This window comes from Derxia gummosa DSM 723, from assembly GCF_000482785.1.
Taxonomy (GTDB): Bacteria; Pseudomonadota; Gammaproteobacteria; order Burkholderiales; family Burkholderiaceae_E; genus Derxia; species Derxia gummosa.
Genome location: NZ_AXWS01000007.1, coordinates 56851 through 113810, shown reverse-complemented (window position 1 = coordinate 113810; position 56960 = coordinate 56851). Strand labels below are relative to the sequence as shown.

The window sequence follows — 56960 nt, the reverse complement described above, 5'->3', positions numbered from 1 at the left end:
AAGCCTGTGCAAGCGCCGTCGCGGCGGCGCAGCAATCCCCCATTCCGATCATGTCGAGGTAAACCCCATGACCGTCCATCGCCACACCATCGGCGCGCGCAGCTTCGAGTTCGACAGCCTCGCCACGCTCATGGCCCGCGCCACGCCCGAACGCTCGGGCGACCACCTCGCGGGCGTTGCCGCGCGCAGCGCCGAGGAGCGCGTCGCCGCGCAGATGACGCTCGCCGCGCTGCCGCTGAAGCACTTCCTGAGCGAAGCCGTCGTGCCCTACGAGGCCGACGAAGTCACCCGCCTCATCCTCGACACGCACGATGCGCAAGCCTTTGCGCCGATCGCCCACCTGACCGTCGGCGACTTCCGCAACTGGCTGCTGAGCGACGAGGCCGACGAGCTGGCGCTGGCCGCGCTCGCGCCCGGTCTCACGCCCGAGATGGTCGCGGCGGTGAGCAAGATCATGCGCAACCAGGACCTCATCCTCGTCGCGCGCAAGTGCCGCGTGGTCACGCGCTTTCGCGGCACGATCGGGCTGGCGGGGCGCATGTCCACGCGGCTGCAACCCAACCATCCCACCGACGACGCGGCCGGCATCGCCGCCAGCACCTTCGACGGCCTGCTCTACGGCAGCGGCGACGCGGTCATCGGCATCAATCCCGCCACCGACAACGTGCCCCAGGTGATGCGCCTGCTCGACATGCTCGACGCCGTCATCCGCCGCTACGACATCCCGACGCAGAGCTGCGTGCTCACCCACGTGACCAACACGATGGAGGCGATGAAGCGCGGCGCGCCGGTCGATCTGGTGTTCCAGAGCATCGGCGGCACCGAGGGCACGAACACGAGCTTCGGCATCAACCTCGCGCTGCTGGCCGAGGCGCGCGAGATGGCGCTCGCGCTGAAGCGCGGCGCGCTGTTCGACACCGCGCTCGACGGCAGTGCGCTGGCCGAGCCGGTACGCGGCGACCACGTCATGTACTTCGAGACCGGGCAGGGCAGCGCGCTGTCGGCCGGCGCCCATCACGGCTGCGACCAGCAGACGATCGAGGCGCGCGCCTACGCGGTCGCGCGGCACTTCAGGCCGCTGCTCGTCAACACGGTGGTCGGCTTCATCGGGCCGGAGTACCTGTACGACGGCAAGCAGATCATCCGCGCCGGTCTGGAGGACCACTTCTGCGGCAAGCTGCTCGGCGTGCCGATGGGCTGCGACATCTGCTACACCAACCACGCCGAAGCCGACCAGAACGACATGGACGTGCTGCTCACGCTGCTGGGCGCGGCGGGCATCAACTTCATCATGGGCATCCCCGGCTCGGACGACGTGATGCTCAACTACCAGACCACGAGCTTTCACGACGCGCTCTACGCGCGGCGGGTGCTGGGGCTACGCGCCGCGCCCGAGTTCGAGGCCTGGCTCACGCGCATGCGCATCTTCTCGGGCGAGGGCGTGGCACGGCTGGAGAGCGCGCCGCCGCCGGCCTTCGAGAAGCTGCTGACCGGGAGCGTCGCATGACCGACGACCTCACCCAAACCCGAATCGCGGATGCGGCTTTGCCGACCGACGCGCCCGCCGTGGTGCGCAACCCCTGGGCGCATCTGCGCCGCCACACACCGGCGCGCATCGCGCTCGGCCGCGCCGGCATCAGCCTGCCGACCGCGCCGATGCTCGACTTCCAGCTCGCCCACGCCCAGGCGCGCGACGCCGTGCACGCGCCGCTCGATGTCGATGCCGTCGAGCGCGAGATCCGCCCGCTCGGCTTCGATACGCTGCGCGCGAGCAGCGCGGCTGCCGACCGGCACATCTATCTGCAACGGCCCGACCTCGGCCGACGGCTCGGCGAGGACGCGCGCGCGGCGCTGTCGGCGGCGCGCGCGGCGCGGCGGGCGGGCGGGCCGGTCGCGAGCGGCGGTGCCGACCCGGCCAGCCCGGCGGCGGCTGGCGGCGCGAGCGCAACCGCCGCCCCGCGCTTCGACCTCGCCTTCGCCGTCGTGGACGGCCTGTCCTCGCTCGCGATCGCCACCAACGCCGCGCCCTTCCTGCGCGCGATGCGGGCCCACATCGACGCCGAGGGCTGGCGCGTCGCGCCGGTGGTCATCGCCACGCAGGGCCGGGTGGCGATCGGCGACGAGATCGGCGAGCTGCTCGACGCCAACCTCGTCATCGTGATGATCGGCGAGCGCCCCGGCCTCAGCTCGCCGGACAGCATGGGGCTGTACCTGACGTGGTCGCCGCGCCCCGGCCTGACCGACGCCGCGCGCAACTGCATCAGCAACGTGCGCGACGCCGGCCTCGCCCATGCCGACGCCGCCGCGCGCGCCGCCTGGCTCGCGAAGGAGGCGATGGCGCGCGGCCTGACCGGCGTCGCGCTCAAGGACGAGACCGCGTCGCCGGCGCCGAGGCTCGAAGGCGGCGGCGCGGCCGACAACTTCCTGCTCGGCTGAGACGGGCGCGTCGCCGTGCCGTTGCCGGCGCGTCCCGGCGTCGCGCGGTCCGGCCCGGCGCCGGCCTCGCGCGCGAGCCGGGCCGGCCAGCGTCGGCGCGCGGCGACATGCAATCCGTCCGGGGCATGGACGTGGCCTGCCCGCGCGCCGCAGAATCCGCGCCCCCTTCATTTCGGGGCGCGCCGCACGGCACCGCGCCCCGCCGCGCGAAAGCCCGCCATGCACATCCTCGAATGCGGCCCCGACCAGCTCGACCTCGTCGCGCCGCTGTTCGACGCCTACCGCGTCTTCTACGACCAGCCCTCCGACCCGGCCGCCGCGCGCGACTTCCTGCGCGCCAACCTCGAAGGCCGGCGCTCGCGCGTGTTCATGCTGACGGACGAAGGCAGGGCGGTGGCCTTTGCCCAGCTCTACCCCACGTACTGCTCGATTGCGCTGCGGCCCTTCTTCTACCTGTCGGACCTGTTCTGCGATCCGGCGGCGCGGCGCAAGGGTCATGCGCGCACGCTCATGCGGCATCTGATCGAGGTGTTCGGCCAGCTCGACGTGCACCGGCTCACGCTGGAGACGGCCATCACCAACCACGCGGCGCAGCGGCTGTACGAATCGCTCGGCTACGAGCGCGACGGCGTCTTCCTCACCTATCACCGCCTGCTCTGAGCCGGGCGCTGCAAACGATTGCAGCGCCCGGGCCTCACCTCGCTCACGGCGCGGCTCAGGCCACGCCGGCCGCCAGCGCCATGCGCGTCAGCTCGATGTCGTTGCGCGCGCCGAGCTTGGCCTTGATCTGGTAGTGGCAGTTCTGCGCGGTCTTGGGGCTGATGTGCAGCACCGTGGCGATCTCCTCGGCGCTGCGGCCGGCGAGCAGCAGCCGCAGGATCTCGAACTCGCGCGGGCTCAGGCGCGCGAAGGCGTCGTCGGCGCCTTCGCCGGGCAGGCTGGCGAGCGCGAGGTCCTCGGCAATGTCGGGGCTGAGAGAACGCTGGCCGGTGCCCACGCGCAGGATCGCGTCGAGCAGCGTCGAGGGCGGGCAGGCCTTGGTCACGTAGCCGAGCGCGCCGGCCGCGAGCGCCTGGCGCGCGTGCAGCGCGTCGCGGTGCATGCTGAACACGAGCACGCGCGCCTCGGGATCGCGCTGGCGCAGGCGGCGGATCAGCTCGATGCCGCCCATCTCGGGCAGGTTGAGGTCGATCACGGCCACGTCGGGGCGGTGCTCGCGAAAGCGCAGCAGCGCGTCCTCGGCGGTCTCGGCCTCGGCCACGAGTTGCAGCTGCGGCCGGCGCTCGATCAGGCGGCGATAGCCCTCGCGCACGATGGCGTGGTCGTCGGCGAGCAGCAGGCGCAGCGGGCGGCCGGCGAGCGGGGCGGGAGAAGTGATGGCGGTCATCGCGAAACGGATTGCGGCAGGGGATCGGCAAGACGGTCGGTCGGCGTCACGGTGGTGGGCAGGGCGGCGCGCACGCGCAGTCCGGCCGGTTCCAGCGGTTCGAAATCGAGGCTGCCGCCGAGCGCGGCCATGCGCTCGGCCATGCCGAGCCGGCCGAAGCCGCGCCGGCCGGCGCGGGCGTAGCCGGCGTCGGCGGGTTGGGGGTCGGCGGTGGCCTCGTCCCGCGCCGGCGCGCGCTCCTGCCCGCTGCCGTCGTCATCCACCTCCAGCCGCAGGCAGTCGGCGTCGCGCACGAGGCGCAACGCGGTGCAGCGGCCGCCGTGGCGCGCGACGTTGGTGAGGCATTCCTGCGCCACGCGGTAGAGGCTGACGGCGACACCGTCGTCGAGCGCGTCGAGGTCGTCGGCCAGCTCGATGCATGGCGCGGCGGCCGGCGCGCCGCCGTGGCGCCGGGCGCGCAGCAGGTGGTCGTCGACGAGGGCGCGCAGCGCGGCGGCGAGGCCCAGCTCCAGTTCGGGCGGGCGCAGGCCGCGCACGATGCGCTGCACCGAATCCATGGTCGCGGCGCTGGTGCGCACGAGCGCGTCGGCGCAGGGCAGCAGCGCGGGCAGTTCGTCGCGCGCGATCTCGGCGGCGAAGGCGGCCTCGGCGCGGATGGAGGTGAGCGCCTGGCCCAGCTCGTCATGCAGCTCGCGCGCGAGCGAGCGGCGCTCCTCCTCGCGCACCGCGAGCAGCCGCGCTGCGAGTTCGCGCTGGGCCGCGAGCGTCTCGCGCAGCCGCGCGGCCAGATGGTTGAAGCCGGCCGCGATCCGGTCGAGTTCCATCAGCTCGTAGCGCGGCAGCGTGGTGTCGAGCCGGCCGCGCTCCAGCGCCTCGACGGCGGCGAGGATCTCGGCGCTCGGCGCGAGCGCGCGCCGCAGCGGGCGCCGGATCATGAACTTGACCACCAGCAGCGCGGCCGCGAGCCAGAACGCCTGCAGCATCGTCCGCCAGGCGCCAGCGGCCTCGCTCTCGATGTCGGGCCGGATGACCAGCTCGCCGTTCTTGATGCCGGTGGGCTGGAGCAACGGCCCGCGATGCTCGACACCGTTGCCGATGAGCGCGCCGATCAGCCCGGCGAGCCAGCGCGGCGCGCGCTCCTGCCCGGTGACGGCGCCGATGCAGCGCTCGGCCAGCGAGCGTCCCCAGAGATCGGTGGCGCTCACGCACACATGGGCCAGCCCGCCCAGGCCGTCGAGCCGCGCCAGGTCGGGCACGGTCGGCCCGATGTGGAAGCGCCCGTCATGGCGCGCCAGTTCATCGACGACGAGTTGCAGCACCACCGGCGCCGCGCGCTCGATGCTGGCGCGGGCGCGGTCGCGCGCCTGGAGCACGATGGCCGCGTCGATCGCGAGCGTGAGCAGCAGCCCGAACATGGCGATGCGCAGCATGAGGCAGCGCCACAGGTCGCGCGTGCGGACGATGGCGGGCGGGCAGACGAGGGCCGGCCCCGCGCGCGACGCGCGATGGGCGCAAGCCGCATGGTCGGGCGGAACGCGCGCGCGGCCGGCGCGGTCGGTCGCGCCCGGTGGCGGGGCCGGATCGGCGAGGTGGCCGGCGTTCGGGCCGGACGGGAAGACATGACTCATGGCGGACGGGTGCGGGCTGCGGGGCGGAACGCATCGTCGCCCCACGCGCGCGCCCGGCCAAGCGCGCGAGCGCGCCGGGCCGCACGGCGGGCAATTTCCCCGGCCGCGCGCGTGCATCCGGCTCGTGGGCGGCGCGGCCGGCGGCGGCAAGACTGCCGTCCGTTCCCTGCCCGAAAGGAAAGCCCATGCCACCAATCCCCGCCCGCGCGCTGCTGGCCGGCACCGCGCTGCTCGCGGCCCTGCTGCCGGTGCCCGCGCGCGCCGAGCGCTTCTGCGGCCAGCCGCGCATGCAGCTCGATGCCAACGGCGAGCCGATCACCAGCGACCTCGGCATCGAGGCCGCGCTCGCGCGTCCGGCCAGCATGCAGGTCTGCGCCAGCGGCTACTTCGCCGAGAAATGCGGCGACCACGAGTCGGCCCATCTCATCTACGACAAGTGCATCGCCGCCGGCTACGCGGGCGCGATGATCTGGAAGGCGCTGCTGCTGGAGCAGGGCATCGGCGTGGCGCCCGACCCGGCGCGCGCGACCGCGCTGCTCAGGCAGGCCGCCGAAAGCGGCAGCGACGGCTACGCCACCGTCGCGAAAGTGCATTACGCGAGCGCGCTGCAGCTCGGGCGCGGCGTGGCCCGCGACGAGGCGGCGGCGCGCGAATGGTTCCGGCGCGCCGCCGACGAGGGCGATCCCGACGCGGCCGAGTTCCTGCGCACCGGCCACCACACCGCCGAGCGCGACGTGACGGGCCGCGGCTTCGGGGTGGCGACGGAAGCGGTCGAGGGCCAGCGGCTCGCGCCGGTCGCGCGGCCGGCGGGCATGCCGCTGGCGCCGACGGCCGCGATGCTCGCGGCGCTCGTCGCCGTGGCCGGCGCGGGTGCGTGGTGGCAGGCGCGGCGCGGCGCGCGCGCGGCGGCGGGCGGTGGATCGCGCGGCGCGGCGGGTGGTGGCGCGGGAGGCGGCGGCACGCGCAATGGCGACGCGCGCGAGGTGCGGGCATGAGCGCGCCGATCGAGGAGGGCATGTTCGCGCTGGCCCAGCTCTTCCTGCTGCCGGTGCTGCTCGCGGTGCTCGCGCTGTTCGCCCATGCCTTCTGGTCGCTCGGGCGCTTCGGCTGGCAGGCGGCGCAGCGGCGGCGCGGGCAGGCGGGCGGTTTCGAGCTGACCGCGTTCGCGCGGCAGCGGCCCGATCTGGGCGCCGACGCGCTCGAAGCCGAGGCGCTGCGGCGGCTGGAGCCGGTGCGGCTCGCGGCGCGCGTCGCGCCGATGCTCGGCCTCGTCGCCACGATGATCCCGATGGGCCCGGCGCTGCATGCGCTCGGCGAGGGCCAGATGGCGGCGGTCGCGCGCAGCCTGACGGTCGCGTTCTCGGCGGTGATCCTCGCGCTGCTCGCGGCCTCGATCACGCATTGCATCGCCCAGGTGCGGCGGCGCTGGTATGCCGACGAGCTGGCGGCGCTGGCGCGCGCGGAGGCCGCCGCGCCTGCCGCCGAGCCCGACGCGGGGCCGGCCCCGGCGGAGGCCGCGCCGTCGCTCGCGTCGACGCTCGCCCAAGGAGCGGCCGCATGAGAAACCGCCTCGACGAATCGCTGGAAGAGGACGATCCGCTGCTGTCGGTCGTCAATCTCGTCGATGTCTTCCTCGTGATCATCGCGGCGCTGTTCGTGACGGTCGCCAACCAGCCGCTCAACCTGTTCGGCGGCGAGGATGTGACCGTCATCCGCAACCCTGGCAAGCCCGACATGAGCATCGTCGTGCGCAGCGCCGGCCGCATCGAGCGCTACGAGGCCGACGGCGCCGGCGGCAAGGGCCAGGGCGTGCGCGCCGGCAGCGCCTGGCGCATGCCCGACGGCTCGATGGTGTGGGTGCCGGAGGGCGGGGCGGCGGGCGAGGCGCGGTGAGAGGTGGCCGGACTGCAAGCCTTTGCAGCCCGGCGCATCTCCTGTCAGCGCGGCGCCGGCGACTCCGGCGCGTCCGGCAGGCCGAAGGCGATCACCGCATTGCCCGGCGCGTTGTCGAACAGCCGGTTGCCGCCCGCCGCGACCAGCACGTACTCATGTCCGCCGGCCTCGTACACGACGGCCGGCGCGCCCACGCCGGCGCCGGTCTGGAAGCGCCACAGCCGCGCGCCGGTGCGGGCGTCGCGGGCGGTGAAGTAGCCGTCGGCCTCGCCGATGAAGGCAAGCCCGCCCGCCGTGGTCGTCACGCCGCCGGCAAAGGGCCGCGCCAGGCGCTGCTGCCAGACGAGCCGGCCGGTCGCCGGGTCGATGGCGCTGACCGTGCCCCAGCTTTCGTTCTGCTTCGGGAAGGTCAGCACGTTCACGCGGTTGCCGTCGGCGTCGGTTTCGAGCGCGAAGCGGCTCGGGAAGTGGCTGCCGGTGATGTAGAGCCAGCCGGTGCGCGGGCTGTAGGAGCCCGGCTGCCAGTTGGCGCCGCCGGCCTCGCCGGGCACGGCGATCACGCCGGTCTCGTCGCGCGGGCGCGGGAACAGCCGCGTCTGCGGCACGAAGCCTTCGGAGCGGCGCAGCAGCGCGCCGGTGCGCCGGTCGAAGAAGTAGACCCAGCCCGACTTGGTGGCGACCGCCACGCCCGGCACCCGCGCCTCGCCGACCGGCACGTCGAGCAGGATAGGCGCGGCGGCCACGTCATAGCCCCAGATGTCGTGCGGCGTGATCTGGTGGAACCAGCGCAGCGCGCCGGTCTTCACGTCCAGCGCCACGAGCGAGGCGGTGTAGAGGTTGTCGCCGGGGCGGTAGAGGTCGGCATAGGGCGCGGCATTGCCGGTGCCGACGTAGAGCAGGCCGGCCTCGGCGTCGAGCGCGGGCGTGGAATGGATCGAGCCGCCGCCGCGCTTCCAGGCATCGCGGTAGCGGTCGGCGTTGGCGCGCTCGGTGGCGAGGTCGCGGTCGAGCGGATCGCCCATCGACGTGCGCTCGACGAAGCCGCCTTCCCAGCCGTGGTCGGCCGTGGAGTACCAGCGCCACACGAGCCGACCGGTGTCGGCCGCGTAGGCCGAGACGAAGGCGCGCGAGCCTTCGCGCGGGCCGGCCCGGCCGATGGTCTGGAGGCCGCGCTCCTGGTCGGAGAAGCGGCTGGTGTAGCCCGAGCCGCTGGTGCCGACGATGACCAGCCCGTCATGGAACAGCGGCGCCGCGATGCCGCTGTAGCGGCGCCAGCCGGCGACGGTGGCGGCGGGCAGGCGGTCGGCGTTGCGCACCTGCTCGGGCGCGTCGGGGGCGCCGGTGCCGGGGTCGTGTACCGGGACGTCCCACAGCGGCCGGCCCGTGGCCTGATCGAGCGCGATCAGCCGGGCGTCGGCGGTGATCTCGTACACGCGGCCGTCGCCCACCGCGACGCCGCGGTTGTGCGTGCCGCAGCACAGGTCGTCGGTCTGCATGCGGTGACCGTACTTCCAGCGCGGCTCGCCGGTGATGCCGTCGAGCGCGACCACGTTGTTGCGCGGCGTCGAGAGATAGACCACGCCGTCGATGACGACCGGGCTGGTCTGGAAGCTGCCGTCGATGCCGGTCTGGTAGATCCATTTGGGCACCAGCCGGCCGACGTTGGCGGGCGTGATCTCGGTGACGGGGGAGTGGCGCCGGTTGTCGGGCGTGCGGCCGTAGCCGGGCCAGTCGGCGGCGTCATCGGCGCGGGCGGCGGGTGGCTGGGCAAGGCCGGCGGCGAGGCAGGCCAGCAGGGCGGCGGCGATGCGCGTCGGGCGGGTACCGCCAAGTGCGCCGCGACACGCGACGTCGCGTCCGGTCAGCAGGGCGAGCCGGCTCACAGCGGCTTCACCCGCGTCACGCCATGCGCGCGGAAGATGCGGTCGAGCGTGCCGTCGGCCTCCAGCGTCTGCATCGCGCGGCCGAGCGCCTCGCCCAGCTCGGCGCGGTCGGCCTTGACGGCGATGCCGTGGCTCCAGCCCGCCTGCGGCAGTCCGGCCATCGGCGGCGTCACGCTCATCGCGAAGCCGGTGCCGGCGGCCGCCACCATCGGCTCGACCTGGCTGCGCGTGCCGAAGAAGGCGACGATCGCGCCGCCGCGCAGATCGGCCTCGGCCTTCTCGATGTCGAGGTAGTGCCGCACCGTCGGGCGGTAGCGTCCGCCGTCGTGCGACATGAGCGCCATGTCGGTGATCGAGTCCACCTCCACGCCCACCGGCTGGCCCTCGACCACGAGCATGTTCGTCAGCGGCGGCAGCGCCTCGATGCTGCGCGCGACCGCCAGCGTCTCGCGGTAGTAGGGCGCCGAGATGCTCACCTGCGGATTGCGCGCGGCGAAGGCGGCGTCCACCGGCACATGCAGCATCACGTCCGACGGGCGCGGGCCGATCGCGCCGTTGCCGCCCTTCCACACCATCAGGCGCAGGTCGTCGTCCATGCTTTCGCTGGCGTCGTAGTCGCGCACCTCGGCGCGCACGCCGATCGCGCCCGCGAGCGCATTGGCGATGTCGATGTCGATGCCCTTGCCGTCCTGCGAGAAGGGCGCGAAATCGCGGTACACCGCCACGCTCAGGCTGCCGCGCTGCCTGATCTCCGCCAGATCGCCCGATTGCGCCGCCGCGCCCGCGCCGAACGTGCAGGCCAGCGCCGCGATGGTCAGCCAGGTGTTCTTCTTCATTGCCGTCTCCTCCGGACCGGGTGGTCGCATTGATGTCGCCGACGAGGCTAGGCGGGCCGGCCGGCGCCGCCGAGGGGAGGGCGCCCAGCCGGGACCGGGCAACTTGCCCGTACCGCCGCGCGGCAGGTCACGGCACGCGGCGAACCGGCGGCGCGCCAGTCGCCCGCAGACACGGGCCGCAGCCCGGTCGCGCCCCGTGCGACACCGGCCGACGCCCGCCCGCGCCGCCGTCCGACAGCCCGTCCCGCGTCCCCCGGCGAGCATCCGCGTCAACCCGCCGCCGCGACGCCGTCTCCCGCGACGCCGCGTGCCGCGCGGGCCTCACATCGCCCGCCTCCCGTGACCGACAACTCACCCGCCCGCAAGCGCTTGCAACTCGACCGCGTGTTTCCCGGTCGCGACCCGCGCCTCGACTTCTTTCGCGGGCTGGCGCTGTGGTTCATCTTTCTCGACCATGTGCCGGGCAACCTGTTTGCATGGCTCACGCCGCGCAACTGGGGCTTCAGCGACGCGACCGAAATCTTCATTTTCATTTCCGGTTATTCGGCCGCGATCGCCTATGGCCGGGCCTGGCAGCGCAACGGCCTGCCGTGGGCATCGGCGCATGTGTGGCAGCGGGCGTGGACGCTGTACGTCGCCCATCTCGTGCTGCTGATGTTCTTCATTGCCGAGGTGGCCTTCGTGGCGACGCGCTATGGCAATCCGGCATTCGTCGATGAACTCAACCTCAACGAATTCCTCAAGGCGCCGCACATCGCGCTGGTCGAGGCGCTGCTGCTGCGCTTCAAGCCGGCCAATCTGGATGTGCTGCCGCTGTACATCGTGCTGCTGTGCGCCTTCCCGCTGATGCTGGCGCTGATCGGCTGGCGGCCGCGCTGGCTGCTGGCGATTTCGGTGGCCGTCTACGCGGCGGCGCGCGGCTTCGGCTGGAACCTGCCGGCCTTTCCGGGCGAGGGCGGCTGGTTCTTCAACCCGTTCGCGTGGCAGCTGCTGTTCGTGCTGGGCGCGGTGTGCGCGGCGGCGCCGCAGGCGCTGGGCGAGGCCTTCCGCTGGCGGCGCTGGGTGGCGTGGCTCGCGGCGGGCTGGCTGCTGTTCTCGCTCGCGGTGGTGCTGACCTGGCATGTGCGCGCGCTGGAGGATGCGCTGCCGATCTGGCTCGGCAACCTCATCTATCCGATCGACAAGACCAATCTCGGGCTGACGCGGCTTACGCACTTTCTCGCCATCGCCTACCTCGCGTCGGGGCTGATTCCGGCCAATGCGCGCTTTCTCGCGCGGCGGCGGGTGCGGCCGATCCTCGTGTGCGGGCGGCAGTCGCTGTACGTGTTCTGCTTCGGCATCTACCTGTCGTTCTTCATGCAGTTCGTGCTGGTGGAGGTCGATGCCAGCCTCGCGGCGCAGGCGCTGTGCAGCGGCGTCGGCATCGCCGCCATGTGCGCGCTGGCGGCGCTGATCGACTGGTACGGCGCGGCCGGCAAGAAGAAGGGCGGAGCGCGGGAGGCGGTGGCGGTGCGGGACGGCGGGGCGGCGGTGCCGGTCGCGGACGCGTCGGCAGCGGCGTCGCCCGCCGCTGCCATGCCATCCACGGTCACCGCGGCGTCGTCTGCGACGACCGCCATCGCGCCGACCACCACGCCTTCTGCCGCCAGCGGAGCCGACGCGACTGGCCCCAACCCGATCCAGCCCCGTTCCGCCGCCCTGCCGTCCGACATCGCCGGAGCACGCCCATGACCCGACGCGGCCTTGCCCTGTCCTGCCTCATGCTCGGCGCCGCCTTCTGGCTGCTGCGGCCGCCGCCCGCGCATGCCGCGCCCGGCCTGCCGGCCGAATGCTCGGCGCCGGTCGATCTGCTCGCCACCGATTCGCCGCTGCCGCGCCTGAGCACCGCGCTGCGCGGGCGCGACACCGTGAAGGTGATCGTGCTCGGCGCCGGTTCGGCCCTCGGCGCGGTGCCGCGCGAGGACGCCGGCCGCCTCGGCGCCGAGGCCGACGCCCGCCCCGGCACCCACAGCGCCCGCCTGCCCGACACCCCGCCCGACCTCGCCTGGCCCGGCCGCTTCGCCGTCGCATTGCAAGCCGCGCATCCGGGCCGGCGCATCGACGTGAGCACCATCGCGCGGCCCGGCGGCACGGTGGCCGACGCGCGCCGCATCATCGACAGCGATGTGCTGCGCGAGGCGCCCGCGCTGCTGGTCTGGCAGATCGGCATCGCCGACATCCGCCAGGGCCGGCCGGTGCCGGAGTTCGGCGCCGACATCGAGGCCGCGCTCGACCGGCTCGCGAAGCGCCGCATCGACGTGGTGCTGGTGGACATGCAGTACGGCGCCGCGACGGCGCTGTTCATCAACACCGCGCCCTACCGCGCCTACCTGCGCTGGATCGCGCGCAGCCACGATCTGCCCTATCTGCGCCGTCACGAGCTGATGCAGCACTGGTTCGAGAACGGCAGCTTCTCGCTGCATCCCGAGGATGTGGGCCGCGCGCGCGCCGACAAGCTCGCGATCGACGCCTGCGTCGGCGGCCAGCTCGCCGCCCTCGTCGAGATGGCGCTCGACAGCCCCTGACCCGCCCGCCCGTGGCCGGCCGCCACGCCACGCCGATTCCCCGAGAACCTCCACGAGGACCGCGCATGAACCGACGCCGCCTCAGCCATCTCGCCACCGCGTTCTCCTGCGCGGCGCTGCTCGCCGCCGCGCCGGCCCGAGCGCAGGACGGCGCGCCGGGCGCCGCCGCCGGCCCGGCCGGTGCGTCGCCCGCCACCTTGCCCGGCGGTCCGCCATCGCCAACGGAGCAGGGTGGCACGCCACTTCCCGCCGCCGGCCCCACGCCCTCGCCCGCGCCGCCCGTCGCGCCGCAGGATGCGCCGCGCATTCCCGCGCCGCCGGGCACCGCGCCCACGGTGCCGGCCGCGGCGCCCAGCCCGGCCGCCGTCGTGCGTCCACCCGAGCCGCATTGCAGCGGCATCGGCCGGCCGGCGCCGCTCGGCCGGCTGCCGATCACCGCCGCGCGTCTGGCCGGGCGCGAGCCGCTCACCATCGTCGCGCTCGGTTCGTCCACCACGGCGGGCGCGGGCGCGACCAGCATCGCCGCTACCTATCCGAGCCGGCTCGGCGTCGAGCTGACGCGCCGGCTCCCGGGCAAGGCCGTGCGCGTCATCAACAAGGGCGTGAACGGGCAGGACGTGCAGGAGGAGGTCGAGCGCTTCGAGCGCGACGTGTTCCAGGACGGACCGCAGCTCGTGATCTGGCAGCTCGGCACCAACGCGCTGCTGCGCGAGCTGGATTTCGACAGCTTCAGTCGCCTGGCCGAGGACGGCGTCGCGCGCATCCGCGCCCATGGCATCGACCTCGTGCTGATGGACCTGCAATACGCGCCGCGCGTGACCGGCTCGCCCGGCACCCAGCGCATGCTCGGCTGGTTCGACCGCATGGCCCAGCGCGAGGGCGTGCCGGTGTTCCGCCGCTTCGAGCTGATGCGGCAATGGGCCGAGCACGCCGGCGAGCAGTACGCCAGCCTGCTCGCGCCCGATTCGCTGCACATGAACGACGAGAGCTATGCCTGCCTCGCGGCCGCGCTGGCCGACGCCATCGTGCAGGCGGCGGCGCCACCCGCCGGAGCATCGGCGCACGGGCCGGGCGGGCGGGTCGGGGCGGGCGCGCCGGGCAATCCGGCTGGTCCGGGCGCGACTGCCCCGGGCACGCCGGCCGCGCGCTGAGGCGCGCCGGCATGCCGCGATCCGCGCGCCGGATGCCGGAAACAGTGCCCGGACCGCGCCCCTGTTCGGCGCATGGTGGCGGGCGCTCGCTCGGGACAATCGGCAGGCCCAGCTTCAACCCTCAGCCATGCTTCAAGACCACCTGCTCCTCCTGGTCCCGCTCGCCTGCGTCATCACCTTCGCCGGCGTCGCGGGCTGGCCGCGGCTCGCGCCGCCACCGGCCAGCGAGCGCGGCTGGACCCGCGCCCTCGGCGACACGAGCTGGAGCGGCCTCGGCGCCGGACTGGCCGCGCTGCTCGCCTGGGCCGCGCTCGGCGCGATCGCCACGCGACGCTGGCTCGATCCCGATGCCCTCATGCTCGCCGCGATGAGCGGCATCTTCGTCGCCAGCCGCTTCACCGATCTCGCCCATTGCGCGCGCGCGCGCCGCGCCCAGCGTCTGCTGGCCGAGGCGCATGACGACCTCGAAGCCCGCATGCGCCAGCAGGCGCGCCAGCTCGACATCGAGCGCCGCCGCATGGGCGCGCTCATCCGCGTGGCCACCGACGGCTATGTGATGGTCGATCGCGCCGGGCTCATCCTCGAACTCAACGCCGCCGCCGAGGCGCTGCTCGGCATCGCCGCCGGCGCCGACGTCAAGGACCGCTCGCTGCTCGACGCGCTTGCGCCGCTCGCCACGCCGCGCGCCAACCCGCCCGCCGACGAGTTCGAGACCTGGGTCGGCGCGCGCGGCACGCGGCTGCGCTTCGAGCAGCAGCTGCGCCGCGACGATGGCAGCACCCTGCCGGTGGAAGTGGCGATCGCGCGGCTGCGCGACGAGCGCGGCGCGCCGTACGCGATCTTCCTGCGCGACATCAGCGAGCGGCTGCGCGCCAAGGCCGCGCTCGAAGCCGCGCGCGACGCGGCCGAGGCCGGCTCGCGCTCGAAGAGCAGCTTCCTGGCCACCATCAGCCACGAGATCCGCACGCCGATGAACGCCATCATCGGCATGCTCGAACTGCTGAGCATGACGAAGCTCGACGACCGCCAGCGCGAGACCGTCGCCCTCGTGCGCGAGGCCAGCGCCTCGCTGCTGGTGCTCATCGACGACGTGCTCGACTTTTCCAAGATCGAGGCCGGCAAGCTCATGCTCGCGCCCGAGCCCTTCGCGCTCGCCGACCTGGCGCGCAACGTGGCCCGCGTGTTCGAGGCCAGCGCGCGCGAGAAGGGCGTGCGGCTCGAATGCCATCTCGACGACGGCCTGCTGGAGCCGACCCATCTGGTCGACGGCCACCGGCTGCGCCAGATCCTCAGCAACTTCCTCAGCAACGCGGTCAAGTTCACGCGCGAGGGCACGGTCAGCCTGCGCGTGAGCGCCGAGCCGGTCGAGCACGACGCGCGCGGCGTGCGGCGCCAGCGCCTGCGCATCGCGGTGAGCGACACCGGCATCGGCATGGCGCCCGAGACCGTCGCCAAGCTGTTCCGCCCCTTCGAGCAGGCCGACTCGGCCACCACGCGCGAATTCGGCGGCACCGGCCTGGGCCTCGCCATCAGCCGCCGCATCGCCGAGCTGATGGGCGGGCGCATCGACGTGCAGAGCCGGCTCGGCACCGGCACCCAGATCACGCTCACCGTCGAACTGCCGGTGGTGGCGGGCGGCGCGGTCAACAGCCTCGACGCCTTCACGCGCACCAACGTGATGGAAGCCATCGGCATGGAAGCCGAGCGCGGCGGCGCGCCGGCCGAGCCGGCCGAGCCCGAAATCCTCGTGGTGGACGACCATCCGACCAACCTGCGCCTGCTGCGCCAGCAGCTGCGCGTGCTGGGCCACGTGGCCGATTGCGCCGAGAACGGCGCGCGCGCGCTCGAAGCCTTCGGCCAGCGGCGCTGGCGGCTGGTGATTTCCGACTGCCAGATGCCGGGCATGGACGGCTATGAATTCGCGCGCCGGCTGCGCGCCCACGAGAAGCGCAACAAGCTCGGCCGCACGCCGCTGCTCGGCTTCACGGCCAACATCCACCGCGAGGCGATCGACGCCTGCCTCGCGGCCGGCATGGACGACGTGCTCACCAAGCCCGCCGAGCTGGCCGGTCTGCGCGCCAAGCTCGAACGCTGGCTCGGCCCGCCGCTGCCGCGCAAGACCACGGCCTTCGGCCCGGCCACGCCGCGCGCGACCCAGCCGCTCAACATCCCGCCGATCGCCTTCGCGCCGCCGCTGCCGCGCGACGCCATGCTCTACGAGCCGCGCCGCCTGCTCGACGCGGCCGGCGGCGATCCCGACCAGGTGAGCGAAGTGGCGAGCGAGTTCGTCGAATCGGCGCTGGCCGACCTCGACGCCGTGCGCCGCGCCGCCGCCGGTGGCGATACCGAGGCGATGCGCCGCGCCGCGCACCGGCTCAAGGGCGCGGCGCGCGTGATCGGCGCCGGCCATCTGGCCGAGGCCGCCGCGCGCATCGAGGAGCAGGCCGTGCCCGGCGCCACCTTGCCCGGTGCCCGGCCCGAGACCGCCCTCGTCACCGCCGACTTCACCCGCATCGTCGGCCCGCATGTGCGGGCGATGCTGCGCGTCGACGGCTTCGACACCCAGCCGCCGGTCGCCGGCGGCTCGCCGGCCGCGTCGCTCCCGGCCGCGCGGCTCGCGCCGCCACCCGTGCCGACCGCGCCCACCGGCGGATCGCCGGTCGCCACGCAGCCCGGCGCGCCCGCGCGCGAGGCCCGCATCGCCGCGCAGGTGTCGGACCTGATCGCCAACTTCGAGCGCCTGCGCACCGCGCTGCCCGTGCGCCGCCCCGGTCGCGGCGATGACCGTTCCGGCTGACGCCGTCGCATTGCCCTCTCGCCCCCCCCGAAGACCAAGAACATGTCCGCACGCCCGGCCGATTCCGCGAAGGTTCTCGTCGTCGATGACGACCGTTTCCAGCGCCGCACGCTGGCCCGTCAGCTGCGCGCGGCCGGCGCCGCCGACGTGGCCGAAGCCGAGGATGGCAACGCCGCGCTCGCCTGGCTCCACGACCACGGCGACGAAGCCTGGCTCGCGCTGTGCGACCTCGACATGCCGGGCATGGACGGGCTCGAACTCGTGCGTCATTTCGACACCGCCAACCCGCGTGGCGCCATCGCCCTGCTCAGCGCGCACGACGCCGATGTGCTGCGCTCGGCCTCGCTGCTCGGCGGCGGGGACAGCCGGCGCCTGCTCGGCACCTGGGCCAAGCCGCTCGCCAGCGCCGACCTCGCCGACATCTTCATGCGCTGGCGCCTGCTCGCTGGCGACAGCCTGCTGCTGCCCGACGATGCCGGCGCCGACACCTGCATCGACGTGAGCGAGCTGCGCGCCGCGCTGGAACGCGGCGCGGTCGTGGCCTGGCTCCAGCCCAAGATCGAGCTGGCCACGGGCGCCGTGGTGGGCGCCGAGGCGCTCGCGCGGCTCGACCTCGGCGCCGGCGGCGTGATGCTGCCGGGCCAGTTCTGGCATCAGGTGGCGAGCGACGGCCGCGAGCTGGAGACGACCCTCACGATGGTCGGCCAGCTCGGCCGCGCGCTGCCGGCCATCCTCGCGCGCCGGGAGCCTTTCGTGGTCGCGCTCAATCTCGCGCTCGACAGCATCGCGGCGGCCGAGGCGCTGCCCCGGTTGTCGGCGGCGGTGGAAGCAGCCGGCATCGGTCGCGAGCACCTGATGTTCGAGATCACCGAGAGCGCGGCGGCGGTGCAGTCGGCGATCGCGGCCGGCAATGTGGCGCGGCTGCGCATGCGCGGCTTCCGGCTGTCGATCGACGATTTCGGCACCGGCCATTCGACGCTCGACCAGCTCTACCGGCTGCCGTTCTCCGAGCTGAAGCTCGATCGCAGCTTCGTGCAGCAGGCGATGCACGACCGCACCGCGCGCGCGATGGTGCAGAGCACGCTCCAGCTCGCGCGCACGCTCGGTCTTTCCACCGTGGCCGAAGGCGTGGAGGACGAGGCCACGGCCTTGCTGTTGCGCGAGCTTGGCTGCGATTGCGCCCAGGGCTGGCTGTTCGCGCCCGCGATGCCGCCGGAGGAGTTCGTGCGCTGGCTCGACCGGCATGCCGACGCGCGGGCGATGGCGGCCTTCGACGCGCGGGTGTGAGGCGGCGGACCGCCGCCGGCTGACGGCGCCCGGACGCCTCAGCCGCGCCGGTACTCGACGAAGGCGTGCGCGGGCGCGCCGGTTTCGGCGTCGGCCGGATGCGTTTCGCGGCTTGTTTCCACCAGCCCGGCGGGCAAGGGCGGCAGGCGGGTATCGCCTTCCGGCTCCAGCGCCACCTCGGTGATGACGAAGCGCTGCGCGCGCGGGAAGGCGAGGGCATAGAGCTGCGCCCCGCCGATCACGAACACTTCGGGAACCTCGGCCACGAGCGCCAGCGCCGCGTCGAGCGATGCGACCACCTCGGCACCCGCCGCCACGTAATCGCGGTTGCGGCTCACGACGATGTGGCGGCGCCCCGGCAACGGCCGGCCGAGCGATTCCCAGGTGTTGCGGCCCATGACGATGGGCGCGCCCATGGTCGTCGCCCTGAAGTGCTTCAGGTCGGCCGGCAGGCGCCAGGGCAGGGTGTTGTCGCGGCCGATGATGCCGTTGCGCGCGACGGCGACGATGACGGAGAGCGTGGTCATTGCGCGGCTCCCGGCGACGTGAAGGTGCTTGCGGTCCGCGCGCGGCGCGTGGCCGTCATGAAATGCGGCGCGCCCATCAGATCGCCACCGCGCCCTTGATGTGCGGATGCGCCTCGTAGCCCACCAGCTCGAAATCCTCGTACTCGTAGCCGTCGATGCTGTCGGGCTTGCGCTTGATGACGAGCCTGGGCAGCGGATAGGGCTCGCGCATGAGTTGCAGCCGGGCCTGGTCGAGATGGTTGCTGTAGAGGTGCACGTCGCCGCCGGTCCACACGAAGCTGCCCGGCTCAAGGTCGCACTGGTGCGCGATCAGCATGAGCAGCAGCGCATAGCTCGCGATGTTGAACGGCACGCCCAGGAACACGTCGCAGGAGCGCTGGTAGAGCTGGAGATGCAGCTTGCCGTCGATGACCGCCGTCTGGAACAGGCAGTGGCAGGGCGCGAGCTTCATGTCGGGCAGGTCGCCGGGGTTCCAGGCGCTGACGAGCTGGCGGCGCGAGTTGGGATCGCGTTTGATGGTCGCGATGAGGTCGGCGATCTGGTCGATGTGGCGGCCGTCGGCCGTGACCCAGTCGCGCCATTGCTTGCCGTACACCGGGCCGAGGTCGCCGTTTTTGTCGGCCCATTCGTCCCAGATGCTGACCTTGTGGTCGTGCAGCCATTTGACGTTGGTGTCGCCGCGCAGGAACCAGAGCAGCTCGATGAAGATGCTGCGCACATGCAGCTTCTTGGTCGTGACGAGCGGGAAGCCCTCGCTCAGGTCGAAGCGCATCTGGTGGCCGAACACGGCGCGCGTGCCGGTGCCGGTGCGGTCGGGGCGGTCGCTGCCCTCGTCGAGGATGCGGCGGATGAGGTCGAGGTATTGCTTCATGGGCGGTCACTCCGGGCCGCCGAGGGCCGGGCTTTGCAGGAAAAAAAGCCCGCGAGTGTCCCCCGGCTGGATGTGTGCTGGCAACTTTCGTGCGCGCGTCAGTCTGACCGTTGCGCCAGGCCGGCGTTGCGCCGAAATGCGGCGGGCGGGCGCCGGCATTGCGCCGGACGGCCCGCCCGCGCGCGCCTTGCCTTGTCAGTGCGCAGCCTGCTGTTCGCCCATGAAGATCTCGACGCGCCGGTTGCGTGCGCGGCCGGCCTCGGTGGTGTTGCTGGCGATCGGCTCGTGCGAGCCGCGTCCGCTGGTGGCGATGTTGGCGCCGTTCGCGCCCCGGTCGATCAGGTAGTCGCGCACGCTGTTGGCGCGGTTGAGGCTGAGCGGGTCGTTGATGGCGTCGCTGCCGGTGCTGTCGGTATGGCCGATGACGCGCACCGTCGCGGTCGGGTTCTGGCGCAGGCCGGTGGCGAACTGGTCGAGCACGCGGCGGAAGTCGGGTTCGATGTCGGCGCGGCCGGTCTCGAAGGAGATGTCGCTCGGGATGTCGAGCTTGAGCTGGTTGTCGGCGGTCTTGGTCACGGCCACGCCGGTGCCTTCGGTGGCGCGCTGCATCGACTGGCGCTGCTGCTCCATGCGGTTCGACCAGATGTAGGCGCCGAGCGCGCCCACGCCCGCGCCCACGGCGGCGCCGGTGACGGCGCTGCGGCCGGTGTGGCCGCCGGCCGTGAGCGCGCCGATCGCGGCGCCAGCGGCGGCACCCGCGCCCGCGCCCTTGGCGGTGTTGGACTGGGTCTCGTTCATGTTGGCGCAGCCGGTGGCGAGCACGGCCACGGTGGCGAGGGCGAGGGTGCTGCGTTGCAGGAATCGGTTCATGCGGCTCTCCTTGTTGTTGGCGGGTCGGGCGACCTCGGGGCGCGGAGTCTAGGCAGCCCGCGCGGCGCGCGGGTGAAGTGCGGTGACGGGCGGTAACACCCGCCCGCCCTTCGATACGCCGTGTCACCGCTGGTCGAGCGGCGGTCGAGGCCGACCGGCGCAAGAGGCTTGCAATGAGAATCGTTCGCATCTAGATTGCCTGCCAACGGGCTTGTCGCGCTGCCGCGCCGGCCCATCCCGCACCGCGCAAGCCGGACGCCAGCGCGGGCCTTGTCCGCTCGAAAGGTTCACGGAGGCGAATCCATGTGCGATCACGACTCGCGGCTGCCGCTCGGCCTGCTGGCTGTTGCCGCGCCCCATCCCGCTCACGGCCTGTTCGCGGCGCGCGCGCCGCAAGGCCCCGGCGCGCCGTTCTGGCCCGCCGGCCTGCGCGCTGCCGATGACGCCGACCACGAGGCGTCGGCGCCGCGCGGCGCCGACGACCACGACGATGATCCTCCCGCCCCCGCCGGCTCGCGCCGCCACCGCCTGTGGGAGCTGCCGACAGAGACGCACTGCGCCCTCGTCGGCGTGTGCTTCGGCCTCGACGCGCTGCGCAAGCTCGTCGGCAAGGCGACCGGCGGCACCGTGATGGGCGACGACTACGAGATCCACGTCGGCGCGGTGGCCGAATGCCGCTCGCGCAACCGGCTGTCGGAAGCGATGCAGCGCGATCTCGACCGGCGCCACGCGCTCGTCATCCGCCAGTGGGCGGCGCTCAAGACCACCGAGGCGCTGGCCGAGCGCTGGCGCAGGTCGGTGGACGAGGCCACCGAGGTGGCGGCGGCGCTGTGGGTCGCGCTCACGCATCCGCGCTGCGACGTGCTGCTGCAGGAGCGCATCTGCCGCGACATCCACATGGTCCAGCACCAGGTCGGCGCGAGCGAGCGCGTCGATCGCGCCAGCCACCGCCGCGTGCTGGCCGAACGCGCCGCGCTCGACGCCGAACTCGTCGCGCTGCGCGACCGCAGCACCGCGCTGCTGCGCGAACGTGCCGTCGAGCTGGAACGCGCCAACGCCGAGCTGATGCGCCTGCGCGCCGACGCCGTCATGCGCACCAGCGCCGTCGCCACGCTCGAGGCCGAGCTGGCCGAGCTGCGCGCGAGCATTCCCGATCTCGAATCGCGCCAGCGCCTCGGCGAGCGCGCGCGCCAGCTCTGGGAACGCTGCCGCGAGCAGGACAACCGCCTTGCCGCCCAGGCACGCGAGCTGGACGAACTGCGCGCCGCGCTGACCCGTGCGCGCGACGAATTGCAGCAGGCCGGCGAACGGGAGCGGCGGCACGCACCGGCCCGCGCGCGCGACGAGGCGCCGTCGGCGCGCGCCGACGCCGCAGGCGCGGCGGGGCGGAGCGGCGGCGAGGCGGCTGCCACCGGCTCGACGCGGGATGGCGCGGCGCCCCTCACGTTCCGGCCGGCGCCAGTCACCGTCGCCGTGCCGCTGCGCGACCGTGCCGTGCTGTGCGTCGGCGGCTATGCCAACCATGTCGCGCGCTACCGCGAAACCATCGAGGGCAGCGGCGCGCGCTTCCTGCATCACGACGGCGGCGTGGAGGACCGCCAGGCCCGGCTCGACAGCTGCCTCGCCGCCGCCGACCTCGTCATCTGCCAGACCGGCTGCATCAGCCATGCCGCCTACTGGCGCGTGAAGGACCATTGCAAGCGGACGGGCAAGCGCTGCGTCTTCGTCGAGAACCCGAGCGTCGCTAGCCTGGAGCGCTCGCTGTCGGGGCTGGCCGAGGCGGAGTGAGGGCGCAGCGGCGGTTGCGGCAGGCACGACCGGCGCCGCGCGCGAGGCAAGTGCGGCAAGTGCGGCGCCCGCCGCCGCGCTAGACCGCGCCCTTGCGGAAGGTGTCGCAGTCGCCGAGCCGGCCGGTCTCGAAACCCTTGCGGAACCAGGTCAGCCGCTGCTTGCCGCTGCCGTGGGTGAAGCTCTCGGGCACCACCGTGCCCCGCGCGTGGTGCTGGAGCGTGTCGTCGCCGATCTGGGTCGCCGCGTTGAGCGCCTCGTCGATGTCGCCGGGTTCGAGCAGATGCTTCGTGCGCTCGGCGTGATGCGCCCACAGCCCCGCCAGGCAGTCGGCCTGCAACTCGAGCCGCACGCTCAGCGCGTTGGCTTGGGTCTCGCTCGCGCGGGCGCGCATCGACTGCACCTTGTCGCTGATGCCGAGCAGATGCTGGACGTGATGGCCGACCTCGTGCGCGATCACGTAGGCCTGCGCGAAATCGCCCGGCGCGCCGAGCTGGCGCCGCATCGTGTCGTAGAAGCCGAGGTCGATGTACACCTTCTCGTCGGCCGGGCAGTAGAACGGCCCCATCGCCGCCTGGCCGGTGCCGCAGGCGGTCGGCTCGCGGCCGGTGAACAGGCGCAGCTTCGGCTCGCGGTAGTCGCGGCCGAGCGCGCGGAACTGCGCGTGCCACACATCCTCGGTGTCGGCCAGCACCACCGCGACGAAGCGCGCGAGCTGGTCATCGGCCGGCGGGTGCCGCGCCGGCGCCGCCTGCTGCGTGCGCGGCGCCTCGTTCATGAGCCCGAGCAGCGCGAGCGGATTGATGCCGAACACCCAGCCCGCGACCAGCGCCACCACGATCGACCCGAGACTCAGCCCGCCGCTCAGCAGACCGATGCCGCCCCCGCCACTGCCGCGCGCGTCCTCCACGTTGGCGCTCTCGCGTCCGTCTTCCCATCTCACGCCGGTCTCCTTTCCTCGCTCTGGCCAGTGACTGTGCCGGTCCCATGCCCGGGCTGTCATCCGGCTTGCGCCGACGCGCCGGTGGGACGATTCCGACAGCGGGTTTCCCGGGGCTGATTGCTGCACTGCGATAAACCCTGATCGGGTTTTCGAGCGCTCGTTTGCACGTAGCTACCTGTGCCGGAGTGAAGCCGTCTCTCCTGCGACGTGACGGGTTCCACCTTGTCGTTGGCGATATCCGGACGGCTCCCGACTTGTCGGGGCCGACGCGCTGCGGCTAGTCTTTGTTGCGTCGCCGCAAGCGGTTGACGGGCCGGCAGCATGACCCGTTCGCGGGCGCCGTCACCCGTCCACTGCCAGTCATCCGCCATGGCCAGCCTGCATCAGCCTTCACCGCCGCCGCTTCATGACGACGCGCTCCAGCGTGTGCTCGACGCGCTTGCCGCCGCCGACACCTGCGACCGCCTCGATGTGCTGACCACGCTGTGCCGCGAAGCGGGCTATGCCGGCCTGGCCGCGCTGTGCGCCGACGACGAGGGCCGACTCAGGCTCGCGCTCGGCGTCGGCCTCAACGCCGACGGCGCGGCGGCGGGGCGCGGCTGGTCGCCCGGCGAGGGTCTGGCCGGGCGGGTGTTCGAGACCGGCCAGCCGGTGGTACTCGACGGCGAGCGCGCGGCCGAGGAACTGGCCGGCCATCCGCGCCTGTTCGCGCCCGAGGCCGAGGGCGAGGATCGTCTGCTCGCGGTGCCGATCCGCGAGCGTGGCCGGGTCACGGGCAGCCTGGTTGCGCTGCGCCGGCACGTGGCGCCGGGCACGGTGGCGGTCGACGACCTGCGCGCGCTGGCGCGGGTGGCGCCGACGCTGGCGCGGGTGCGCTGAGCGTCCGGGCCGGACAGGCGTGCGGCCGGCCGCGTGCCCGAGCATCAGGCGCCGACGTCCTCGCCCGCCACCTGCATCCCCGCCAGCCGCGCATACATCCCGCCCTGGGCCAGCAGTTCGGCCGGCGGTCCCATTTCCACCACCCGGCCGCCGTCCACCACGACGATCAGGTCGGCCTTGCGCACGGTACTGAGCCGATGCGCGATCACCAGCGTCGTGCGGCCGCGCATCGCCGCTTCCAGGCCTTGCTGGACGAGCTTCTCGCTCTCGGTGTCGAGCGCGCTCGTGGCCTCGTCGAGCAGCAGCACCGGCGGATTCTTGAGCACCGCGCGCGCGATGGCGATGCGCTGCTTCTGCCCGCCTGACAGCCGCACGCCGCGCTCGCCGAGGAAGGTGCGGTAGCCCTCGGGCAGCCGGGCCAGGAACTCGTCGGCCAGCGCGGTGCGCGCGGCGGCGATCACCTCGGCTTCGCTCGCTTCCGGCCGGCCGTAGCGAATGTTGTCGAGCGCGTCGGCCGAGAAGATGACCGGCTCCTGCGCCACCACGCCGATGTGGCGGCGCAGCTCGCGCGGGTCGAGCCGGCGCAGGTCGTGGCCGCCGAAGCGGATCGCGCCCGACTCGATGTCGTAGAAGCGCAGCAGCAGCTGGAACACGGTGGACTTGCCCGCGCCGCTCGGCCCCACGAGCGCGACCGTGCTGCCCGCCGGCACGTCGAGGCTGAAACCGTCGAGCGCGGCGGTCTGCGGCCGCGACGGGTAGTGGAAGCGCACGGCGTCGAAGCGGATGAGCGGCTCGGCCGCGCTGTTGGAGAGCCGGTGCGCGCGCGGATCGAAGGCGGCGAGGGCGTCGGGCGCCGGTCCGTCCGGCGCGGCGGATCGGGCGGACAGTCCCGCCTCCGCGAGCGCGAGAGGCTCGGGATCGGCCGGCGCGGTGATTTTCGGCTCGGCCGCGAGCAGTTCGGCCAGCCGCTCGCTTGCGCCGGCCGCGCGCTGCACGTCGCTCCACACCTCGGCCAGCACACCGACCGAGCCGGCCGCGAAGGCCGCGTACATCACGAAGGCCGCGAGGTCGCCCTGGCTCATGCGGCCGGCGATCACGTCGCGCGCGCCGAGCCACAGCACGAAGACGATCGCCGCGAACACGCCGGCGATCATCGCCGCCATGAGCAGCGCGCGCGTGCGGCTGCGGCGCACGGCAGTGGCGAAGCTGCGCTCGACCGAGTCGGCATGGCGCGCCGCCTCGCGGTCTTCCTGGGCATAGGCCTGCACGGTCTGGATCGCGCCCAGCACCTCGCCGGCGAGCGCTGCGCTGTCGGCGATGCGGTCCTGCGATTCGCGCGACTGCCGTCGCACGCGCCGGCTCGCGAGCATCAGCGGCAGCACCACGACCACCAGCAGCGCCACCGTGATGCCGAACAGGCGCGGGCTCGTCACGCCCAGCATCACGAGGCCACCGACGAGCTGGAACAGGCTGCGCAGCCCCATCGACATCGACGAGCCGACCACGGTCTGCACGAGCGTCGTGTCGCCGACGAGCCGCGACAGCACCTCGCCCGTGCGCGTCGTCTCGAAGAACTCGGGCGACTGCATGAGCATGCGGCGCTGCACCGCCACGCGGATGTCGGCGGTCACGCGCTCGCCGAGCCAGCTCATCTGGTAGAAGCGCGCCGCCATCAGCGCCGCCCACAGCACCGCGATGCCAAGCAGCCCGAGAAAATGCCCGCCCACCGCGCCACCCGCGACGAAGCCGCGATCGACCAGATCACGGAAGGACCACGGCACCGCCAGCAGCGCCACCGACGACGCCACCAGCAGCACGAAGGCGAGCATCAGCCGCGCGCGATAGGGCGCGATGAAGGGCGCGAGCTTGCCGAGCACGGCGAGCGCGGGCCGCGCGGCGGGTGCCGCGGAACCATCGGCGCCCGGCGCGGCATGCTCGGGCGGCAGGGTCGAAGCGGAGGAAGGCGTACTGCCGGAGGAAAGGCGGGAGGAGGAGTCGGCGGCCATGGTGATGTCGGGCGGGCGCCACCGCGCGGGATTGCTGCGGGGCCCGGCGCGCGCCACCTTGCGCGACGCGGCGCCGGAAGCCCCCATTCTGTGGCCGCGTCGGTCCGGTCGAGGGGGGCGCGGACCCGGGCGGGCGAAATGCCCGGCCCGTGCCGGGCAAGCGGGGCGCCCGCCCGCCGGATCGCGTGCCGGGCGCCGATGACCGGTTTGTGCCGACCACCAGCGCCGCGCGGGCTTCGACCCGCCCGCGTCACGTCATGCGGCTCAGCCCGCGGCCGCTACTACCCGGCGCGGCGCCAGCCGCCGGCTCACGAAGCGGTTGATGCTCGTCGTCGCCGGCTTCTCGATCAGCACATGCAGCACGCAGGCCACCACCACCGAGAACAGATTGGCCACCACCACATAGCCCCAGGCGTGCGTGAGATGGGCCTTCTTCCACAGCATCGACACCAGCGTCAGCGCGAACGGGTGCGACAGGTAGAGCACGAAGGACACGTCGCCGCCGAACACCAGCGCGCGCTTGACCGGCCCCGGTTCGGGCGCCTCGTCCACCAGCGCGAAGCCCGAGCAGATCGCCAGCGCCGGCAGGCCCATCCACAGCGGGCGGTAATCCCAGAAATGGGCGGCGATGCCCATGGACTGCATCAGCACCATGACCGCCACGCCCGCGACCACCAGCGCGATGCCCGCCGGCAGCGCGATGCGCATGCCCGCGAGCCGGAAATGCGCCAGGGCGATGCCGAACAGGAATTCGAAGATGATCGGATTGCACCAGAACGCGAATGACGTCGATCCGGGCGGCGCGACAATGCCGAGCGTGCCCAGCAGCGCAATCGAGCCGAATAGAAATGCCACGCCCGCGCGCCGATTGAACAGCAGCGCGATTCCGAGCAGCGCATAGAACAGCATTTCGAAATTGAGCGTCCAGCCGAGAATCAGCACCGGGAAATAGCGGCCATACGGGTTCTGCACCGGCACGAAGAAATACGAGCCGATCACATGCAGCGGATCGAGCGTCGAATGCGTGACGTAGGACGCGAAGACGATGGCCGAGCCGATCATCGCCGTCGTGAACAGCCAGTACGGCGGCGCCACGCGCGCGATGCGGCGCCACAGGAAATTGGCCGAGGCGCCCGGCTTGCCGAATTGCTCCTTCGACAGCAGATACATGATGAATCCGCTGATCACGAAAAAGATGTCGACCCCGCCGGCGAAATACACCGGCACCCACGGCGTGTAATTGGCTAGATCGAGATAGGGCATTTCGCCGGCCTCGTGCTGTACATGGCCGAACAGCACCATTGCCGAGGCAATGAGCCGCAATATCTGGACGTTGTAGATCGTCTTTTTCATCAGCGCGGAATCGAAGGAGGAATGGCCCGGCCGGCGCATCGCGCCGGACAAGGGCCGGATTGTCCGCGTCAACCTTCGGCGCTCGTGGTGATGGATCGCACCTTGCGGCGAGCGCGCGCAAGCGAAGACGCGCTCGCCGGCACGCGGCAGCCGGCGTCGTCGGCATGGTGCCGAGGGCTGCCGCCTGCCCGCCGCGCCCGCCTCATTGCGCGCCGTCGAGACTCCAGGCCGCGAAATGGTCGATGACGAAGGCGGCCGGCGCGGGCGTGGTGGCGTCGGGCTTGCCGGCACTGCCCCGGCTGCCGACCGCGAGATTGATGAGCACGTACATCGGCGTGCGCATGCTCGCGGGCGTCGGCGCGGTGGCGATCGGCTTACGGTCGATGAACCAGGTCACCGACTGCTCGGTCCAGAGCAGGCCGTAGTCGTGGAAGGTCTGGCCGGCGTCGAGCACGCGGGTCTGGCAGGGCGCGCGCAGCCAGCGCCCCTCGGCGTCCGACCATTGCAGGTTGAACTTGATGAGTTCGGGTTTCTGGCCCGCGACCTCGAACACGTCGAGCTCCGGCGGCCAGCGCCGGTCGGTCGGCAGCAGCCAGAACGCCGGCCACAGCGCCTGGCCGACCGGCATGCGCGCGCGCAGCTCGACATAGCCGTAATGCAGGCTGAAGAACTTGTAGGAGGCAAGCAGCCCGGACGTGAAGCTGGCGTTGCCGAGCGCCGACTTGTGCTCGGGCCGGACCCGGTCGGCCACGATCGAGAGCTGGCCGTCCTTGAGCACGAAGGGGTCGATGCCAAGCGGCGTGGCGCCGGTGCCGCGGAAGTCGCGGTCGACGTAGATCTGCTCCTCGCCGGTGTCGAGTCGGCGCTTGTCGAGGCCGTCGTAGCCGAACCAGCGCTTCGTCACCGTGTCGTGGCCGGCTTCGTAGTGCGGCGCCCAGTGCTCGTCGTCGATGCGCAGGGTGTCGAAGGGCTCGGCGTGGGCGAGCTTGAGATGGACGGTCTCGGTGGCGCGGGCGGCTGGCACGGCGATGCACAGCTCGGGGATGGGGCCGACGTCTTCCGGCGCGCCCTTGGGCCGCACGAGGGCGGCATGGGCATCGTCGCCGGGGCCGGGCGCGGGCACGCCGGGGGCGATCGCAAGGTCGAGCGTCGCGGGGATGTCGGCCGGCGCCGGTCCCTTGAGCTGGGGGGCGGGTATGTTGTTGAGCCGGTAGGGCAGGGCGGTGGCCTTCGGCTTGCCGCCGTCGGAACAGGCGGCGAGCAGGATCGACAGCGCGAGCGCGGCGACGCGCGGAAAGGTGGGCTGCATGCGTGGGCGTCCGGTGATGACCGCCAGACGGGGCGGCCGACGGGGCGCGATTCACGCATGCGGCAGTTTGCCGGGCGCTTGCCATCGCGGGCCACGCACCAGGGCGCGGGCGGATTCCGTGACGGATGCCGCAGGGGTCGGGTGATGGCGACGCGTGTCCGGCCACGCGTAGGCGGGCCGGGCGGCACCGGGTCGACCTCAGATCGGCCCGTTCTCCTCCAGCACTTCGAGCGCCACCATCTGGTCGCGCAGCGCGTAGCGGGCCCAGAAGTGGGTCGCCTTGTCGAACTCGGGGTCGCTGTCGAGCGCGGCGATGGCCTCGGCGTCGCTCCACAGGACGTGGGTGATGCCGTCCTTGTTGGCAAGGGCGATCACGGCCGCGCAGGCGTCCTTCTCCTCGACCTTCTCGGGCTGGTAGACGCCCGCGCCGAGCAGGGCGTCGGCGCGGTAGAGCGGCGTGTCCCAGCCGTGGGCCTCGCCGAGCGCGAAGATGGCCGGACAGTCGTCCTTGGCACCCGGGGTGTCGGGCGTCTTGTCGAACAGGTCGAGCAGCTCGCGCGCGCTCGTGATGTCGTAGATCTCCCAGGGCTCGCGACCGCCGAGGGCGTGGACCTTGCGGATGAAATCCTGCTGATCGAAGGCGAACCAGGCCTTCGCCTCGCCGCCTTGCTTGGGTTCTTCGACAACGTAGATCACAGGGTCCTCCGTGTAGTGATTGGGCGCCGGAGGCGGGTGAATGCAGGTTTGGTGCCTTGCCCGGATTGTCGGGAAGGTGACAGGCGCGGACGGCCGCCAGGGGATGGCCCCGCGGCGGCGCGGCAGCGACGGGCGCCGCGGTGAATCGCGCAGGCAGCGGGCGCTGCCCGGTCACACGCTCAGCTGGCCCGAGTAGCCCGTGAGTTCGAGGTAGCCGAGGCCGACGCGGCGGCCGTCCTCGGTCGCGCGCACCGCGCCTTCCCAGTAGATGGTGCCCGTCGAGCGGCGCGAGTCGAGTTCCTGGTCGTCCATGAGCGGCTCGATCACGAGGCGGCGGCCGCCGACCATGAGCGTCATCGCCACGGGGTAGCGCGCGCCGCTGCGCGGGCTGGTCCACCAGCGCAGCGGGGTGAGCCGCGGCGGGCCGGGATCGGTGACCGGGCCGTCGGGCGTGGCGCGCAGGCCGGCGTGCTGCCACAGCGGCGGCGCGTCGGGCGCGCCCTTGCGGCGCATGCGGAAGGCCATGAGCGCGCCGCCGTCGTCGAGGTTGAGCGCGAGCCAGTCCCAGCCGGCGGCGTCGGCGGCGAGGTACTGGCTCGACCATTCGCGGTCGAGCCAGGCGCGGCCGGCGACGTCGCGGGCACGGCCGTCGCGCGTGACGCTGCCGGTCACGGCGAGGGCAGGCAGCGAGTAGTAGTGGCTGGCGGGGATGGGCCGGCCGGGTTGCGCGGGCGATTTCTGCGACCAGCCGGCGTCGCCCTGGAGCATGACCGGCTGGGTCGGCGCGAAGTCGAGGTCGAGCGCGAAGTCGCGCGCGGGCAGGCGGGCGCGCCAGTGGCCGGAGGCGGCGTCGCGGGCGAGCGTCCAGTCGCCGAGGACGAGGCGGGCGTCGGTGTCGTCGGCGATGGCGTCGCGGAAGCCGGCGCGCAGGGCGCGGTCGTCATGCAGCGCGTGGCCGAGCGCGGGATCGCTCAGCGCCACATGCGTGAACACGACCTGTCGCGGCGCGAAGCGCGAGGCGGCATTGGCGCCGACGTCGAGTCGGCTGCGGAAGAAGGTGATCTGGAAGCCGAGCGGGTCGCGCTCGGCGTCGAGCCAGCCTGTGAGGTACCACCACTCGGTGCGGAAGCCGGAATGGGCGCCGTGGTCGCGCGGGAAGACGAGCGGCTGGCCGCGCCGGGGTTCGGCGAAGGGCGGTTCGGCGGCCGTCGTTGCCGGGCCTGCCGCCGGCGCGAGCGTCGCGGCGCCGGCGATGAGCAGGCCGCAGGCGCGGCGGCGACCGGCATGCGGCGGAGCGGAGGAGTCGGAGCGGTGCACTGGGATGCCGGGCATGAGGAAAGGCCGAGTTTGGCCTGTCTCATGCGCCGGCGGTTCCCGGCCGCACTCGGGCGGGGCGCGTCACTTCCAGTCGGCGTGCCAGATGTGCGCCACCACGTTGGCCACGAAGGGGCTGTCCTGACCGTAGTAGCCGGTGGTGTCGGTCCAGTAGAGGCTCATGCGGCCGTCGGCATGGTTGGCGAGGCGCGGGTAGGTGAGCGCGTAGCCGGCACTGCCGGTCGGTACCGCGTGCGCGCCCGGCGTGCTCGGCGCGCCCCAGCTCGCGCTGCTGGCGCTCCAGCGGCGCAGGCGCACTTCCTGGGCCGTGCTGCTGGTGTCGCCCGCATCCCAGGCGGCGGCCAGGTTGCCGAGGCCGTCGCGCTGGAACTGCGGCGGCGTGGCGTAGTCGCCGGTCTGGGTGAACAGGTCGGCGGGCGCGCCCCAGACCTTGGTGGCGCCGTTGTAGCGCTGGGCCTTCCATTGCGCGGTGGGGCGGGCGCCGTCGCTCCAGAACAGGAAGGCGTCATTGGTGCCGGTGGAGGCGACGCGCGCGTCCGACGGCGCGCCGGTGATGCGCGCGGCGGCGGTGAGCGGCCAGGTGTCGGGGCCGATCAGGCGCCACCAGGCGCCGGTCTCGCCTTCGCTGCCGCTCCAGGTGATGACCGCGCGACCGTAGTTGAGCGGCAGGATCTTCGGCGCGTAGGCGCGCAGCTGCTCGACCGAGAGCAGGTTGGGCCAGCGCGAGGCATTGGTGGTCGGGTCGTAGAGCTGCACCCAGGTGGCGGTGCGCGCGGTCGGCAGGCAGCGCGTGGTGTAGGCGATGAACAGCTTGCCGTCGGCCGTGGTGTGCACGTCGGGCGCGCCTTCCCAGGTGAAGTCGCGCGTGAGCATGCGCAGATTGAACGGCGTCTTCCAGCCGAGCGTGGCGCGGTCGAACTTCACTGCCCACAGGCCGAGCTGCTGCCAGCCGCTGTCGTCGCTGGCCGGGCCGCCGATGCCGACGAGAATGGCGCCGCCCTGGCCGTCGGGAACGATGCGCGGCGGGTTGTCGAGATTCACGCCGTCGAAGGTGCTGCCGGGCACGGTGTAGGGGCCGCTCCAGCTGCCGGTCGCAGCCGAGTAGTAGGCCGCGCGCACCTCGCCGTGGAAGGTGTCGCGCCAGCTCCAGACCGCGAGCACGTCGTTGCCGTTGACCGTGACCAGCTGAAGTTCAGAAAAGCCCTGGAAGCCGTCCGGATCGAGATAGCCCATCGGCAGGTCGCGCATGACCCAGGCCGAGCTGCCGGCATCGCGGTGCAGCGCGCGGAAGTAGGCGTTGCCGAAGCCGTTGTCGACGAACCAGGCGGTAACGGCATGGCCGCCGTCGGTGATGACCGCCGCGTGGGAGCGCACGACCCAGGAGCGGTAGCGCTCGATCGGGTAGTCGATGCCGCTGCCGGTGTCGGCCGGTGCCTGCCAGGTGCGCGTCGGCTGGACCGCGGCGGCGCTGGCGCGGGCAGGCGTGGTGACGATCGTGGTGCCGACGGTGGTGCCGAGGTCGGCACTGGTGGCCATCATCTGGGCGGCGCTGCGTTCGTCGTCGGGCAGGTCTTCGAAGGTGCTGCGGGCCAGACTCTTCTCGGCGAAGCCGACCCGGCGCCATGCGGCGATCTTGTCGGTCGGCACGCCGGCGAGGCCGGAGGCGCCGGCTGCGGCGACGTCGGCCTTGGCGGCCCCGGCGGGGTTGCCGCCACCGTCACCGCCGCCGCCGCCGCAGGCGGCCAGGGCCAGCGTCAATGTGAGTGACAGGGCGTCGCGCAACAGACGGCTGGAATTCGGCGGGAACGTGAGGCGGGGCATCGTGGCTTCCTGTGATGGGATTGCTCACCTAACCCGACTGGATTAGGTGGCAATGCCCGAGTTTTCTTGCTGCCATGCATCTGGCGTGGCATTCCGGGCACTGACTGCAACCAAAGCTTAGAGTTAGTACACAGGATTTTTCCTAGATTTACCTAGCAAAAGGAACTTATTCCTATGAAAAATCATTCCATCGTGAGCGGAATGTCCTCACTTTGTATCGGGTGTGCCCTCGCTTCGCCATCTATGACTGCGCGCTGTTACTAAGTATTTTTGAGCGACCTCAAGAGGTGAGGCGACTTCGCTTTCAGATGTCGTCGCGTACCGCCGCGATGGCGGAGGCCGAAGCCGCGCGATGGGCCGCGAGCACGGCAGTGAGCGCCGCCGCCGCGACCAGCCCGGCGGCCACGCCCGCCAGCAGGCCGGTCGGCGCATGCCATTGCATCGTCCAGTGGAAGCTCTGCGGATTGACCACGAACACCAGCACCGCGCCAATCGCCGCGCCCAGCGCCAGTCCGGCCAGCACGCCGGCTGTGGCCAGCAGCGCCCCTTCGACGGCAAGCATCGCGACGATCTGGCCGCGCGCCACGCCCAGGTGGCGCAGCATTCCGAACTCCTTGGCACGCGCCAGCGCCTCGGCGCCGAAGGCGGTCGCCACGCCCGCGAGGCCGACCGCGACCGCCACGGCTTCGAGCAGATAGGTGACGGCGAAGCTGCGGTCGAAGATGCGCAGGCTGAGCGCGCGGATGTCACGCGTGAGCGCGATGTCGGCGCCGTCGAGGTCGGGCCGGGCGCGCAACGCGGCGGCCAGCGGCTCGGCGGCGGCCCCGGCGGCGAGGCGGAAGGCCGCATCGGTGGACGGCGCGTGCCGGCCGGCGACGGCGGCGAGCCGGTCGCGGTCGATGACGATGGCGCCGAACTGGCGCGCGTAATCGCGCCACACGCCGGCCACGCGCACCGATACCGCGTCACCGGCCGGGCCGAGCGGCAGCGTGGCGACGCGGCCGGGCGCGAGCGCGTATAGATCGACCATCGCCTCCGACACCCAGATCGGGATCGGCGCGGCGGTGCCGGCCCGGCTCGCCGATGCCGAACGCCCGCCGGCCGCGCCAGCCGAGCCGGCGCCGGCGGGCGTGGCGGTCGAGCCGGCGCCGGCATCGGGCGCCGGCTCGACCGTGCTGCCCTCGACCAGCGGCAGCCGTTCGGCGGCGGCGCGCGCGTCGGGCATGGGCCGCGCGATCAGCAGCACGTTGGGCCGCTGCGGATCGAGCGCGAGCGGCGCCAGCCGCGCGTACTCCACCGAGGCGACGCCGGGCAGGCGCGCGAGTTCCTCCTCGGCCCGGGGCGTGAGGCCACCGCTCGCGCCCAGGCGCAGATAGACGTCGGCCGGCAGGATCTGGCCGAGCCAGTCGTCCACCGAATGGCGGAAGCTCGCCACCATGATCGCCATCGCCGCCATGAGGCTGAAGCTGGCGACCACGCCCGCGAGCATCGTCCCGGCGCGCGCCGGGTTGTGCGCCACGCGCGCCGAGGCCAGCGCCAGCACCGGCGAGCGCGAGCGCGCCGCGAGCCGGCCGAGCGGCGTCGCCAGCAGCGCCGCGAGCGCCGGCATCAGCCACAGCCCGCCCGCGAGCAGCGCAGCGATCGCCGCATAGCCGCCGAGCGCGATGCCGCCGAGCGGCGGCAGCCAGGCCAGGCCGGTGCCGGCCGCGAGCAGCGCAAGGCCGGGCAACAGACGGCGCGCGGCGGCGAGGCGCGGATGCGGACCCGTGCGCGGCCTGGCGGTGCCGCCGCCCATCCGCACCGTGCCGTCGCCGCTCGCGGCCGAGCCATCGCCGATCGACGCCGCGCGGGCATCGGCGCGCGCCGGTCCGTCGTCGTCGATGCCCTTGAGCCCGCGCGCCGGCGCGATCCGCCCGGCCGCGCGTGCCGGCCACAGGCTGCCGGCCAGCGCCGCGCCCAGGCCCAGCAGCGTGAACACGCCCGCCGCCGGCCACGACCACAGCAGCGCCGGCGTGCCGCCGGAGAAATAGCCGCCGCCCAGATCGCCGCCGAGCAACCGCAGCACGCCCGCCGCCATCGCCCCGCCGCCCGCGATGCCGAGCGCCGCGCCGCCCAGGCCGAGCAGCAGCCCCTCGGCCACGACCACCGCCGTCACCTGCGCCCGCGACGCGCCGATCACGCGCAGCAGCGAGAACGGCACCAGCCGCCGCCGCACCGCCAGCGACTGCACCGAATAGACGAGAAAACCGCCCGTCAGCAGCGCCACCAGCGCCAGCATGTTGAGGTTGACGCGGTAGGCGCGGCTCAGGCTCGCGCCGCGCTGCTCGTCGATGGCCGGCTCGGCCGCGACCACGTCGCCCGGCAGCGCCAGCCCGGCCGCGAAGGCGCGCGCATTGCTGCCCGGCGCGAGGCGCAGGTCGATGCGGCTGAGCCTGCCCACGCGACCGAAGCCGGCCTGGGCCAGCGCGATGTCCACCACCGCGAGGCTGCGGCCGGCGCTCGCGCCCGGCACCGAGCCGGCCACGACCAGCCGGCGCGCCGGGCCGCCGTCGGGCGGCGCGAGCAGCAGCCGGTCGCCCGGCGCGGCGCCGAGCGCCGTCTGCGCGGCGGCCGACAAGAAGACCGCGTCGGGATCGAGCGGGCGCAGGTCGGCGCCCTCGGCGGGCTGGCCGAGCAGCGCCGGCGTGACGGCGAGCGCGCGCAGCGGATCGATGCCGACGAGAGTGATCCGGGCCGGGCGCGGCCCGACGGCGCTGTCGCCGGTCGGTGCGCGGTCGGGCTTCGTGGCGCGGTCCGGCGTGCCGTCGGCCTTTGTTGCGCGGTCCGGCGTGCCGTCGGCACCCGCGCGAGCGTCCGGCGCGCCGTCGGCGCCTGAACCGCCCTGCGGCGCGGGTCCGGGTCGCGCGCCGCGTTCCACGCCGATCACGCGTGCTTCCAGTTCGACCACCGGGCTGGCGGCCGCCACGCCCGGCGTGCCGAGCAGGTAGTCGAACAGCGCCTCGTCGAAACCGTCACCGGCGGCGAGGCCGCGTCCGCGCAATTGCAGGTCGGCGCTGCCTGCGGTCTGGCGCACGGCGGTCGAGAACTCGTCGAGCGCCGAGGCGTTCACCAGATGCACCGCGAAGCCGAGCGTGACGCCGGCCGCGATGGCCAGCAGCGCGACCGCCAGCCGCAGCGGATGGGCGCGCCATTCGCCGGCGAGCGACTGGCGGACGAGGCCGGCGAGCGCGCGCGCGGCGGCCCGGCAGCTCGCGCGCGGAAGCGCTGGCGCGGCGCCGGGTCGGCGCGTGGTGCCCGTTTCCACGGAGGCTCGGTCGGCCGGCGCGCGATCGCGTGCGTCGCTCATGCCGCCACCAGCCCGTCGCGCGTGAGCCTGACGATGCGGTCGCAGCGCCGCGCCGCCTCGTGCGAATGCGTCACCAGCACCGCCGCCGCGCCGCTCGCGCGCAGCCGGGTCTCGAACAGGTCGAGCATCGAGGCGCCGGTGTCGGGGTCGAGGTTGCCGGTGGGTTCGTCGGCCAGCAGCAGGCGCGGGCGGTGGACGAGGGCGCGCGCGATCGCCACGCGCTGCAATTCGCCGCCCGACAGTTCGCGCGGCCAGCCGTCGGCGCGCGCGCCGAGGCCGACGGCGCCGAGCAGTTCGCGCGCGCGGGCCTCGCGCTCGTCGGCGCCGAGGCCGGCGAGCAGCAGCGGCAGCGCGACGTTCTGCGCCAGCGTCAGATGCGGCAGCACATGGAAGGCCTGGAACACGAAGCCGATGCGCTCGCGCCGCAGCCGCACGCGGCCGGCTTCGTCGAGCGCCGGCACCGACACGCCGTCGAGCCGGATGTCGCCGGCGTCGATCGGCTCCAGCCCCGCGACCATGTTGAGCAGCGTCGATTTGCCGATGCCCGATTCGCCCATCACGGCGATGTATTCGCCGGGCGCGACGCTGAGATCGAGATCGCGCACGAGGGCGCGCGGGCCGTAGGACTTGGTGACGCGGAGGAGTTCGAGCATCGGGGGCGGCGGTGGAGACGGGGCGGGCGCGGTCGGACGCGCCGCGCGCCGCGAGGTTCCGTCAGCCGCCGCCGGCTGTCACGCCGGCGCACGCGCTGTTGCGCGGCGGGCTGCTGCGCCCGCGATGCGCGTGCGAGCGCGGCGGGCGCGGCGCACTCGGCCATGCTGCCCGCATGGGCGCGGCGCTTCAGCCGCGCCGGACGTCGCGCGCCACGCGGTCGAGTTGCCTGATCCAGTCGCGCGCGCCTCGGCTGTCGGTGTGGTCGGCGAACCAGCGCAGGCCGGCGCGCTGGCAGTCGTCGCGCATCTCGGGTTCGAGGACGGCGGCGGCGAGCAGCAGGTCGAGGCCGCGCGCGTCGTTGCCGGCGAGCAGCAGGCAGCCGTAGAGGTAGCGCGGCCGGGCCGCGTCGCGGGCGCGCTCGATCACATGCTCGAACAGCGTGGCGGCATGCTCGCGCTGGCCGCGCTCGGCCAGCAGCACGGCGCATTCCTCCTGCTCCTGCGGCGTCAGGCTGTCGAGCGGGCGGCCGCGCCATTGCTCCAGCCGCTCGGTGGCGCGGCGCATGCGCTCGTGGCGCCGGCGCCAGCTGCGGCCGTGGCGGTTCCACCAGCGGCGATCGAGTTCGTTGGCCAGTTCGCGCGTGGCCGGGCCGAGCAGCGTGGCGGCGGCGGTCTCGGTGGGCGGCACGGGCGGCGGCGGCATCGGCCGCAGGTCGAGCGCCGCGAGCCGCGCCGCGAGGCCGGGATGGGTGTCGCCGGGCAGGGCACCGCGCGTCAGCGCGCGCACCAGCCGGCCGGGTTCGCTCCAGCCGCGCCAGCCCCGGGCGATGTGCCGGACCATCGACACATGCGGCAGCCAGGGCGGCAGCGGCTGGCTGTCGGCATGGGCGTAGAGGCCGGGCCAGAAGCGCTCCTGCATCCAGCTCTCGACCAGCTCGATGCGCACCAGGGCGCGCGCCACGGTGGTCGCGCCCACGGTGCGCGCGGCGAGCGCGTCGGCCTCGATCTCGTGGCGGCGCGCGAGCACCAGGCTGCGCGGCTCGTACCAGGGCGCGATGCCGTCGAACATGCGGCGCGCGATGCAGGCCGACATCGCGCCGGTGTCGCGCAGCCGCAGCCGCGCGCGCTGGCGCAGCGCCACGAAGGTGCCGCGCTGGCGATAGAGCCGCGCCTGCAGCGGCATCGCCTCGGTGATGTGGGCCAGCTCGTGCGCGATCACCGCCGCCAGCTCCTCGCGGTCGAGCGCGCACAGCAGCGGCAGCCCGATCGCCAGCGTGTTGCGATGCCCGCCGAACAGCCCGAAGCGCGGCGATTGCACCAGCGCGGCATTGAAGTCGGCGGTGATGACGACGCGGTGCAGCTCGCGCGCGTCGAGCTTGCGGCAGAGATCGCGCAGCAGTTCGAACAGCGCCGGCGCGTGGCGCGGGCGGATCTTGATGCCCTCGGGCGGATCGAGCCGTCCCGCCAGCGCCCCGATCACCGCGCGCGCCAGCAGCAGCGCGCCCAGCAGCGGCAGCGCATTGCCCGCGCGCGCCAGCCAGCCCGCATGCCGCCACAGCGACAGGTTGAGCGCGAGCGTGAAGCCGCCGAGCGCCGCCGCGCCGAGCCCCAGCGCGATCCACAGCGCCGTGCTGGCGAGCGCGAAGCGGCGCACGAAGCCGCGTGGCGCGCGCGCGAGCCGCGCTTCGAGGCGGGCAAGCAGGTCGGCGCGGTACGAGGGCGAGGGCATCTTCCGGTTAGTGATCGCAAACATGGAGCGGCGGGCCGCGATTGTAGGGACAAGCCGCGCGGTCATGGGAACGTCACCCGGCTGCCATCGGAGGGTCATCGGCCCTGCCGACCATGCCGCCGTGCCACCCGAAACCCTTCCCACGCCCGCCCACGATGCCGTCGCGCATTACCGCGCCGTCTGGATCTCCGACATCCATCTCGGCACCAGCGAATGCCAGGCCGGGCACCTGCTCGACTTCCTGCGGTCCTTCGAGTCGGACCGGCTCTATCTCGTCGGCGACATCATCGATGGCTGGCAGTTGAGACGCGGCTTCTACTGGCACCGCACGCACAACGACGTGATCCAGAAGCTGCTGCGCAAGGCGCGCAAGGGCACGCGCGTGGTGTACGTGCCCGGCAACCATGACGAGGCCGCGCGCCAGTTCATCGGGCTGGCCTTCGGCGACATCGAGATCGCCGACGAAGCCGTGCACGAGACAGCCGACGGACGGAGGCTCTGGGTGACGCACGGCGACCTCTACGACGGCGTCATCCAGCACGCGAAATGGCTCGCCTACGTCGGCGACCAGGCCTACGAGTTCACCCTGCAACTCAACCGCCGGTTCAACAGCCTGCGCGCGCGGCTCGGGCTGCCTTACTGGTCGCTCAGCAAGTACCTCAAGCACAAGGTCAAGCGCGCGGTCGGCTTCATCACAGACTTCGAGAAGGCGCTCGCCGCCGAGACGCGGCGGCGCGGCCTCGACGGCGTGGTCTGCGGCCACATCCACCATGCCGAGCTGCGCGAGATCGATGGCGTGCTCTACGCCAACGACGGCGACTGGGTCGAGAGCCTCACGGCGCTGGTCGAGCACCACGATGGCCGGCTGGAGATCGTCGACTGGGCTGCGCTGGTGCGTGCCCATGCGGCTGAGGCGCGGCGCGCGCGGGCCGGCGGCGAGGCTGTGCCAGCCCTGCCCGGGGTGGCACAGCCGGCAGTGCGGGAGCCGGCGCGGGTCATGGCGCGCCTCGGCCTCGACCGCTGAAGGGACGCGATGCGCATTGCCTTCGCGACGGATGCCTGGCATCCGCAGGTCAACGGCGTGGTCCGCAGCACGGTGCAGCTGGTGGCGGCGCTGGAGCGCGCCGGCCATGAGGTGAAGGTGCTGTCGGGCGCGGGTCTGCCCGGCTTCGCGTTGCCGAGCTATCCGGAAATCCGCCTTGCCTGGGCGCCGGGCCGGCAGGTGAGCGCCTGGCTCGACGACTTCCGGCCCGACGCGGTGCATGTGGTGACCGAGGGCACGCTCGGCCATGCGGCGCGCAGCCATTGCCTGCGGCGCGGCTGGCCCTTCACCACGCACTACCACACGCGATTTCCGGAATACCTCGCGCTGCGCACGGGGCTGCCGACGGCGCCGTTCTATCGCTGGCTGAGGCATTTCCACGCACCGGCGGCGCGGGTGATGGTGCCGGGCGCGGGCGTGCTGGCCGATCTGGAGCGTCACGGCTTCCGCAACGCGGTGCTGATGCCCAACGGCGTGGATACCGGCCTGTTCCGGCCCGATCCGCCCGAGCCGGCGCCGCTGCCCGAGGCGCTGCGCGCGCTGCCGCGCCCGCGCTTCCTCACGGTCGGCCGGCTCGCGGTCGAGAAGAACCTCGATGCCTTCCTGCGCCTCGATCTGCCCGGCAGCAAGGTGGTGGCCGGCGACGGCCCGGAGCTGGGCCGGCTGCAACGGCGCCATCCCGAGGCTTGCTTTCTCGGCCGGCTCGACGTGGCGACACTGGCGTCGGTGTATCGCGCGGCCGACGTGTTCGTGTTCCCGAGTCGCACCGACACCTTCGGTCTGGTGCTGCTGGAGGCGCTGGCCTGCGGCACGCCGGTGGCGGCCTATCCGGTGTCGGGGCCGGTGGATGTGATCGGCGGGTCGGCGGCCGGCGCGCTCGATGACGACCTGGCCGCCGCCTGCCATGCCGCGCTGGCCATCCCGCGCCCGGTGGCGCGCGGCCATGCGCTCGGCTTCTCGTGGGATGCGGTGGCCGAGCGCTTCGTGGACCGGCTGGTCCGCGTCGAGGCGAGGCTGGCCCTCGCCTGACGCGGTGCCGGCCTCAGTTGCAGTAGGTGAGGGTGGCCGGCGCGGTGATGTTGGGGTTGTCCGGCGGCGTGCTGCTCCAGACGTCCTTGCGCACCACGTTCACGTTGCAGTTGCTGTCGACCACGAGGTCGAACACCCACCAGTAGTAGGTGGACGCGGTCTCGCCGGCGGGTGGGGTGAAGCTGCGCAGCGTGCCGTTCAGATTCAGCTCGACCCGCGCCGGCGAGCCGGTCATGCCCGGGTTGAAGCTGCGCGAGTAGTTGTTGACCGCGTAGCGATAGGTCTGGCCCGGCACCAGTCGGCCGACGGTGACGATCTCGGGGCCGAAGCTGTCGGTGTCATCCACGTCGAGCGCCACGTAGGGCGCGCTGCTCAGGCTGCCCTTGCTGCTGTAGTAGATGTGGTCGCCGGCGCGCGGGCCCCACATGTGCGAGTCGAGGTCGCTCGGGCCGCTGCCCCAGGACAGCTTGACCGTCACGGCGGCGCGCGTGAGCACCAGGCAGGCCGGCAGGGTGACGGTGTTGGAACCGGTCTCGACCGCCACCGCGCTCGAATAGCGGCCCGAGGTCACGGCGGTGATCACGCCATTCGCGTTCGCCTTCATCGGCACCGAGAAGTTGCCCGAGGCGTCGGTGCGGGTGCTGGCGGTGCCGCTGTAGTCGCGGCCCTCGCTCGTGACCGAGGCGTCGGCCACGCGGGCGCCGGCTTCATCCTGCACGCAGCCGATCACGTTCACGCTGTTGTAGACCTGGTCGGCGTTCCAGATCGAGAAGTGGCTGACGCTGCCTTCGTAGTAGCTGCCGTCGGCGCCGCTGACGAGCGAGGCCGTGCCTTCCTGCACCCAGACGCCGGTGGCGCGGTTGAAATAGAACAGCGGGATGGTCGAAGGCGTGCTGCCCGAGCGGGTCGACACCGGAATGCGCACGGTCGCGGTCTGGCCGCTCGCGAGGTTGAGCGCCGCGCCGGTCGAGTCGGTGAAGGCCACGTCGATCGCGCCGAAGCTCTCGATGCGCTCGCCGCCGCCGGTGGTGAAGTTGCCCGGCATGACGTCGAGGTTGTCGGTGACCGGGATGGGCGTGAGGGTCGCGCTCACGGTGCCGTTCGGCAGGGCGCCGCTGGCGGTGCGCAGCGCGCCGGCCGGCAGCACGACGGCGGCGGTCGAGCCGCTGACGGTGACGGTGGCCGCATTGGCCGGATTGAAGCTGCTCGTGGCACCGATGGCGAGCATCGGCGTGTTCACGGTGGCGGTAGCGCCGTTGCTGCCGAGCGAGGTCGTGGTCTTGATCTGCTCGACATAGCCGTCGCGCCTGAAGCTCACGACCACGCTGGCGGCGGTGGGCACATTGGCGAGCGTCCAGGTGCCGTCGGCGGTGGAAGTGGTGCTCACGCCACCGGCGCTGACGGTCACGCCGGCCAGGCCGGCCGCGCTGCCGAAGTCGCTGACCGTGCCGCTGAGCGTGCCGGCGCTGGCCGGGGTGGTGGGCGTGGTGGGCGTGGTCGGCGTCGTGGAAGCCGTGCTGCCGCCGTCATCGCTGCCGCAGGCGGCAAGGCCGAGCGACAGGGCGACAAGGGAACCCGCCAGAAGCTGGCGCAGCCGTGTTATCGATGGTGGGGTGTGGCGCAAGGTGAGCTCCAAGGGTTGTGTTGCCACGCACACTGGGCTTGTTTCGCATGCGGGCCTAGATGTGACAAAAGTCTCTTGGATCGCATTCTTAACCTTGAATTGCGGCCGTTCATGAGGGCCGTTGTTTCTGTCCGACCGTTGCGTCATTCCGGCGACCCTGTCGTCGGCCCGATCGCAATCCAGCAAGCAGGTGCTTTCCCATGCCCAAGCGCATCCAGTTCAGCCGCAACGGCGGCCCCGAAGTTCTCGAATTCGTCGATCACGATCCCGGCCAGCCGGGGCCCGGCGAGGTGCTCGTGCGCCATGCGGCGATCGGCGTGAACTTCATCGACATCTACTACCGCACCGGGCTGTACGCGGCACCGTCGCTGCCGTCCGGCCTCGGGCTGGAGGCGGCGGGCACGGTCGAAGCGGTGGGCGAGGGCGTAACCGGCTTCGCGCCCGGCGACCGCGTGGGCGCGGCCTTCGGTCCGCTCGGCACCTATGCGCAGTTGCAGCGCATTCCGGCGACCAAGCTCGTGAAGCTGCCCGACGGCGTGAGCTTCGACGCGGCGGCGGCCTCGATGCTCAAGGGGCTGACGGTGCAGTACCTGTTCCGCCAGATCCGCGAGCTGAAGGCGGGCGACACGGTGCTGTTCCATGCGGCGGCGGGCGGCGTGGGCCTCATCGCCTGCCAGTGGGCAAGGGTGCTCGGCGTGCGGCTGATCGGCACCGCCGGCGGCCCCGAGAAGTGCGAACTCGCGCGCAAGGCCGGCGCGGCCGAGGTCATCGACTACCGCGGCGAGGATGTGGTGAAGCGCGTGCTCGAACTCACCGACGGCAAGAAGGTCGCCACCGTGTACGACGGCGTCGGCAAGGACACCTGGGCGATCTCGCTCGACTGCGCCGCGCCGCGCGGGCTGGTGGTGAGCTTCGGCAATGCGTCGGGGCCGGTGGACGGCGTGAACCTCGGCATCCTCGCGGCGAAAGGCTCGCTGTTCGTGACGCGGCCGACGCTCGGCACCTATGCGGCGACGCCGGAGCAGGTGGAGCCGTCGAGCGCCGAGCTGTTCGGGCTGATCGCCAGCGGCGCGATCGTGCCGGACGTCAGCCGGCGCTACCCGCTGGCCGACGCGGGCGAGGCGCAGACGGCGCTGGCCTCGCGCGTGACGACGGGGTCGCTGCTGCTGGTGCCTTGAGCGGCCGGCGGGCCGGTCTGCCGTGGCCGCGCCTGCCTTGCCGTCGGGGCCGTGTCGGCCAGGCCCGAAGGCATGACCTTCGGGCGCGCCGGTCAGTCCTCGTCGGTTTCGGAGGTTTCGGAGCTGAGCAGGCCGCCATCCTCGTCGAAGGTCATGACGGTGGTCTGTTCGTCGGCCAGCTCGATCACCGCCTTCGCGACGCGGCCGTTCGGGTGGTAGTCGTAGCTGTGGCGCAGCTCCACCTCGCCGTACACCGACTTCTCGATCTTCACCACGCGTTCCTCGGCGTCGAACCAGCCGCGGAAGAAGGTGTTGCGGTTGCTCAGGCCCGACTCGGGCACTTCGTCGAGCAGCTTGAGCGGCAGTTTCACGCCGGTGTAGGTGACGAAATGGCGCAGGACGGGCGTGTCGGTGGTGACGGTCATGACGGCGAAACGGTTGGGCGGTTGACGGGCGCCGGGCCGGGCGCAATCGCGCGTGGCCGGCGGGCAGCCCGCGATTCTCGCGCAATTCCCGCAGAAGTCATGGGGGAATGCCCGGCGACATGCCTGGCCGGCGTCAGCGCCCGTCCATCCAGTGTTCCTTCGACTTGCGGCCGATCGCGGCGCTTTCGCGGCAGGCGAAGGGGCCTTGCGCGGCGATGCAGTCGTTGCGCAGGCCGAAGGAATCGCGGTCGGCGCGCAGGCCGCCGTTGCGGTCGGCCAGCGAGCGGAAGGGGCGGTCGGGCGTGTTGAGCCGCTCGCGCAGCTTTTCCTCGGGGCTGCGCCGTTCGGCGAAGCCTTCGACCACGACGCGGTCGATCTCGATGCCGGCATAGGCGCGCTCGGCGAGGCGTTGGCGTGTGGCGTCGAGCGCGGCGCGCGTGGGCGGCGGGGCGTTGTCGGCGGCGAGCGCCGGCGGCCGGTCACCGCGCAAGACCAGCGAGGGACCGTTCGCGGCGGCGGTCTCGGCCGCGCCGGCAGCCGAGGGCAGGATCATGCCCGCGAGGCTGCCGAGGCCAGCCAGCAGCATCGGCAGCCCGGCCCGAGCCAGGAGGTCCGCCATCCGGCGCGTCGCCACGCCGACGCTCGCGGGCGGGCGGGCCGATGCGTCGATGCCAGTCGCGCGCTTGGGCAATGAAAAGGCGCCCGCGCGCGGGAGCGACACGGGCGCCTTCGTCATGGCCGCAGTCCTCAGCCGGCGGTGTGGTAGGACGTGACCACGTCCACTTCCTCGGCGCTGCCGAGCACCACGCTCACGCGCTGATGCAGCTTGGTCGGCTGGATGTCGAGGATGTTCTCGAGCGCGTTGGTCGCCTTGCCGTGGGCCTGCTCGACGAGGTAGCTCATCGGGTTGGCTTCGTACATGAGGCGCAGCTTGCCCGGCTTGTCGGCCTCGCGACGGTCGCGCGGGTAGGTGAAGATGCCGCCGCGCGTGAGCACGCGATGCACGTCGGCCACCATCGAGCCGATCCAGCGCATGTTGAAGTCCTTGCCGCGCGGGCCTTCCTTGCCGGCCAGCAGCTCCGAGATGTAGCGCTGCATCGGCGGTTCCCAGTGGCGCTGGTTGCTCGCGTTGATCGAGTACTCCTTGGTCGCGGCCGGGATGCGCATGGCTGCCTCCACCAGCACGAATTCGCCGTTCTCGCGGTCGAGCGTGAAGGCCTGGACGCCGTGGCCGAAGCTCAGCACTAGCGTGGTCTGCGGGCCGTACACGCAATAGCCGGCGGCGGCCTGGTCGCGGCCCTTGATGAGATAGGCCTCGTCGAGCGCCGGGTTGAGGCCGGTCTTGTGCGGCAGCACCGAGAAGATCGTGCCGATGCTGACGTTGACGTCGATGTTGCTGGAGCCGTCGAGCGGATCGAACAGCAGCAGGTAGGGCGCGTCGTCGAAGCCGGTGGCGTGCGGATGGTCGAGCTCTTCCGAGGCCATGCCGGCGAGCGCGCCGGTCCAGGCGTTGCCGCCCAGCAGCAGGTCGTTCGAGATGACGTCGAGCTTCTTCTGCTCCTCGCCCTGCACGTTGCCCGTGCCGGCCGAGCCGATGATCGCGGCCAGCGCGCCCTTGCTCACGAGGGTGCTGATGCGCAGGCAGTTGGCGGCCACGGTTTCGAGAACGAGCGCGAGCGCGGGGTCGATGTTGCCGGCGCGGATGTGACCGGTGAGATGGGCTTTGAGCGAAAGGGTCATTGTCGTGACGTGGCTGTGGGTGCGACTGCGGAAGGCCCGCGCGCGGGTCGGGCGCGGGAAAGACACCGGCCACCGCGCGCGGGCGCGGGGCGGACTCGCGCGCGGGTACGCGCGAGCAGAACCGCTAGTGTAAAGACGCCGCGCGCGGGCTGCCGGTCCGGTGCGCCGCGGCGTGACTTCGCGTGCGGGAATGTCGCCGGATGTCCGAGGATTTGCGACGGCTTTTCAGGCCATCGGTGCTTGCGGGTCTCAAGCACTCTCCGCCGCACAACCATACAAGCCGTCGCGCGACCGTGGGTTGCGTGGCTCCCGGAGAAAGGCATCTTCCATGCTCAAGAACCTGCGCCTGACGACCCGCATCACCGCCGGCGTCTCGATACTCGTGCTGCTGATCATCGTGAACAGCGTGGTCGGCGAACTGGCGCTGCGGGCGCAGATGTCGGGTGGCGATGCCAAGGCCGCCGAATCGGCGGCCGGCTTCATCCTCATGACCACCGTGCTGTCGGTCGTCTTCGGTGGCTGGATCGGCTGGGTGCTGCGGCAGTCGATCCGCCAGCCGGTCGAGCAGCTGGTGGACTCGGTCCAGCGCATCGCGTCGGGTGATCTCGTGACGCGCATCAGCTCCGAGGGCCGTGATGAAATCGCCTGGCTCAATCACGAACTCAACCAGATGCGCAAGAAGCTCGCCGCGACGATGCAATCGGTGCGCGGCGCGTCCGAGACCGTCACTCATGCCTCGGGCGAGATCGCGTCGGGCAATGCCGATCTCAGCGCGCGGACCGAAAGCCAGGCCAGCAGCCTGGAGCAGACTGCCGCGTCGATGGAGGAACTGACCGCCACCGTGCGCCAGAACGCCGACAACGCCCGCCAGGCCAACCAGCTCGTGATGCGGGCCAGCGACGTCGCGACACGCGGCGGCTCGGTGATGGGCGAGGTGGTCGCCACCATGGGCGACATCAATGCAAGCGCCCGCAAGGCGGTGGACATCATCTCGGTCATCGACGGCATCGCGTTCCAGACCAACATCCTCGCGCTGAACGCGGCGGTGGAAGCCGCGCGCGCGGGCGAGCAGGGCCGGGGGTTCGCGGTGGTGGCGAGCGAGGTCCGCTCGCTGGCCCAGCGCAGCGCCGAGGCGGCCAAGGAGATCAAGCAGCTCATCGGCAACTCGGTGGACAAGGCTGACGTGGGCGCGAAGCTCGTGGGCGAGGCCGGCTCGACGATGGACGAGATCCTCACGAGCGTGAAGCAGGTGACGGACATCATGGCCGAGATCTCGGCCGCGAGCGAAGAGCAGCGCCTGGGCATCGAGCAGGTCAATTCGGCCATCGAGCAGATGGATGGCACGACGCAGCAGAACGCGGCGCTGGTCGAGCAGGCCGCCGCCGCCGCCGAATCCCTGCGCGACCAGGCCGGCCGCCTGCAGGAGGCAGTGAGCGGCTTCCGCATCGCCTGAGGCGCATGGCCGCGCGGCGGTGGGCTTGAAAGACAGGCCCGTGTCGCTCATCTACGCAGCCCTCATTGGCGCACGACACGCGCGTCATGCATGAAGAACGGCCCGCCGGCATTGCGCCGCGCGGGCCGTTTTCATTGCTGCGTCGGCGCAGCTGCAAAGGCTTGCAGCTGCGCCGCGTCCGGCGTCAGGCGCCGAGCGCCTTGCCGACGATCTCGCGCACGTCGGGCGACAGCTCGGGCTTGTCGGCGACGCGCTGGAGCGCCTCGCGCATGCGGGCCTGGCGCTCGGGCGTGTGACGGCGCCAGCGGTCCATCGAGCGCGCGAGCCGCGCCGCGATCTGCGGGTTGAGGCTGTCGAGCCGCAGCACGTATTCGGCCCAGAGCTGGTAGCCGCTGCCGTCATCCGCGTGGAAATGGCGCGGATTGTTCATGCAGAACTGGAGGATGACCGAGCGCGCGCGGTTCGGATTGCGCAGGTTGAACGCGGCATGCTTGAGCAGCCCCAGCACATGCAGCACGAAGGGCTGGCTGCTGCCGTCAGGCACGCGGGCGGCGGTCGATTGCAGCGTGAACCACTTGTCGAGCACCAGCGCCTCGTTCTCGTAGCGCTGGAAGAAGTCGGCCAGCTCGGCCGTCGCCGCGCCGGCGTGGGCAAGGGCGGTGAGCGCGGCGAAGCGGTCGGTCATGTTGGTGGCGGCCGCGTACTGCTCGCGCGCGAGCTGGAGGCCGTCGCCTTCGATCTCGGTGAGGTAGCGCAGGCAGAGGTTGCGCAGGCCGCGCCGGCCGGCGCTGGCCGGATCGGGCCGGTACTCGCCGGCGGCCGCGAGCGCCACGCCGAGCGCGGTGTAGCGGGCGCGCAGCGAGTCTTCGAGGCCGGTGGCGACCTGGCGCTTGAGCTCGTCGCGCACGCGGGCGATGGCGGGCGCGTCCACCACGTCGAGCGTCTCGGCGATGTAGGCCTCGTCGGGCAGGGTGAGCGCCACTTCGACGAAGGCCGGGTCGAGGTCGGCTTCGAGCGTGCGGTGCATCGCCTCGACCAGCGCCGAGGTTTGCAGGCCGGCGTCCTCGCCGCGCAGGCGGGCGTGGATGACCGACAGCATCAGCTGCTGGCCGGCTTCCCAGCGGTTGAAGGCGTCGCTGTCATGCGCCATGAGGAAGGCGAGTTCTTCCACGCGCAGGTCGTGGTCGAGCACCACCGGCGCCGAGAAGCCGCGCAGCAGCGAGGGCACGGGCATGGCCTCGCCCGCGGGCAGGCCGGTGAAGGTGAAGCTCTGCTTCGCCTCCTTGAGGTGCAACACGCGCTCGGTCGGCGCCGGGCCGCTTTCGCCGTCGAGGCGCAGTGGCAGGTCGGCACCGTCGGCGCCGAGCAGGCCGATCACCACCGGAATGTGCAGCGGCAGCTTGACCGGCTGGCTCACCGAGGGCGCGGTGTGCTGGCTCAAGGTGATGGTGAGGCGGCCGGTGTTGCCGTCCCATTCGCGCTCGGCGCTCAGCACCGGCGTGCCCGACTGCGAGTACCAGCGGCGGAACAGGCTCAAGTCGGCCGTCTCGCCCAGATGCGCATTGGCCGCTTCCATCGCCGCGACGAAGTCGTCGCAGGTGACGGCCTGGCCGTCATGGCGGCGGAAGTACTCGTCCATCCCGCGCCGGAAGCCGTCGCGCCCGAGGATGGTCTGCTGCATGCGGATGATCTCGGAGCCCTTCTCGTACACGGTGGCCGTGTAGAAGTTGTTGATCTCCTGGTACTCGTCGGGCCGGATCGGGTGCGACATCGGGCCGGCGTCTTCCGGGAACTGCGCGGCGCGCAGCGTGCGCACATCGTCGATGCGCTTGACGGCCTTGCCCGAGGCGGCGACGGCCGCGTTGGGCGCCGCCGCCGCGATCATGTCCATCGAGAATTCCTGGTCGCGGAAGACCGTGAGGCCTTCCTTGAGCGACAGCTGGAACCAGTCGCGGCAGGTCACGCGGTTGCCGGTCCAGTTGTGGAAGTACTCGTGGCCGACGACCGATTCCACATTCGCGAAGTCGATGTCGGTGGCGACCTGCGGATTGGCCAGCACGAACTTGGTGTTGAAGATGTTCAACCCCTTGTTCTCCATCGCGCCCATGTTGAAGTCGGACACCGCCACGATCATGAAGCGGTCGAGGTCCAGCTCCAGGCCGAAGCGCTGCTCGTCCCAGCGGATGCTGTTGATGAGCGATTCCATCGCGTGATGGGTCTTGTCGAGATCGCCGTTCTCCACCCACACCTGCAACAGCGCCGTGCGGCCGGTGTTGGTGGTGATGGTCTGCTCCTCGCACACGAGGTCGGCCGCGACCAGCGCGAACAGGTAGCTCGGCTTGAGGAAGGGATCGTCCCACACCGCGTAATGGCGCCCGCCCGGCAGCTCGCCCTGTTCCAGCAGGTTGCCGTTGCCGAGCAGCACCGGATAGCGGGCCTTGTCGGCGCTCAGGCGCACGCGGTAGCGCGCCATGACGTCGGGCCGGTCCGGAAAGTAGGTGATGCGGCGGAAGCCTTCGGCCTCGCATTGCGTGAAGAAGCCGTTCTTCGACATGAACAGGCCCGACAGCGTGGTGTTGGCGCTCGGCTTGTTGGCGCTGACGGTGACGAGCGTGAAGCTGTCGGGCACGTCGGCGAGGGTGAAGCGGTTGTCGGCGATGACCGGCGTGACGGGCTGGCCGTCGAGCGTGGCCAAGATGAATTCGAGCGCCTCGCCGTCGAGCACGAGCATGCGCGGCGCGGTCGAGGCGGGATTGCGGCGGATGCCCAGCTTGGCCTCGACGATCGTGCGCTCGGAATCGAGGGCGATGTCGAGTTCGACGGTGTCAACGAGATAGGCGGGAACTTGGTAGTCGAGGCGGCGGATCGTGACGGGCTGGTCGGTGCGCATGAAGGCTCGCGAATTTCACCGTCACGGTGCGCGGCGGGGGCGCCGGTGACGGGAAAGGTTTGGAAACCGGGGATTCTAGTCGGCGACTTTTGGCCCCCGGGGCGTCTGGCATAGTCGGAAACGCGAGTTTCACGCCAGCCCCATGTGGGGGTTCAGACCATGACCCAGCTGTCCGTTTCCCGTCTGCTTGCCTTTGCGATCGCCGTCGTTGCCAGCTTCATGCTCGGAGCCTGCGCGACCACGCCGCCGCGTCTGCGCGCCGAGGTCACGGCCTTCAGCCAGTGGCCGGTGAGCGGCACCGACGGCGCCACTTACGCCTTCGAGCGCAAGCCAGGGCAGGGCGACAGCCTCGAGCATCGTGCCTATGAGGCACTCGTCGCGGAGCAGCTCGACCGCTTCGCGCTGCGGCCGGCGGCCGACGGCAGGCCGGCGCGCTTCACCGTGTCGCTCGACTGGTCGGTGAAGAAGCAGGAGACGAGCACGCTCGTGACCGACTGGCCCGACCCGCCCATGCAGAGCTGGGGCTTCGTCGGCTATTCGCGCTTCGGCCAGCCGGTGTACGGCTGGCGGCCCTGGGGCTGGGGCGGCTATTGGGGCGGGCCGATCACGCGCGAGGTGAGGCAGACGCTGTGGCGGCGCGAGATGCAGCTCAACATCCGAGAGGCCGGCGCCAAGGTGTGGGAAGGTCGCGCCGTGAGCGATGGCCGCACCGAGCAGTTCAGCGTGGTCGCGCCCTATCTGGCGCGCGCGCTGTTCGACGACTTCCCGGGCGTGAGCGGGCGGACACGGACGGTTGAAATGCCGATGGACGCGCAGCCCGCAAGCCTGCCGCCGGGATCGGGCGCGCCGGCCGGCGGTGCCGGCACCGAACCCTCCCGGACACCGGCGCCGGTGTCGCCCGCGACGGCGCCGGCCACGCCCGCGCGCTGACTGCCCGGCGCGGGACTGACTCCCGCGACTCGGCCAGTCCTACAGCCGGGCTGGCATCGCGCCGGCCCGATCGTGCTCGCCCCCGCTCCACCATTGCCCGGTTGCGCCGCCAGCCGGCGCCGGGCAACGGAGAGGGAAGGGCGAATGAGATTGCTGACCTGCGGCCACTGCGGCCAACGCGTGTTCTTCGAGAACGTCCTGTGCGGCGCCTGCGGCCATGCGCTCGGCTTCGCGCCGGACGAGATGGCGATGATCGCCTTCGACCTGCCCCCGGCCGCGCCGGCCATCGAGGCGGTCGCCGCCGACAGTGCGCCCGCGACGGTTCCACCTTCGGCCGCTGGCCTGCCGGGCCAGTCCGACCCGGCCAGCACCGCGACGGGCGCGCATCCGTCCCCCGCCACCGCGGCACCCGTCCCGGCAACGGAGGATGAGACGGCTTCGGCACCCGGTGCCGCCCTCCCGCCAGTCTGGAGCCGCGTCGGCAGCGACGGCCCGGCGCTGCGCCCCTGCGCCAACTACGTCAACGAGAACGTCTGCAACTGGATGGTCGCGGCCGACGACCCCAATCCGCTGTGCCGCAGCTGCCGCACCACGCATGTCATTCCCGCGCTCGGCAAGGACGACAACCGCCGCTACTGGTTCGCGCTGGAGCAGGCCAAGCGCCGGCTGCTCTACACGCTGCTCTGCCTTGGCCTGCCCTTTCCGCCGAAGACCGAGGATCCGGAACATGGCCTGTCCTTCCACTTCCTGGAGCAGGTCGATCCCGCCCAGCGCGTGCTGACCGGCCATGACCACGGACTCATCACCCTCAACATCGCCGAGGCGGACGACGCCCACCGCGAGGCCATGCGCACCTCGATGCACGAGCCCTACCGCACGCTGGTCGGCCATTTCCGCCACGAGTCCGGCCATTACTACTGGGACCGGCTCATCGATGGCTCGCCCTGGCTGGAGGAATGCCGCGCTCTCTTCGGCGACGACCGCGCCGACTACGGCGAGGCGCTCCAGCACCATTACAACGAAGGCCCACCGGCCGACTGGAGTACGCGCTTCGTCAGCAGCTACGCCACTGCCCACCCGTGGGAAGACTGGGCCGAATGCTGGGCCCACTACCTGCACTTCATGGACGGCCTTGAAACCGCCGCCGCCTGGGGCCTTAAGCTCGAAACCGTCACACCCGGCGCGTCACCCGTCATCGCCCAGGCGCCCGGCGTGAACGACGCCGCCGTCGGCCCGGCCCTCGTCGAGCGCTGGCTGCCGGTATCCCAATTCATCAACGCGATGACGCGCAGCCTCGGCCTGCATGACGGCTATCCATTCCAGATGCCGCCGGCCGTGGTCGCCAAGCTGGAGTTCATCCACAAGGTGGTGCGCGCGGCGGCGCTGGGCGAGGTGCCGATGCGCTTCGGTGCCGATGCGCCGGCGTCGACGGCCGAGGCACCGGCCGACAATGGCGCTGCCGGCGCAACCGCCGATGCCGGGGGTGGCGCGATCGCGGTCGGCAACGGCGCGATCGCCTTCAGCGACGGTTCACCGCCGACCATGCATGACACGTCGCGCATCACGCTGGTGGGCGCGGCGCCGCCAGCCGGCCCCGGCGAGCTGCCCGTCAACCCCGACGCGCCCGCCGGCCCCACGCCCCAATCGCCCGCGCCCGACGAAGCCGCCGACGCTCCTCAACCCCCGGCCGGCACGCCCGCGCCGCTGCCCGTGTGAGGCCCGCCATGCCCGATGGCTTCGATCCCGCCCGCGACCTGCGCCACATCGGCGAAGGCTCGCCGTTCCCGCGTGGCGCCACCTTTACCGGTGCCGGCGTCAACTTCGCCGTGTTCTCGGCCTACGCCACCAAGGTGGAGGTCTGCCTCTTCGACGAGCGCGGCGAAACCGAGATCGCCCGTATCGCGCTGCCCGAGTACACCGACGAGGTCTGGCACGGCTTCATCCCCAACCTCGGCCCCGGCACGCGCTACGGCTATCGCGTGCACGGCCCCTACGAGCCCGACGCCGGCCACCGCTTCAACCCCAACAAGCTCGTGCTCGACCCCTATGCCCGCGCCCACGCCGGCAGCCTGCGCTGGGGGCCGGAGCTGTTCGGCTATGAACTCGGCCATCCCGACGCCGACCTCAGCTTCGACAACCGCGACAGCGCGCCGCTCATGCCCAAGTGCGTGGTGGTGGATTCACGCTTCGAATGGACGCAGAAGGACGCCGTGCGCGTGCCCTGGGACCGCACCGTCATCTACGAGACCCATGTGCGCGGCTACACGATGCGCCACCCGCAGGTGCCCGAGCACCTGCGCGGCACCTTCGCCGGGCTGTGCGCCGACCCGGTGCTCGACTACCTGCGCCACCTCGGCGTGACGAGCATCGAACTGCTGCCCGTCCACACCTTCATCGACCAGAGCCAGCTGCTCGACAAGGGCCTGCGCAACTACTGGGGCTACGACACGCTCGGCTTCTTCGCCGCCGATCCGCGCTACTTCAGCGAGCCGCGCGTCGAGGAATTCAAGGGCATGGTCGACCGCTTCCACGCGGCCGGGCTGGAGGTGATCCTCGACGTGGTCTACAACCACACGCCCGAGGGCAACGAGCTGGGGCCGACGCTCGGCTTCAAGGGCCTCGACAACGCGAGCTACTACCGGCTCATGCCCGACCAGCCGCGCTACTACATCAACGACACCGGCACCGGCAACACGCTCAACCTGAGCCATCCGCGCGTGCTCCAGATGGTCACGGACAGCCTGCGCTACTGGGCCACCGAGATGCATGTGGACGGCTTCCGCTTCGACCTCGCGACCATCCTCGCGCGCGAGCCGCACGGCTTCGACGACGGTGGCGGCTTTCTGGACAGCTGCCGGCAGGATCCGGTGCTGTCGAGCGTCAAGCTGATTGCCGAGCCTTGGGATTGCGGGCCGGGCGGCTATCAGGTCGGCGGCTTTCCGCCCGGCTGGGCCGAATGGAACGACCGCTTCCGCGACACGGTGCGTGCCTTCTGGAAAGGCGACGAAGGCATGGCGCCCGACCTCGCCGCGCGCCTCACCGCAAGTGGCGACCGCTTCAACAAGCGCGGCCGGCGGCCTTGGGCGAGCGTCAACTTCATCACCGCGCATGACGGCTTCACGCTCGCCGATCTCGTCAGCTACAACGAGCGCCACAACGAGGCCAACGGCGAGGACAACCGCGACGGCCACGGCGACAACCGCTCATGGAACTGCGGCGCCGAAGGCCCGACCGACGATGCCGAGGTGCTGGCCCTGCGCGCGCGCCAGCAGCGCAACCTGCTTGCGACGCTGCTGCTGGCCCAGGGTACGCCGATGCTGCTCGCCGGCGACGAATTCGGCCGCAGCCAGCAGGGCAACAACAACGCCTACTGCCAGGACAACGAGATCTCGTGGGTGGACTGGGAGGGGCGAGGCGAGACGGGCGAGCAGCTCGCGGCCTTCGTGCGCAAGCTGCTGCGTATCCGCCACCAGCTGCCGGTGCTGCGACGCGGGCGCTTCCTCACAGGAGAGTTCAACGAGGAACTCGGCGTGAAGGATGTGACTTGGCTCGTGCCGGGCGGCGGCGAGCTGATGCCCGAGCAATGGGACGACCCGCAGCTGCGCTGTCTCGGCATGCTCATCGACGGCCGCGCGCAGGCGACTGGCATCGTGCGGCCGGCCGGCGACGTGACGCTGCTGATCGTGCTCAACGCCTGGCACGAGCCGGTGGATTTCGTGCTGCCCGAGGTGCCCGGCGGTCGCGCGTGGACCCGGCTGATCGATACGGAAGCACCGGACGCCGAAGCGTTGCCCGCGCATCTGGCAGGCGAGGCCCGGACGGTGCCGGGACGGTCGCTGCGCCTGTATGCGCTCGAAGCCGAGGGAGAGGCCGCGCGGGTACTCGCGGCGCTGGAGCGGGAGCTGATGGCGGTGAAATGACGGATACGTCGCGCGGGTGGGAAGGCCGCGCCGGCGCAGTCGTGGCGAACGATCAGAACATCGGCCGTCCGGATACCGCCATCTCGCGGTGCAGGCCGATGTCACCGAGCGCGGCGGCGTCGAGCACGCGCAGCCGGCCGCTCGACAACTCGTACACGCCCAGGGCCAGCAGCCGGCGCAAGGTCTTGTTGGTGTGCACGAGCGAGAGTCCGAGCGCATCGGCGATGTGCTGCTGGCTGACCGGAAACGGTACGGTCCCGCTGGCATCGGCCAGGTCGCGTTCAACGGCGCGCGCATACACATGCAGGATGAGCGCGGCCATGCGTTCATCTGCGCTGCGTCGCCCGACCGACAGCAGACCTTCCTCCGACTGCCGTCTTTCGTTGGCGGCGAGCCAGAGCAGGTCGAGGGCGAAGCTTGCATCCTGCTGGGCCGAGTCGAGCAGGCGCTGGCGCGGCAGCGTGAGCAGGTCGACCTCGTTCAGCGTCTCGACGCCGTAGGGATACATCGGGGCGCCCGGCTCAAACACACCAATCAGATCACCCGGCATCAGAAAGCCGAGGATCTGGCGCCGGCCGTCTTCCAGCGACTTGAAGCGGAAAGCCCAACCCCCACGCAGAAGATGGATGTTGAGGGTGTCATCACCCTCATGGGCGATGATCTGGCGCGGGCCGAGAACCACGCGCTTGCCCCGCAGCTCCTCGATGAGCCGACGGCGCGGATGACCGTATTGACCGGGTGAGAGGCGAGCGCCCGTTTCGTCACTGCTGGTTTGGGACATTGGATCCGCTGCCGTCACCGGAAACCGCCCGAGCCGTCATCCGCCGGAGCTGGCGGATGCACGTTCGATGTATTGCTGCGTTGCGCCAGAAGAACTGCTTTTCTGTCCAGCGAAAACAGCAATGGGGCCGCGTCCTGATGCGTATGTGGTGTGTGTTTTTTCTCGGCCGGAGCGTATCGGCGAGCATGGTTGATGGCTATGTTCTAAGACATACCGTCAGATGGACGGCACGTCCTTTTATCGTCGCCGGTGCTTACATCCTGAACAGGACGGCATGCCTGAACGGTCGGCAATCTCACAGTGACGGCGAACCTTGTTCGCGCGAACTTCACCGGGAGAGGCCATGCAAGCAAGCGACTTCAACGATGCTCAGGTGGCGGTTCTCGTCGCCGACGGATTCGAGCAATCGGAGCTCACCGGACCCTGCGAGGCGCTGGAAGAGGAGGGCGCTCGCGTGGTGCTGATCTCGGCCGGGCTCGGCATCGTGCATGGCATGCGTCATGACGAAGTGCTGGACGAGTTCGAGATCGATAAAACCTTCTTCGGCGTGTCCGCCGAGGAGTTCGACGCGGTACTCGTGCCAGGTGGCCATCGCAGCGCCGCCACCCTGCGCGAGATTCCGGAGGCGATCACCTTCATTCGCCATGCCTTCGAGCTGGATCTGCCGGTCGGCGCGATCTGTCATGGCCCCTGGCTGTTGGCGTCCGCCGGGCTGGTTGCCGGTCGCACGCTCACGAGTGCGCCACCGATCGCCGACGACATCCGTGCGGCGGGTGGCAACTGGGTTGATCGCGAAGTTGTCGTTGATGGCAAGTTGGTTAGCAGTCGCGGTCCGGATGACATTCCGGCCTTCAGCCGCGAACTGATTGTGGCCTTGCGTACCCGGCAGACCCGTGACAAGGCAAAAGTCGGCACGCCGACCGTGACCTGAGTCTTGAGTCCGACGCTGGGTCCGAGGCCATCCCTGCCCGGTACTGAGCCGGACAGGATTGACGGCGCTTGCGTTGCGCTGTTTTAGGCGACGCTCCGGCGCAGGCAGGGGTTGGTTGGCCATCACGCCAGGTGGCTGGCGATCGCAGGCGTGTTTCGGGACGCGGCCGTTGCAAGCAATCCCTTGCAATGCGTCTTGCCCGGGTCCGGCGGTTTCCGGCGACGGTCGGCAGGGCGGGGCCGATTGCTAGACTGGACACCTTCTTGTCAGCGCGTTTTTCGCAGGCCGATCGTGTCCAACCGTCCCATCCGCTCCCGTTTTGCTCCCTCGCCGACCGGCTTCCTCCATCTCGGCGGCGCCCGCACGGCGCTCTACGCCTGGGCGCTCGCGCGCCATTCCGGCGGCACCTTCGTGCTGCGCATCGAGGACACCGACGTCGAGCGTTCCACGCCGGCGGCCGTCCAGGCCATCCTCGACGCCATGCAATGGCTCGACCTGAGCCATGACGAAGGCCCGTTCTATCAAATGCAGCGCATGGACCGTTACCGCGAGGTTGTGGCCCAGATGCTCGCCGACGGCACGGCTTATTACTGCTACTGCTCGCCGGCCGAAGTCGAGGCCATGCGCGAAGCCCAGCGCGCGCGTGGCGAGAAGCCGCGCTACGACGGCCGCTGGCGCCCCGAGCCCGGCAAGACGCTGCCGCCCGTGCCGGAAGGCGTGCAGCCCGTCGTGCGCTTCCGCAACCCCGTCGACGGGGAGGTGAGCTGGGAAGACTTCGTCAAGGGCCGCATCACCATCGCCAACCGCGAGCTTGACGACCTGATCATCGCCCGCCCCGATGGCACGCCCACCTACAACTTCTGCGTCGTGGTGGACGACTGGGACATGGGCATCACCCACGTCATTCGCGGCGACGACCATGTCAACAACACGCCGCGCCAGATCAACATCCTCAAGGCGCTCGGCGCGATCGTCCCCGAGTACGGCCACGTCCCGATGATCCTCGGCCCCGACGGCGAGAAGCTGTCC

The 56960-nt window shown here is 72.1% G+C and carries 45 protein-coding genes (1 of these 45 running past the window's edge); 22 read left to right on the top strand and 23 right to left on the bottom strand.

The window, feature by feature from the left end; translation table 11 throughout:
* Positions 1-67 precede the first annotated feature (67 nt).
* The 3 genes from H566_RS0101730 (at position 68) to H566_RS0101720 (ending at position 3096) form a co-directional block, all read left to right on the top strand.
* On the top strand, positions 68-1507 hold the full coding sequence (locus tag H566_RS0101730; RefSeq protein ID WP_028310060.1) for an ethanolamine ammonia-lyase subunit EutB: 1440 nt from the start codon (positions 68-70) through the stop codon (positions 1505-1507).
* A complete protein-coding gene (gene eutC, locus H566_RS0101725; protein WP_051377850.1) occupies positions 1504-2436 on the top strand; it encodes an ethanolamine ammonia-lyase subunit EutC in 933 nt (310 codons plus the stop codon). Before H566_RS0101730 ends, eutC begins: the two co-directional genes overlap by 4 nt.
* Before the next feature lie 219 nt (positions 2437-2655).
* On the top strand, positions 2656-3096 hold the full coding sequence (locus tag H566_RS0101720) for a GNAT family N-acetyltransferase (RefSeq protein WP_028310058.1): 441 nt from the start codon (positions 2656-2658) through the stop codon (positions 3094-3096).
* Between the two features lie 55 nt (positions 3097-3151).
* Here H566_RS0101720 and H566_RS0101715 read toward each other — a convergent pair whose 3' ends face one another.
* The gene (locus tag H566_RS0101715) at positions 3152-3823 is read right to left on the bottom strand and encodes a response regulator (RefSeq protein WP_051377848.1); all 672 of its coding nucleotides are present in this window, start codon (positions 3821-3823) and stop codon (positions 3152-3154) included.
* Positions 3820-5451, bottom strand: coding sequence for a histidine kinase (locus tag H566_RS22355; RefSeq protein WP_051377847.1), 1632 nt, complete (start codon positions 5449-5451; stop codon positions 3820-3822). Before H566_RS22355 ends, H566_RS0101715 begins: the two co-directional genes overlap by 4 nt.
* A gap of 185 nt (positions 5452-5636) precedes the next feature.
* On the opposite strand from H566_RS22355, the gene H566_RS27110 reads away from it, so the two are divergent.
* Genes H566_RS27110 through H566_RS0101695 form a run of 3 tightly spaced genes read left to right on the top strand, consistent with a single transcriptional unit; the run spans position 5637 to position 7344 of the window.
* Positions 5637-6446, top strand: coding sequence for a tetratricopeptide repeat protein (locus tag H566_RS27110; protein ID WP_051377845.1), 810 nt, complete (start codon positions 5637-5639; stop codon positions 6444-6446).
* Entirely contained in the window at positions 6443-7012 is a 570-nt protein-coding gene (locus H566_RS22345) for a MotA/TolQ/ExbB proton channel family protein (protein WP_084544645.1), read from the top strand. The genes H566_RS27110 and H566_RS22345 overlap by 4 nt, the downstream gene beginning before the upstream one ends.
* Entirely contained in the window at positions 7009-7344 is a 336-nt protein-coding gene (locus H566_RS0101695) for a DUF2149 domain-containing protein (protein ID WP_028310056.1), read from the top strand. The genes H566_RS22345 and H566_RS0101695 overlap by 4 nt, the downstream gene beginning before the upstream one ends.
* A 44-nt stretch (positions 7345-7388) precedes the next feature.
* Here the strand turns inward: H566_RS0101695 and H566_RS0101690 are convergent, their stop codons facing one another.
* Together H566_RS0101690 and H566_RS0101685 are read right to left on the bottom strand one after the other, a co-directional pair.
* The gene (locus H566_RS0101690) at positions 7389-9227 is read right to left on the bottom strand and encodes a pyrroloquinoline quinone-dependent dehydrogenase (RefSeq protein ID WP_051377842.1); all 1839 of its coding nucleotides are present in this window, start codon (positions 9225-9227) and stop codon (positions 7389-7391) included.
* Positions 9224-10063: a substrate-binding periplasmic protein gene (locus H566_RS0101685; protein WP_211238025.1), complete on the bottom strand. Its 840-nt coding sequence runs from the start codon at positions 10061-10063 to the stop codon at positions 9224-9226. Before H566_RS0101685 ends, H566_RS0101690 begins: the two co-directional genes overlap by 4 nt.
* A 339-nt stretch (positions 10064-10402) precedes the next feature.
* On the opposite strand from H566_RS0101685, the gene H566_RS22340 reads away from it, so the two are divergent.
* The 5 genes from H566_RS22340 (at position 10403) to H566_RS0101660 (ending at position 17862) form a co-directional block, all read left to right on the top strand.
* Positions 10403-11794, top strand: a complete 1392-nt coding sequence (locus tag H566_RS22340) for an OpgC family protein (protein WP_051377840.1) — start codon at positions 10403-10405, stop codon at positions 11792-11794.
* Complete coding sequence (locus H566_RS0101675) at positions 11791-12627, top strand: SGNH/GDSL hydrolase family protein (protein WP_028310053.1); 837 nt, start codon at positions 11791-11793, stop codon at positions 12625-12627. The genes H566_RS22340 and H566_RS0101675 overlap by 4 nt, the downstream gene beginning before the upstream one ends.
* Positions 12628-12692: 65 nt before the next feature.
* Positions 12693-13778, top strand: coding sequence for an SGNH/GDSL hydrolase family protein (locus H566_RS27105; protein WP_051377837.1), 1086 nt, complete (start codon positions 12693-12695; stop codon positions 13776-13778).
* A gap of 127 nt (positions 13779-13905) precedes the next feature.
* Positions 13906-16575 (top strand): ATP-binding protein, encoded by a 2670-nt coding sequence (locus H566_RS27100; RefSeq protein WP_051377835.1) that lies wholly within the window; start codon positions 13906-13908, stop codon positions 16573-16575.
* Positions 16576-16617: 42 nt separating this feature from the next.
* Entirely contained in the window at positions 16618-17862 is a 1245-nt protein-coding gene (locus H566_RS0101660; protein WP_028310052.1) for an EAL domain-containing response regulator, read from the top strand.
* A 38-nt stretch (positions 17863-17900) separates the two neighbouring features.
* On the opposite strand, the gene H566_RS0101655 is transcribed toward H566_RS0101660, so the two are convergent.
* The 3 genes from H566_RS0101655 to H566_RS0101640 all read right to left on the bottom strand — a co-directional run bounded on the left by H566_RS0101655 (position 17901) and on the right by H566_RS0101640 (position 20130).
* Positions 17901-18389: a dihydrofolate reductase gene (locus tag H566_RS0101655; RefSeq protein WP_028310051.1), complete on the bottom strand. Its 489-nt coding sequence runs from the start codon at positions 18387-18389 to the stop codon at positions 17901-17903.
* Between the two features lie 76 nt (positions 18390-18465).
* Positions 18466-19260, bottom strand: coding sequence for a thymidylate synthase (gene thyA / locus H566_RS0101645; RefSeq protein ID WP_028310050.1), 795 nt, complete (start codon positions 19258-19260; stop codon positions 18466-18468).
* Between the two features lie 195 nt (positions 19261-19455).
* A complete protein-coding gene (locus H566_RS0101640) occupies positions 19456-20130 on the bottom strand; it encodes a YiaD family glycine zipper/OmpA-like lipoprotein (RefSeq protein ID WP_028310049.1) in 675 nt (224 codons plus the stop codon).
* 303 nt (positions 20131-20433) lie between these two features.
* On the opposite strand from H566_RS0101640, the gene H566_RS0101635 reads away from it, so the two are divergent.
* Positions 20434-21918 (top strand): DUF2325 domain-containing protein, encoded by a 1485-nt coding sequence (locus H566_RS0101635; RefSeq protein ID WP_028310048.1) that lies wholly within the window; start codon positions 20434-20436, stop codon positions 21916-21918.
* Between the two features lie 79 nt (positions 21919-21997).
* Here the strand turns inward: H566_RS0101635 and ypfJ are convergent, their stop codons facing one another.
* Positions 21998-22861 carry a KPN_02809 family neutral zinc metallopeptidase gene (gene ypfJ / locus H566_RS0101630; RefSeq protein WP_028310047.1) on the bottom strand — a complete coding sequence of 288 codons (864 nt, stop codon included), beginning with the start codon at positions 22859-22861 and terminating at the stop codon, positions 21998-22000.
* A gap of 369 nt (positions 22862-23230) precedes the next feature.
* Here ypfJ and H566_RS0101625 point away from each other — a divergent pair, with 369 nt between their 5' ends.
* Positions 23231-23740 (top strand): GAF domain-containing protein, encoded by a 510-nt coding sequence (locus H566_RS0101625; protein WP_028310046.1) that lies wholly within the window; start codon positions 23231-23233, stop codon positions 23738-23740.
* A 44-nt stretch (positions 23741-23784) separates the two neighbouring features.
* On the opposite strand, the gene H566_RS0101620 is transcribed toward H566_RS0101625, so the two are convergent.
* The 9 genes from H566_RS0101620 to H566_RS0101575 all read right to left on the bottom strand — a co-directional run bounded on the left by H566_RS0101620 (position 23785) and on the right by H566_RS0101575 (position 37988).
* On the bottom strand, positions 23785-25746 hold the full coding sequence (locus H566_RS0101620; RefSeq protein WP_084544814.1) for an ABC transporter transmembrane domain-containing protein: 1962 nt from the start codon (positions 25744-25746) through the stop codon (positions 23785-23787).
* Positions 25747-26010: 264 nt separating this feature from the next.
* Positions 26011-27099: an acyltransferase family protein gene (locus H566_RS0101610; protein WP_169732475.1), complete on the bottom strand. Its 1089-nt coding sequence runs from the start codon at positions 27097-27099 to the stop codon at positions 26011-26013.
* A gap of 202 nt (positions 27100-27301) precedes the next feature.
* The gene (locus tag H566_RS27095; protein WP_051377833.1) at positions 27302-28408 is read right to left on the bottom strand and encodes a glycoside hydrolase family 16 protein; all 1107 of its coding nucleotides are present in this window, start codon (positions 28406-28408) and stop codon (positions 27302-27304) included.
* A gap of 198 nt (positions 28409-28606) precedes the next feature.
* Positions 28607-29104: a hypothetical protein gene (locus tag H566_RS0101600; RefSeq protein WP_028310043.1), complete on the bottom strand. Its 498-nt coding sequence runs from the start codon at positions 29102-29104 to the stop codon at positions 28607-28609.
* 171 nt (positions 29105-29275) lie between these two features.
* A complete protein-coding gene (locus H566_RS0101595; protein WP_051377830.1) occupies positions 29276-30436 on the bottom strand; it encodes a lipocalin-like domain-containing protein in 1161 nt (386 codons plus the stop codon).
* A gap of 66 nt (positions 30437-30502) precedes the next feature.
* Positions 30503-32260 carry a hypothetical protein gene (locus tag H566_RS0101590; protein WP_156924260.1) on the bottom strand — a complete coding sequence of 586 codons (1758 nt, stop codon included), beginning with the start codon at positions 32258-32260 and terminating at the stop codon, positions 30503-30505.
* Positions 32261-32564: 304 nt separating this feature from the next.
* Positions 32565-35564 (bottom strand): ABC transporter permease, encoded by a 3000-nt coding sequence (locus H566_RS22315; protein ID WP_084544641.1) that lies wholly within the window; start codon positions 35562-35564, stop codon positions 32565-32567.
* Positions 35565-35602: 38 nt separating this feature from the next.
* The gene (locus tag H566_RS0101580) at positions 35603-36259 is read right to left on the bottom strand and encodes an ABC transporter ATP-binding protein (RefSeq protein ID WP_028310040.1); all 657 of its coding nucleotides are present in this window, start codon (positions 36257-36259) and stop codon (positions 35603-35605) included.
* Between the two features lie 187 nt (positions 36260-36446).
* The gene (locus H566_RS0101575; RefSeq protein ID WP_156924259.1) at positions 36447-37988 is read right to left on the bottom strand and encodes a M48 family metallopeptidase; all 1542 of its coding nucleotides are present in this window, start codon (positions 37986-37988) and stop codon (positions 36447-36449) included.
* A gap of 64 nt (positions 37989-38052) precedes the next feature.
* Here H566_RS0101575 and H566_RS22310 point away from each other — a divergent pair, with 64 nt between their 5' ends.
* Both H566_RS22310 and H566_RS0101565 read left to right on the top strand, forming a co-directional pair.
* Positions 38053-39012: a UDP-2,3-diacylglucosamine diphosphatase gene (locus H566_RS22310; protein WP_245591260.1), complete on the top strand. Its 960-nt coding sequence runs from the start codon at positions 38053-38055 to the stop codon at positions 39010-39012.
* Between the two features lie 9 nt (positions 39013-39021).
* The gene (locus H566_RS0101565; protein ID WP_028310038.1) at positions 39022-40059 is read left to right on the top strand and encodes a glycosyltransferase family 4 protein; all 1038 of its coding nucleotides are present in this window, start codon (positions 39022-39024) and stop codon (positions 40057-40059) included.
* Between the two features lie 13 nt (positions 40060-40072).
* Here the strand turns inward: H566_RS0101565 and H566_RS22305 are convergent, their stop codons facing one another.
* Positions 40073-41683, bottom strand: a complete 1611-nt coding sequence (locus H566_RS22305; RefSeq protein ID WP_156924258.1) for a hypothetical protein — start codon at positions 41681-41683, stop codon at positions 40073-40075.
* A gap of 200 nt (positions 41684-41883) precedes the next feature.
* On the opposite strand from H566_RS22305, the gene H566_RS0101555 reads away from it, so the two are divergent.
* Positions 41884-42861 carry a quinone oxidoreductase family protein gene (locus tag H566_RS0101555; protein WP_028310037.1) on the top strand — a complete coding sequence of 326 codons (978 nt, stop codon included), beginning with the start codon at positions 41884-41886 and terminating at the stop codon, positions 42859-42861.
* Positions 42862-42953: 92 nt separating this feature from the next.
* Here the strand turns inward: H566_RS0101555 and H566_RS22300 are convergent, their stop codons facing one another.
* The 3 genes from H566_RS22300 to H566_RS0101540 all read right to left on the bottom strand — a co-directional run bounded on the left by H566_RS22300 (position 42954) and on the right by H566_RS0101540 (position 45026).
* Entirely contained in the window at positions 42954-43286 is a 333-nt protein-coding gene (locus H566_RS22300) for a DUF6156 family protein (RefSeq protein WP_034410270.1), read from the bottom strand.
* 133 nt (positions 43287-43419) lie between these two features.
* Entirely contained in the window at positions 43420-44022 is a 603-nt protein-coding gene (locus H566_RS0101545; protein WP_028310036.1) for a hypothetical protein, read from the bottom strand.
* Between the two features lie 11 nt (positions 44023-44033).
* Entirely contained in the window at positions 44034-45026 is a 993-nt protein-coding gene (locus tag H566_RS0101540; RefSeq protein WP_028310035.1) for a class 1 fructose-bisphosphatase, read from the bottom strand.
* A gap of 328 nt (positions 45027-45354) precedes the next feature.
* Here H566_RS0101540 and H566_RS0101535 point away from each other — a divergent pair, with 328 nt between their 5' ends.
* A complete protein-coding gene (locus H566_RS0101535) occupies positions 45355-46479 on the top strand; it encodes a methyl-accepting chemotaxis protein (RefSeq protein WP_034410267.1) in 1125 nt (374 codons plus the stop codon).
* A 184-nt stretch (positions 46480-46663) separates the two neighbouring features.
* Here the strand turns inward: H566_RS0101535 and pepN are convergent, their stop codons facing one another.
* Complete coding sequence (pepN, locus tag H566_RS0101530) at positions 46664-49369, bottom strand: aminopeptidase N (protein WP_028310033.1); 2706 nt, start codon at positions 49367-49369, stop codon at positions 46664-46666.
* 159 nt (positions 49370-49528) lie between these two features.
* On the opposite strand from pepN, the gene H566_RS0101525 reads away from it, so the two are divergent.
* The 3 genes from H566_RS0101525 to glgX all read left to right on the top strand — a co-directional run bounded on the left by H566_RS0101525 (position 49529) and on the right by glgX (position 54219).
* Positions 49529-50299: a DUF4136 domain-containing protein gene (locus H566_RS0101525; RefSeq protein ID WP_028310032.1), complete on the top strand. Its 771-nt coding sequence runs from the start codon at positions 49529-49531 to the stop codon at positions 50297-50299.
* 144 nt (positions 50300-50443) lie between these two features.
* Positions 50444-52015, top strand: a complete 1572-nt coding sequence (locus tag H566_RS27090) for a zinc-binding metallopeptidase family protein (RefSeq protein WP_084544636.1) — start codon at positions 50444-50446, stop codon at positions 52013-52015.
* 8 nt (positions 52016-52023) lie between these two features.
* The gene (glgX, locus tag H566_RS0101515; protein WP_051377821.1) at positions 52024-54219 is read left to right on the top strand and encodes a glycogen debranching protein GlgX; all 2196 of its coding nucleotides are present in this window, start codon (positions 52024-52026) and stop codon (positions 54217-54219) included.
* A gap of 52 nt (positions 54220-54271) precedes the next feature.
* Here glgX and H566_RS22290 read toward each other — a convergent pair whose 3' ends face one another.
* Positions 54272-55000: a Crp/Fnr family transcriptional regulator gene (locus tag H566_RS22290; protein WP_084544634.1), complete on the bottom strand. Its 729-nt coding sequence runs from the start codon at positions 54998-55000 to the stop codon at positions 54272-54274.
* Between the two features lie 343 nt (positions 55001-55343).
* Between H566_RS22290 and H566_RS22285 the strand changes: the two genes are divergently transcribed.
* Positions 55344-55931, top strand: a complete 588-nt coding sequence (locus tag H566_RS22285; RefSeq protein ID WP_051377817.1) for a type 1 glutamine amidotransferase domain-containing protein — start codon at positions 55344-55346, stop codon at positions 55929-55931.
* A gap of 291 nt (positions 55932-56222) precedes the next feature.
* Positions 56223-56960, top strand: partial view of a glutamate--tRNA ligase gene (gene gltX, locus H566_RS0101500; RefSeq protein WP_028310030.1) — the 5' portion only. Its footprint extends 672 nt past the window's final position; the window shows 738 of its 1410 coding nt (coding positions 1-738); it begins with the start codon at positions 56223-56225; its stop codon lies beyond the right edge, outside the window.

What these genes read in the sequence shown, in the direction of transcription:
- H566_RS0101695 (WP_028310056.1), top strand. Translation starts at nt 7,009, where the DNA reads ATGAGAAACCGCCTCGACGAATCGCTGGAAGAGGACGATCCGCTGCTG.
- H566_RS0101595 (WP_051377830.1), bottom strand. Translation starts at nt 30,436, where the DNA reads ATGCCCGGCATCCCAGTGCACCGCTCCGACTCCTCCGCTCCGCCGCAT.
- H566_RS22285 (WP_051377817.1), top strand. Translation starts at nt 55,344, where the DNA reads ATGCAAGCAAGCGACTTCAACGATGCTCAGGTGGCGGTTCTCGTCGCC.
- H566_RS0101660 (WP_028310052.1), top strand. Translation starts at nt 16,618, where the DNA reads ATGTCCGCACGCCCGGCCGATTCCGCGAAGGTTCTCGTCGTCGATGAC.
- H566_RS27090 (WP_084544636.1), top strand. Translation starts at nt 50,444, where the DNA reads ATGAGATTGCTGACCTGCGGCCACTGCGGCCAACGCGTGTTCTTCGAG.
- H566_RS0101625 (WP_028310046.1), top strand. Translation starts at nt 23,231, where the DNA reads ATGGCCAGCCTGCATCAGCCTTCACCGCCGCCGCTTCATGACGACGCG.
- H566_RS0101730 (WP_028310060.1), top strand. Translation starts at nt 68, where the DNA reads ATGACCGTCCATCGCCACACCATCGGCGCGCGCAGCTTCGAGTTCGAC.
- H566_RS27095 (WP_051377833.1), bottom strand. Translation starts at nt 28,408, where the DNA reads ATGCAGCCCACCTTTCCGCGCGTCGCCGCGCTCGCGCTGTCGATCCTG.
- H566_RS22290 (WP_084544634.1), bottom strand. Translation starts at nt 55,000, where the DNA reads ATGTCCCAAACCAGCAGTGACGAAACGGGCGCTCGCCTCTCACCCGGT.
- H566_RS0101555 (WP_028310037.1), top strand. Translation starts at nt 41,884, where the DNA reads ATGCCCAAGCGCATCCAGTTCAGCCGCAACGGCGGCCCCGAAGTTCTC.
- H566_RS27105 (WP_051377837.1), top strand. Translation starts at nt 12,693, where the DNA reads ATGAACCGACGCCGCCTCAGCCATCTCGCCACCGCGTTCTCCTGCGCG.
- H566_RS0101545 (WP_028310036.1), bottom strand. Translation starts at nt 44,022, where the DNA reads ATGACGAAGGCGCCCGTGTCGCTCCCGCGCGCGGGCGCCTTTTCATTG.
- H566_RS0101715 (WP_051377848.1), bottom strand. Translation starts at nt 3,823, where the DNA reads ATGACCGCCATCACTTCTCCCGCCCCGCTCGCCGGCCGCCCGCTGCGC.
- H566_RS27110 (WP_051377845.1), top strand. Translation starts at nt 5,637, where the DNA reads ATGCCACCAATCCCCGCCCGCGCGCTGCTGGCCGGCACCGCGCTGCTC.
- H566_RS0101635 (WP_028310048.1), top strand. Translation starts at nt 20,434, where the DNA reads ATGTGCGATCACGACTCGCGGCTGCCGCTCGGCCTGCTGGCTGTTGCC.
- H566_RS0101655 (WP_028310051.1), bottom strand. Translation starts at nt 18,389, where the DNA reads ATGACCACGCTCTCCGTCATCGTCGCCGTCGCGCGCAACGGCATCATC.
- H566_RS0101675 (WP_028310053.1), top strand. Translation starts at nt 11,791, where the DNA reads ATGACCCGACGCGGCCTTGCCCTGTCCTGCCTCATGCTCGGCGCCGCC.
- H566_RS0101535 (WP_034410267.1), top strand. Translation starts at nt 45,355, where the DNA reads ATGCTCAAGAACCTGCGCCTGACGACCCGCATCACCGCCGGCGTCTCG.
- H566_RS22300 (WP_034410270.1), bottom strand. Translation starts at nt 43,286, where the DNA reads ATGACCGTCACCACCGACACGCCCGTCCTGCGCCATTTCGTCACCTAC.
- H566_RS0101640 (WP_028310049.1), bottom strand. Translation starts at nt 20,130, where the DNA reads ATGAACCGATTCCTGCAACGCAGCACCCTCGCCCTCGCCACCGTGGCC.
- H566_RS0101620 (WP_084544814.1), bottom strand. Translation starts at nt 25,746, where the DNA reads ATGGCCGCCGACTCCTCCTCCCGCCTTTCCTCCGGCAGTACGCCTTCC.
- H566_RS22345 (WP_084544645.1), top strand. Translation starts at nt 6,443, where the DNA reads ATGAGCGCGCCGATCGAGGAGGGCATGTTCGCGCTGGCCCAGCTCTTC.
- H566_RS0101610 (WP_169732475.1), bottom strand. Translation starts at nt 27,099, where the DNA reads ATGAAAAAGACGATCTACAACGTCCAGATATTGCGGCTCATTGCCTCG.
- H566_RS0101590 (WP_156924260.1), bottom strand. Translation starts at nt 32,260, where the DNA reads ATGCCCCGCCTCACGTTCCCGCCGAATTCCAGCCGTCTGTTGCGCGAC.
- H566_RS22310 (WP_245591260.1), top strand. Translation starts at nt 38,053, where the DNA reads ATGGGAACGTCACCCGGCTGCCATCGGAGGGTCATCGGCCCTGCCGAC.
- H566_RS0101720 (WP_028310058.1), top strand. Translation starts at nt 2,656, where the DNA reads ATGCACATCCTCGAATGCGGCCCCGACCAGCTCGACCTCGTCGCGCCG.
- pepN (WP_028310033.1), bottom strand. Translation starts at nt 49,369, where the DNA reads ATGCGCACCGACCAGCCCGTCACGATCCGCCGCCTCGACTACCAAGTT.
- H566_RS0101580 (WP_028310040.1), bottom strand. Translation starts at nt 36,259, where the DNA reads ATGCTCGAACTCCTCCGCGTCACCAAGTCCTACGGCCCGCGCGCCCTC.
- H566_RS22355 (WP_051377847.1), bottom strand. Translation starts at nt 5,451, where the DNA reads ATGAGTCATGTCTTCCCGTCCGGCCCGAACGCCGGCCACCTCGCCGAT.
- H566_RS0101540 (WP_028310035.1), bottom strand. Translation starts at nt 45,026, where the DNA reads ATGACCCTTTCGCTCAAAGCCCATCTCACCGGTCACATCCGCGCCGGC.
- H566_RS0101525 (WP_028310032.1), top strand. Translation starts at nt 49,529, where the DNA reads ATGACCCAGCTGTCCGTTTCCCGTCTGCTTGCCTTTGCGATCGCCGTC.
- H566_RS0101685 (WP_211238025.1), bottom strand. Translation starts at nt 10,063, where the DNA reads ATGAAGAAGAACACCTGGCTGACCATCGCGGCGCTGGCCTGCACGTTC.
- H566_RS0101575 (WP_156924259.1), bottom strand. Translation starts at nt 37,988, where the DNA reads ATGCCCTCGCCCTCGTACCGCGCCGACCTGCTTGCCCGCCTCGAAGCG.
- glgX (WP_051377821.1), top strand. Translation starts at nt 52,024, where the DNA reads ATGCCCGATGGCTTCGATCCCGCCCGCGACCTGCGCCACATCGGCGAA.
- eutC (WP_051377850.1), top strand. Translation starts at nt 1,504, where the DNA reads ATGACCGACGACCTCACCCAAACCCGAATCGCGGATGCGGCTTTGCCG.
- thyA (WP_028310050.1), bottom strand. Translation starts at nt 19,260, where the DNA reads ATGAAGCAATACCTCGACCTCATCCGCCGCATCCTCGACGAGGGCAGC.
- H566_RS0101565 (WP_028310038.1), top strand. Translation starts at nt 39,022, where the DNA reads ATGCGCATTGCCTTCGCGACGGATGCCTGGCATCCGCAGGTCAACGGC.
- H566_RS27100 (WP_051377835.1), top strand. Translation starts at nt 13,906, where the DNA reads ATGCTTCAAGACCACCTGCTCCTCCTGGTCCCGCTCGCCTGCGTCATC.